Here is a 56,424-nt window from a genome sequence, read left to right as displayed (position 1 = left end):
CCGACTTGCTGGACAGGGGGCTGTCCTACCGGCCGTTCATCTGGGCGGAGACGTGGAAGCAGATCATGCCGGTGCTCTGGCTCGGCCATGGTTATGGCACAGGCATCGATATCGTACTGCCGGATGGTGCGGATACGTTGCTGGCGGATCCCCATAATCTGACGTTGGGTGTCATATATCAGACCGGTTTGGTTGGGGGGGCGCTTTGGCTGACCCTTTACGTGTACAGCCTGCTCAGTGCCTGGCGCATGCGTGGGTCTGGTCTGGTGCTGATCAGCTCGACTCTGCTGGTCTACGGTTTTGTGGCGGGAATGACCGAAGGGGGCTCTTTCATGTCGAGGCCCAAGGAACACTGGTTCCTGATATGGATTCCTATCGCCATTCATCTGGCCGTGCTGTGCAAGGCATCGAACACGCGCAAGGCCACGGCTGCTGCGCCAGAGGTCACATCTGGCGCCTAGGGCGCCAGAACTTTTTCGCACAGGGCGTTGAATGGAAATCCTGCGGTAAGGCCGTTGTGTTTCAGGTAACGCTCGAAATGAGCCAGGTTCCGCCGCGCCTTGTTGTGCGACAGGGCGCGTGACTGGAATGTCAGGTCTGCGATATCGATAAGGCCGAGCGCGCCGTTGGGGGTCAAAACGATATTGCCCAGGTGCATCGAGCGGAAATAGACCCCTTTTCTGTGCAGGTTCCTGAAGAATCCGGCGAGCTGTTCGAGCAAGGCCGAATCCATTCCCTGCTCCTGTGCGTAGACCGACTTCAGCGTCGTTCCCTCCAGTGCTCTGTAGCGAACTGCAGTCCATCCTGCGTTTGGGAGTCTGAAGAGCTCCAGCGGCGTAACCGTTGGGATGCCCAGACGTTGAAGCCGCTCCGCATTCCGCCAGAAACGCACCGAGTAAGGGGTGAGCAAGGCAGAGGAAAGAAGGCGTTTACGCCTGAATAGCTTCAGGTAGTCACCATTGTCGAACAGGTAGACCTTGGGGCCGTAGCTGTCTTCCTCAACACTCTGGGCATTGGCTACCAGTTGTTCAAAGGCAGTGTGCGACAAGGCTTGCATGGATGGCATGGTCATATAGGCAGGGTGGGTATTTCAGTTCTTGCGCAGGGTAAAGCCTTTCAGGGAATACTGCCCTGGGAGCGCAGCTTGCAGAGATGTTGAGTCAGATCGTGATGAAACGAGCCTGCCAGAGTACGCAAAACCGGGTGGTTCAGCCACCGATTTAATGAGTGTGCATTGAACCTGTGACCCTTTCGTCGCTCGGCATTTTCCAGTGCTTTCTCCCACCAGACGGTGGTGCAGGCGCGGTCGAATTCGTTCGGGTAGCGGTAGCACCCATAGAGTGACTCGCGGGCGAACTGACGTTGCTCTGCGGGTAGTGCCAGTGTGGCGATCTTGTGCAGGCCGCGTAGTGGTTGTGGTGGGCGAGGCAGGTGTACCGTGACGTTACGGATGTCGCCAAGTGCCGCTTCACTGAGCGGGGCGCTCTGATGTTTCTCGTACCAGGCGCTGATCTTGGCCCTGAACTGGGATTTGCGACTCCAGTAGTGATGCAGGAGGTCCGGGCATTCGCTCAGTCTCAGGCGTCCATGGGCTGAAACTGCGAGGCAGATCTCCTCGAACGAGTACATATCGCGCGCCTCTGTATGTAGCTCATCCATCAGTGAGATGGACTGCTCCAGTATGTGTGCGTCATTCGAATGCAGGCCAATTACGCCAGAGTTCGTCTGGAGCAGTGATGAGTCCAGCAGGTTCTTTCCCAGCAGTGCTGCTTTGAATGTCTTCGGGTGATCGCTGTCGATAAGCGGCGAACCGATCGTGTTGCACAGTAACTGGCCTGGCTGGATGCGTTCGAACAGCTTTCCGGGGGAGTCGTGGAAGAACGTATCGGTGTCGACGAGTACTGCGGTCCTGTGCTCACGGAGTACGTGCCTCAGAACAGCGTGCTTGATGCGGAAGTGGTAGCGGTGTGGGCCACTCCAGTGTGCTTCGATGGGGGCCGTTGTCACGGGGAGGTCGGTGTAGAGTCGTGGGGTATCGGTGAATACCCGGATGTCCCAGTTGCGATCAGAGCATCGAGACAGCGACGAGACGATGCTGAATATCGCTTCGCGCTGGTAAATTTCGGCACCAAAGGCCAGGTAGATGAGCTGTTGCCGAGGATTCATATCGTTCCGCCAGGCGCGTCGAACTGACGCTAATCGTCATTGCTGGGCGGCAGGGCTTTCTTCAGGCTGCCGGGCGGCTGATTGTAGATATGCTGTGATGTCGTTTTGATTTCGCTTTGGCTCCATGCCTGCGAGCGTGAAAGTTCCTGAGTGCATGGATTCCTTGGCGTACTGGGCTGGTACAATCCGTCTTTTGCTAATCCTGCCAGTGTACGAGGCGAGCCGAATGGCCAATTCCGACCAGCAATCCAGCATGAAGGTGTATCTGCGATTGCTGCGCTATGTGGTTCCTTACTGGGGCCTGTTCACCATCAGTATCATCGGCTTTTTGATTTTCGCTTCTACCCAGCCAATGCTGGGGTACATCCTGAAGTACTTCGTCGATGGCTTGTCGAACCCCGAAGCCAGTCTGTTTGGTGGCGTACCCTGGTTGCTCGAGCATGCGCCCTGGCTGGCGCATCTCAAGCTGCTGCAGGCGGTGCCCCTGCTGATCGTCCTGATCGCGCTGTGGCAAGGGATCGGTTCCTTCCTGGGCAACTACTATCTGGCCAAGGTTTCCATGGGCTTGGTGCAGGACCTGCGTATCGCGCTGTTCAACAACCTGCTGACCCTGCCCAATCGCTATTTCGATAACCACAACTCCGGGCACCTGATCTCGCGGATCACCTATAACGTGACCATGGTCACCGGTGCGGCCACCGATGCGATCAAGGTCGTGGTGCGTGAGGGGATGACGGTCATTTTCCTGTTTGCCACGTTGCTGTGGATGAACTGGAAGCTGACCCTGGTCATGGTGGCGATCCTGCCCGTGATTGGCGTGATGGTGACCAGCACCAGCAAGAAGTTTCGCAAGCAGAGCAAGAAGATTCAGACCAGCATGGGCGACGTCACGCATGTGACGTCCGAGAGCATCCAGGGTTATCGCGTGGTGCGCAGCTTCGGTGGCGAAGACTACGAGAAACAGCGCTTCTTCGATGCCAGCGAGGAGAACCGGAACAAGCAGTTGAAGATGGTTCGTACAGGCGCCGTCTATACGCCATCGCTGCAGCTGGTGATCTACAGCGCCATGGCCACATTGATGTTCCTCGTCCTTTTGTTGCGCGGTGATTCGTCGGCGGGCGACCTGGTGGCCTACATCACCCTGGCTGGCCTGCTGCCCAAGCCTATTCGGCAGTTGTCCGAGGTCAGCTCGACCATCCAGAAGGGCGTGGCTGGTGCCGAGAGCATCTTCGAGCAGCTCGACGAGGAGCCCGAGGTCGATCATGGTACGCAGGCGCGTGAGCGTGTCAGCGGCCGGCTCGAGGTGCGTGACCTCAGCTTCAGTTATCCGGGCACCGAGAAACCGGTGCTGGAAAACATCTCCTTCGTCGCCGAGCCCGGGCAGATGGTGGCGCTGGTCGGCCGTTCCGGCAGTGGCAAGTCGACCCTGGCCAACCTGATTCCGCGCTTCTACCATCACGAGCAGGGGCAGATTCTGCTCGACGGCCTGGACGTCGAGGACTACACCCTGCGTAACCTGCGTCGGCACATCGCGCTGGTGACCCAGCACGTCACCCTGTTCAACGACACCGTGCGCAACAATATCGCCTATGGCGACCTGGCCGGTGCGCCGCTGGAGTCCGTGCGTCAGGCTGCGGGTGATGCCTATGCCGCCGAGTTCATCGAGAAGATGCCCCAGGGTTACGACACCCTGGTCGGCGAGAATGGCGTGCTGCTTTCCGGTGGCCAGCGTCAGCGCCTGGCCATCGCCCGCGCGCTGCTCAAGGATGCGCCACTGCTGATCCTCGACGAGGCCACGTCGGCGCTCGATACCGAATCCGAGCGGCATATCCAGGCCGCGCTGGATCAGGTGATGCAGGGTCGTACCACGCTGGTCATCGCGCACCGTCTGACCACTATCGAGAAGGCCGACCTGATTCTGGTGATGGATCAGGGGCAGATCGTCGAGCGTGGCAGTCACGCCGAACTGCTGGCGCAGAACGGCTATTACGCGCGTCTGCATGCCAAGCAGTTCGAAGAAGGCGATGCGGTCGTCACTGACGAGCACGACGCCTGATGTTGAGTCATCTGCAATTCTGGCGTGAACGGGGCTGGGCGCCGATTTCGGCAGCCGATTATGCCGACGCGTGGGCGCGTTTCGGCGGCAGCGTGGCGACGCATCCCGAGGTGGTAGCACGGCTGGCCGGGCTGGCCGGTATCGCCGTGCGCTACCTGGGCTGGCAGGTCGATGGCCAGCTGCATGCGGCCATCGCCACCTGGGGGCGGCACCTGGCCCTGTCCAAGGATGTGCTGAAGCAACGCGGCAAGCGCGGCCTGTTCGATCTGGGCAATGCCGAAATCATCCTGCCGCTGGCGGCTGGCGCACAGGTCGCGCTGCGCCACCGTGCACGCTACCTGTCCGAACTGAACGCCGCCGGGCTTCTCGGTGTCAGCGAGCAGCCCGAGGGCCTGGCGCTGGCGCGTGAGCCGGAGCAGTACAGCAAGAAATTCCGCTACAACCAGCGTCGCGAACAGCGCCTGCTGGAAGAGGCGGGCGGCGTGATCCGGCCGATGCTGGAGCTGACTGCGCAGGAGCAGGCGCGCATCTACGCCGACCTGTTCCAGCGCCGCTGGGGCTTCGAAGCCACGGGCAAGGATCACCTGGCCGAGGTGTTCGGCCTGTTGCGCGAGTTCATGACCGGTTCGCTGATCTACCTGAATGACGAGCCGGTCGCGATCCAGGTGCTCTATCGCGTGGAGGCGCCGCAGTGGATCAGCCTCGAGTACATCAACGGCGGGGTCGATCCGCAGCAGCGCGAGTTCAGCCCCGGCAGCGTGCTCAGCTTCGTCAACACGCAGCGCGAGTGGGAACAGGCGCGGGCGCTGGGCAAGCCGCTGCGCTACTCCTTCGGCCGTGCCGATCGCGAGTACAAGGACCGCTGGTGCAACCGGGTGCCGGTCTATCAGGTGTGAGGCGATGAACGGACGCAAGCAACAACTGCTCAAACGCCACCGGCGCAACAAGCGCACGGTCCTGCTGCTGGCCCTGCTGGCGCTGGCGCTGCTGGGCGTCTTCGTCGCCTGGTGGCTGCCGCCACTGCTCCTGGTGCTGGGCTGGATCGCGCATGAGGCCTGGTTCGCCGATCATCTGTTCTATTCGCCGCGCGATGACTACCAGTATGACTTCCCGGCCGATTGCGTCAGTGTGCCGGTGCGTATCGAGCAGGGTGCGTTGCAGGTCGAGGCCGATCTCGCGGGTTACGACACCCTGCTGCTCGAGCTGCGCCTGCAGGCGACCTGGCTCGGGCGCTGGCTCGATCCCCACGTGCGGATCGGCGATGACCGCCAGGACTTCGAGCGTGGCGTGGCGGGGCGGCGTTACCTCAACCTGTCCGGGCAACAGGCGCATGGGCTGAGCATCGTCCCGCGCTTCTGTCGCATCGACGGCGGGCTGCGCCTGCATGCCATGCGCAATCCCGACTTCGCCGCGCAGCGCATGCTGATCATCGCGCCACATGCCGACGATGCCGAACTGGCGGCCTTCGGTCAGTACAGCCGCTCGTCCGAGACGGCCATCGTCACCCTGACTCAGGGCGAGATCGAGGCGCAGGGCTATCAGCGCCTGGGTCTGGACCAGGTCGCTGCGGCCCGTCTGAAGGGCCGCCTGCGTGCCTGGGACAGCCTGGCCGCGCCACTCTGGGGCGGCGTGGCGCAGGCGCGCTGCGTCCAGCTTGGCTACTACTGCCTGCAATTGCCTGCCATGGCCGAGCAGCCGCAGACGCCGTTCGCCTCGCGCGAGTCCGGCGAATGCGACGTGCGCAGCGTGCGCCGGCACAATCCGTTGTCTCTGCCCGCCGATGCCGACGGCCAGCCGACCTGGGACAACCTGATCGCCGATCTGGCCGCCGTGATCGAGCATTACCGCCCCGAGGTGCTGCTGACCCCGCACCCGGAGCTGGACCCGCATCACGATCACGTCGCCAGCACGCGCGCCGTGCTCGAGGCCTGCGCGCAGACTCGCTGGCAGCCGCAGACCCTGCTGCTGTACGCCAACCACCTGCATGACAACGACCGCTGGCCGATGGGCCCGGCGGGCATGGGCGTCCCCCTGCCGCCGGCGATCAGTGCGCTGCCGGCCGATCGCCTGTGGAGCCCGTCGCTCGATGCCGAGCGGCAGCTGGACAAGGCCATGGCGCTGGCCCTGCAGCATGACCTGCAGGGCGCGCTGCCAATGAAGAAACGCCTGCGCCGCCTGATCCAGCGGCTGCTGGCTGGGCGTCGCTGGCCCGCCACGGGCGAGGACGAGTTCTTCCGCAAGGCGGTGCGCCGGCACGAGCTGTTCTGGGTACGCCAGCGCTGAGTCGTACCCCGAGTTGGTCATGCTATGATTTTTCCCGTTTTTCTCCCCTTCTGGAGCCGCAATGAAACTGACCATGCCCCGCTATGACCAAGCCGCCGTTCTGGTGGTGGGCGACGTGATGCTCGATCGCTACTGGCATGGCGGTACCTCACGGATCTCTCCGGAGGCGCCGGTGCCGGTGGTGCGGGTCGACCAGATCGAGGATCGTCCCGGTGGCGCTGCCAACGTCGCCCTGAATATCGCGGCGCTCGGTTCGCGTGCCCTGCTGGTCGGCGTGACCGGCGTGGACGAAGCCGCCGACAGCCTCAGCGACAGCCTGCGTGGGGTGGGCGTGGAAACCCACTTCCAGCGTCTCGACAAGCAGCCGACCATCGTCAAGTTGCGGGTGATGAGCCGCCACCAGCAACTGCTGCGCATGGATTTCGAGGAGCCTTTCGATACTGACAGCGCGGCACTGGCCCGTGAGGTCGAGCAGTTGCTCGCCGGGGTCAAGGTGCTGGTGCTTTCCGATTACGGCAAGGGCGCGCTGCAGAATCATCAGGCGCTGATCCAGCTGGCGCGTGCCCGCGGCATCGCGGTGCTGGCCGACCCCAAGGGCAAGGATTTCTCCATCTACCGCGGCGCCAGCCTGATCACCCCCAACCTGCACGAGTTCGAGACCATCGTCGGCGGCTGCGTCGACGAGGCCGAGCTGGTCAGCAAGGGCGCCAGGCTGATGCGCGAGCTGGAACTGGGCGCCCTGCTGGTGACCCGTGGCGAGCATGGCATGACCCTGCTGCGCCCGGAGCATGCGCCGCTGCACCTGCCGGCGCGTGCCCGCGAAGTGTTCGACGTGACCGGCGCGGGTGATACCGTGATCTCCACCCTGGCGGCGTCCATCGCCGCCGGCGAGGAGCTGCCGAATGCCGTGGCCCTGGCCAATCTCGCAGCGGGCATCGTCGTCGGCAAGCTGGGTACGGCGGCGATCAGCACTCCGGAATTGCGCCGCGCGGTCCAGCGCGAGGAAGGCTCCGAGCGCGGCGTGCTGAGCCTGGACCAGCTGCTCATCGCCATCGAGGACGCGCGTGCCCATGGCGAGAGGATCGTCTTCACCAACGGCTGCTTCGACATCCTCCATGCCGGCCACGTGACCTACCTGGAGCAGGCGCGCGCGCAGGGCGACCGGCTGATCGTGGCGATCAATGACGACGCCTCGGTCAGTCGCCTGAAAGGCCCGGGCCGGCCGATCAACGCCGTCGACCGTCGCATGGCGGTGCTCGCCGGCCTCGGTGCGGTGGACTGGGTGGTGAGCTTCAGCGAGGACACCCCGGAGCGCCTGCTCAAGCAGGTGCAGCCGGACGTGCTGGTCAAGGGCGGCGACTATGGCGTCGACCAGGTGGTGGGCGCCGACATCGTCCAGGCCTATGGTGGCGAGGTCCGCGTCCTCGGCCTGGTGGAGAACAGCTCCACCACGGCCATCGTCGAGAAGATCCGCAACAAGTGATGCCGGCAGTGGGCCTGGCGCCAGCCATGCCCACGCTGCTTCCGGCTTGACCCGACTGCCGTATGCTCGCGGCTTGAGGGTCATAGTCGCTCGCCAGCGGCCGGCGCATCATCGGTGGCATCACCCGCGTGGAGCGAGATGCCATGAAAGTCGATGTACAGGGCCAGGCCCTGAGCGTGCTGAGCAAGGTGGCGCAGGCCGACTGGCCGGACCGCCTGAACTTGCGCAAACCCTTCGAGAAGTTCATCTACAGCGGCAGTCGCGCCAGCTTTCGCCTGGTCGCCCAGCGCGCGTCCGGCAAGCCGCGTATCGAACGCCCGCAGGGCGACGACCTGTTCGACCTGACACTCTCCGATGATCAGCAGATGCTGGTGGACATGCTCCAGGGCTTCGCGCTGGACGTGTTGCGCCCGGCGGCGCACGAGGCCGATGGCGCGGGGCGGGTGCCGGCAGCGCTGCTGAACCAGGCCCGCGAGTTGGGGCTGGTGCATTACGGGGTCAGTGAAGCGCAGGGCGGTCTGGCCGGCGAGCGCACCGTGCTGAGCAACGCGCTGATCGCCGAGAGCCTGGCCCAGGGCGACTTCTCTCTGGCGGCCACGCTGCTGGGGCCGTTGTCAGCGGCCAACTGCATTCGCCGTTGGGGCTCCCCAGAGCAGCAGGCCGAGTGGTTGCCCGCCTTCGTCAGCGACGAAGGGGCCCCGCTGCATGCCCTGGCGGTGAGCGAAGCGGCCGTCCTGGCGGACCCGCAAGCGCCTGCGACCCGCGCCCGGCGACGTGGCAAGCATTACCTGCTCGATGGCGAGAAGGTGCTGGTGCTTGGCGGCATGTCCGCCAGTCGCCTGCTGGTGACGGCACAGGCCAGCGACGGAGCTGCGTTGTTCCTCGTCGACGCGGCCAGCAAGGGCATCACGCGGCAGGCCGATCCGGCCATGGGGCTCAAGGCCTGCGAACTGGCGCGTATCCAGTTCAAGTCGGTCAAGGTGCCCGCCGGGCAGCGCCTGGCGGCGGACGATTTCGATTTTCGCGCCTTTCTCGATTACTCGGCGCTGGCCTTCTGTGCCCTGGCGGTGGGCACCGCGCAGGCCGCGCTGGACTACGTGGTGCCTTACTGCAACGAGCGGCAGGCCTTCGGTGAACCGATCAGTCATCGCCAGGGCGTGGCCTTCATGATCGCCGAGATGGCCATCGAACTCGAATCCATGCGCCTGATGCTGTGGCGCGCCTGTGCGCTGGCCGAGAGCGGCAGGCCGTTTCACCGCGAAGCCTATCTGGCTCACCTGCTCTGTACCGAGAAGGCGATGAAGATCGGTTGCGACGCGGTGCAGTTGCTCGGCGGTCACGGTTTCACCCAGGAGCACCCGGTCGAGCGCTGGTACCGCGACCTGCGCAGCCTGGCGGTGCTCGCCGGTGGTCTTCATCTCTGACAGGTAGCTCATCATGAATCTGGAAACCCCGAAGAAGTTCGCCGGCCTGCAGCGCCAGGCCCATCAGGTCGCGGCCCGCTATCTGCGGCCGATCTCGCGCAAGTACGACAAGGCCGAGCATGCCTATCCGAAGGAGCTGGACATGTTGGCTGCGCTGCTCGACGGCATGAACGAGGGCTCGCCCGATGCCGTCGGTGCCGGCTCGGCGAGCAAGCGTGGCGCGGCGCGTGAGCAGCAGGAGGGCGTCAAGAATGGCGGCAACATGGCCGCGCTGCTGGGCGTGATGGAGCTGTGCTGGGGCGATGTCGGCCTGCTCCTGGCCATGCCGCGTCAGGGGCTGGGCAACGCCGCCATCGCCGCGGTCGCCAATGACGAGCAGCTGGCCCGCCTGGGCAGGACCTGGGCCGCGATGGCCATCACCGAGCCGGGCTGTGGCTCGGACTCCGCAGCGATTCGCGCCACTGCCGTGAAGGACGGTGATCATTATGTGATCAATGGCGAGAAGATCTTCGTCACCTCCGGCGAGCGTGCCGATGCCGTGGTGGTCTGGGCCAGTCTCGATCGCAGTCTGGGACGAGCGGCGATCAAGTCGTTCGTGGTGGAGAAGGGCACGCCCGGCATGACGGTGACGCGTCTGGAGAAGAAGCTTGGCATCAAGGCCTCGGACACGGCATCGATCAGTTTCACTGACTGCCGCGTGCCAGCGGCCAACCTGCTGGGCAACGCGGAGGTCGATGTGCAGAAGGGCTTCGCCGGGGTCATGGAAACCTTCGACAATACCCGGCCGCTGGTCGCGGGGATGGCGGTCGGTGTGGCCAAGGCCGCGCTCGACCGCACCCGTGAGCTGCTGCGCGAGGCCGGTTGTCGCCTGGACCATGGCCGGCCGCTGCTCAGCGTCAGCCATGCCGAAGCGACGCTCTACCGCCTGGAAGCCGAATGGGAGGCTGCGCGTCTGCTGACGCTCAAGGCGGCCTGGATGGCCGACAACAAGCTGCCCAACTCCAGAGAGGCGTCGATGGCCAAGGCCAAGGCCGGGCGCGTTGCCAGCGAGGTGACGCTCAAGTGCGTCGAACTGGCGGGCGCCAGCGGTTATGCCGAGGATGAGCTGCTGGAGAAGTGGGCGCGGGATTCGAAGATCCTCGATATCTTCGAGGGCACCCAGCAGATCCAGTTGCTGATCGTCGCCAGGCGCCTGCTGGGCAAGAGCTCCAGCGAGCTGAAATAGCGCGGAGACTCCATGAAAAAAGCCCGCATCTGCGGGCTTTTTGCTTAGAAACGGAAGACTTCCGTATCGATCTTGATCGGCTCGGCCACCGGGATCTTCGGCCCGGCGGGCTCTTCCGGCTTGGCCTTGGCGACGGGCGGCTTGCGGCGCGGCGGCTCCGGCGTCGGGTCCTCGGCGATGGCGATCGGCTGGATGGCGACGGCCAGCTCGCTGGCCAGGCGCTGCACCAGCGTGCTCTGCGCCTTTACCTGTTCGGCCAGCGTGCCGCTGTGAGCTTCTTCCAGGCGGATCAGGCGGCTGTCGCGCAGTTGCCCGCGACGGTCGAGCAGGCGCCACTGGGCCTCCAGCACGGCCGGTTGAGTGGGGCCGGAGTCGAGGCGGGTAATGGTCAGCATGACCTGGGCATCGGCACTGAAGCCCGGTGCCGCAGGGGCCAGAACCAGGCGCTGGCTATCCAGGCGCCAGGCCAGCTGACGCAGCATCTGCTGGTCGATGTCGTTGGCCAGGCCGCTGGCCCAGCGAGCGTTCTGCGCGGCCACCAGGCTGCCGTCGGCCTGGCGTTGCAGCAGGTTCTGCTGGCGCAGGTAGTCGGCCACGCTGATCGGGCCGACCAGGACCGTGACACCGTTGTCCTTGGTCGGCGTCTCGGCGCTGCCACTGTCCAGTTGATAGAGCGGTACGGGCTTCTGCTGCAGCAGGCTGCAACCACTGAGCGTGAGCAGCGTCATCAGAAGCACGGCCAGGGGGCGTACTACAGTCATCATTCGTTCCCGGCAGCCGCTTCTGGGGCAGCTGCACATCGATCCCATATCATGCAGGTGAGGTCATTTGCGCATGACCCAGGGCGCGTATCATCCGTCAAACCGCGCTACGACTCCAGCCTTGGCCGCTTGCCGGTAGCGCGGATATCACGAATGGACGGCATGTCTGCCGACGCTATTCCACCAGGAGCTGGTCGACGCGCTGGAAGCCGCGAGGCAGCTTGTTGCCACGGCGGCCGCGCTCACCCTTGTAGTGTTCCAGATCGTCGGCTTTGAGTGTCAGGGTACGCTTCCCGGCCTGTAAAACCAAACTGGCGCCATTGGGCAGGACGGCCAGATCGGTCAGGTACTCCTCGCGTGAGGCCACGCGCTCGCCGGGGATACCGATGATCTTGTTGCCCTTGCCTTTGCCCAGTTGCGGCAGGTCGGTGACCTTGAACAGCAGCAGGCGACCTTCGGTCGTCACTGCGGCCAGCCAGTCGTCCTCCAGGTTCGTCACCGGCTTGGGCGGTACCACCCTGGCGCCGTTGGGCAGGGTCAGCAGGGCCTTGCCGGCCTTGTTCTTGGCCTGCAGGTCCTCGCCCTTGACCACGAAGCCGTAGCCGGCATCGGAGGCGATCACGTACAGGGCGCTGTCTTCCGGCAGCATCACGCATTCGAAACTGGCGCCCGGTGGCGGGGTCAGGCGGCCGGTCAGCGGTTCGCCCTGGCCACGTGCCGAGGGCAGCGAATGGGCGGTCAGCGAGTAGCTGCGCCCGGTGGAGTCGATGAACACCGCGTACTGGTTGGAGCGCCCCGGTGCGGCGGCCTTGAAGCCGTCGCCGGCCTTGTAGGAGAGGCCGGTGGCATCGATGTCGTGCCCCTTGGCGCAACGCACCCAGCCTTTTTCCGAGAGCACCACGGTGACCGGTTCGGTCGGCATCAGCTCGGTTTCCGACAGGGCCTTGGCCTCGGCGCGCGCGACGATCGGCGAGCGGCGGTCGTCGCCGTACTTCTCGGCGTCCTCGATGATTTCCTTGCGCACCAGCTTCTTCAGCTTGGCTTCGCTGCCGAGCAGGGCCAGCAGCTTCTCGCGCTCCCTGGCCAGTTCGTCCTGCTCGCCGCGGATCTTCATTTCTTCCAGGCGGGCCAGTTGGCGCAGGCGGGTGTCGAGGATGTAGTCGGCCTGCACGTCGGTGAGGCCGAAAGTCTCCATCAGCACCGGCTTGGGATGGTCCTCGGTGCGGATGATGCGGATCACTTCATCGAGGTTGAGGAAGGCGATCAGCAAGCCTTCCAACAGGTGCAGGCGCTTCTCCACCTTGTCCAGGCGGAACTGCAGGCGGCGACGCACGGTGCCGACCCGGTATTCCAGCCATTCGCGCAGCAGCGTGCGCAGGTCCTTGACCTGCGGCTTGCCGTCGAGGCCGATGACGTTGGTGTTGACCCGGTAGCTGGACTCCAGGTCGGTGGTGGCGAACAGGTGGGTCATCAGCTCGTCGACGTCGACGCGGTTGGAGCGCGGGATGATGACGATGCGAGTCGGGTTCTCGTGGTCCGACTCGTCGCGCAGGTCGGCGACCATCGGCAGCTTCTTGGCCTGCATCTGCGCGGCGATCTGCTCCAGTACCTTGGAGCCGGAGACCTGGTGCGGCAGGGCGGTGACGACGATGTCGCCGTCCTCGACGCGATACACGGCGCGCATGCGCACCGAGCCGCGACCGTTCTCGTAGATCTTCAGCAGGTCCGCCTTGGGCGTGATGACTTCCGCTTCGGTGGGGAAATCCGGGCCCTGGATGTGCTCGCAGAGCTGCTCGACGGTCGCGCCCGGCTCGTCCAGCAGGCGTACGCAGGCGGCGGCGACTTCCCGCAGGTTGTGCGGCGGCACGTCGGTGGCCATGCCCACGGCGATACCGGTGGTGCCGTTGAGCAGCAGGTTGGGCAGGCGTGCCGGCAGTGTCGCCGGCTCGTTGAGGGTGCCGTCGAAGTTCGGTACCCAGTCGACGGTGCCCTGGCCAAGCTCGGCCAGCAGCACTTCCGAGTAGCGCGACAGGCGTGCCTCGGTATAGCGCATGGCGGCGAAGGACTTGGGATCGTCCGGCGCACCCCAGTTGCCCTGGCCGTCGACCAGGGTGTAGCGGTAGCTGAACGGCTGCGCCATCAGCACCATGGCTTCGTAGCAGGCGCTGTCGCCGTGCGGGTGGAACTTGCCGAGCACGTCACCGACGGTCCGCGCGGATTTCTTGTGCTTGGCGTCGGCGTCCAGGCCCAGTTCGCTCATGGCATAGACGATACGCCGCTGTACGGGCTTGAGGCCGTCGCCGATGTGCGGCAGGGCGCGGTCCATGATCACGTACATGGAGTAGTTGAGATAGGCCTGCTCGGTGAAGTCGGCGAGTGACCGACGTTCCACGCCTTCCAGGCTCAAATCGAGGGATTCGCTCATGCGGGCCTCATTGCAAGGTTGATTGGCGCAGCACCAGGGTGCCGCCCTTCTGACTGAATTCGAGTTGTTGCAGCGCGCTCATCCCCAGCAGCACTTCGTCGCCGTCCATGCCGGGGGCGATCAGGGCCGCGACGTCGCGCAGTTCGATATCGCCCAGGCGCAGGGTCGCCAGGCGTGTGCGATGGCCCGTGCTGCGGCCATTGGCGGTACTCAGGGTGATCGGCGCGCCGCGCTTCAGGCCGAGCTTGCGCGCCAGGGCCTCGGGGACGGCCACGGCGGTGGCGCCGGTGTCGAGCAGGAAGGTCACTTCCTGGCCGTCGATCTCGCCGTTCACCAGGTAGTGGCCCTGGCGACTGCTGGCCAGGCTGACCTCGACGAAGCCGTTGCCATGCACGGACTGTGGCGTCTGGTTCGGGTTGCGCTGGCTGTCTTCCCAGTTGCCGAAGAAGTGCGTGGCCAGCAGCAGGCCGGCGCCCCAGGCGAGCACCAGCATGACCCGTCCGGCGCGGCGGCCAGGCGCCTGCTCGCTCACGAGCGCTGGCTCCAGCCGCCCCTGGGCGCGGCAAAGCGCCAGACGATCGGGCGTTGCTCGCCATCGCCACGGGGCTGTTCGCCATTGTCGAGGCCGATCCAGGCGCCTTCCTTGTCGATCCACAGGGCCTCGGCCATGCCGTAGTCCTGGGCGTAGCGACGGGGCTCGCGCAAGGCCTCGTCGGCGAACGACCAGCACAGCTCCGCCACGCCGTCGCCCAGCGCGCGCCGACAGATGCGGTGGGACTGCCGCTCGAGGGTGAAGAGTTTCTCGCCGAAGTAGGCCAGGCCGGAGAAGTCGCGTGCGGCCATCTGCCCGCCCAGGGCGGCTGGCGAGGGCTCGTCGCCGCCTTCGCTGGTCAGCACGCAGCCTCCCGTGCAGCGCCAGCTGCTGCCACGCCGATGCAGCACGGCCAGGCCACGACGGCGCTGTTCGGCAGCGAGCCACAGGCGTTCACCGGCAGGGTCGACGGCAATGCCCTCGAAGCCCTGGTTGAAATGCAGCAGCATGCCGCTGGCGCGGGCCTGGCGGACCACGGCGCCGGGCAGGTTGAGCCACTCGGTGCTGCCATTGCTGGCGACCTGCAGCACGGCGGCGCGGGTCTCGCTGATCAGGTAGCGATTGCCCTGCGTGTCGCAGGACAGGCCTTCGAAGTCCAGCTTGCCGCCGCGTACCAGCCCGGCCGCCCAGTTGCGCATGCGCAGGCCCCAGGGCAGGGTGCTTTCCGGCGGTTCGGGGGCGACGAAGGTCTCCGCCTCGGCACGCAGCAGGTCATCCTCCTGGTGCAGCTGGTAGAGGCGATCGTCGTCACGATCGGACACCGCCCACAGGGCTTCACCGCACATCGCCAGGCCGGACAGGTGGCCGCTGGGCATCTGGGTTACCGGGAACTCGCGCTGCAGCTGCAGCTCTTCCTGCTGCACCGGCTCGGCGTTGGCCACGCCGGCCAACAGACCGAGTGCGAGGAGGTGATGGCGCATCAAGCCAGAACCTCGGCCAGGTTGCCCTTGGTTTCCAGCCAGCTCTTGCGGTCGCCGGCGCGTTTCTTCGCCAGGAGCATGTCCATCACTTCGCGGGTGCCTTCGAAGTCGTCCAGGGTCAGCTGCACCAGACGCCGGGTGTTCGGGTCCATGGTGGTTTCGCGCAGCTGGGGCGGGTTCATCTCACCGAGGCCCTTGAAGCGCGTGACCTGTGGCTTGCCGCGGCGCTTCTCGGCCACCAGGCGGTCGAGAATGCCGTCGCGTTCGGCGTCGTCCAGGGCGTAGAAGATCTCCTTGCCCAGGTCGATGCGGTACAGCGGCGGCATGGCGACGTAGACATGGCCGGCATCGACCAGCGTACGGAAGTGGCGCACGAACAGGGCGCAGAGCAGGGTGGCGATGTGCAGGCCGTCGGAGTCGGCGTCGGCGAGGATGCAGATCTTGCCGTAGCGCAGGCCGGAGAGATCGCTCGAGCCCGGATCGATACCGATGGCCACGGCGATGTCATGCACTTCCTGCGAGGCCAGCACCTCGCTGCCATCGACTTCCCAGGTGTTCAGGATCTTGCCGCGCAGCGGCATGATGGCCTGGAATTCCTTGTCGCGCGCCTGCTTGGCGCTGCCGCCGGCGGAGTCACCCTCGACCAAGAACAGCTCGCAGCGCAGCGGGTTCTGCCCGGCGCAGTCAGCCAGTTTGCCAGGCAGTGCCGGGCCCTGAGTGATCTTCTTGCGTTCGACCTTCTTGCCCGCCTTGAGACGTCGGCCGGCATTGCTGATGGCCAGTTCGGCCAGGGCCAGGCCGGTTTCCGGGTTGGCGTTGAGCCACAGGCTGAACGCGTCCTTGACCACGCCGGAGACGAAGGCAGCGGCCTCACGGGAGGACAGGCGCTCCTTGGTCTGGCCGGAGAACTGGGCGTCCTGCATCTTCATCGAGAGGACGAAGGCGATGCGTTCCCAGACGTCTTCCGGGGCCAGCTTGACGCCGCGCGGCAGCAGGTTGCGGAACTCGCAGAACTCGCGCATGGCGTCCAGCAGGCCCTGGCGCAAGCCATTGACGTGGGTGCCGCCCTGCGCGGTGGGGATCAGGTTGACGTAGCTTTCCTGCACGGCGTCGCCGCCTTCCGGCAGCCACAGCAGGGCCCAGTCCACCGCTTCCTTGTTGCCGGCCAGCGTGCCGCAGAAGGGCTCGGCGGGCAGGCGTTCGAACTCGCTGACGGCATCGACCAGGTAGGAGCGCAGGCCGTCCTCGTAGTGCCACTCGACCTTGTCGCCGGCGGCCTTGTCCTCGAAGGTGACGGACAGCCCCGGGCACAGCACGGCCTTGGCCTTGAGCACGTGCTTGAGGCGGCTGACCGAGAACTTGAAGGAGTCGAAGTACTTGGCGTCCGGCCAGAAGTGCACGCTGGTGCCGGTGTTGCGCTTGCCGACGCTGCCGATCACCTGCAGGTCGCTGGCCTTGAAGCCGTCGGCGAAGCTCATCTGGTACTCGCTGCCGTCACGCTTGACGGTCACCACCACGCGCGTCGACAGGGCGTTGACCACGCTGATGCCGACGCCGTGCAGACCACCGGAGAACTGGTAGTTCTTGTTGCTGAACTTGCCGCCGGCGTGCAGCTTGGTGAGGATCAGCTCGACGCCGGGAACGCCTTCTTCCGGGTGGATGTCCACCGGCATGCCGCGGCCGTCGTCGAGCACTTCCAGCGAGTTGTCCTCGTGCAGGATCACCTGGATCGACTTGGCGTGACCGGCCAAGGCTTCGTCGACGCTGTTGTCGATCACTTCCTGGGCGAGGTGGTTGGGGCGCGTGGTGTCGGTGTACATGCCCGGGCGCTTGCGCACCGGGTCGAGGCCGGAAAGGACTTCGATGGCATCGGCGTTATAGGCGTTCTGCTGGGCCATGGGCTCTCTTGTTCATCAATTGAATGCGGAAAAGTCGATATCGCGCCAGAGTGTGGCGTCAATGCCGGCAAAAGCGAAGAGTATCGGAAGACGCTCGGCGAATCCCTGGAAACCGTGGTCGCCACCGGCCTGGATGCGCAGCGCGCCGGCGCGGTAATAACGCTCGGCGTCGCGGTAGTCGAGGGTTTCGTCAGCGGTCTGCAGCCACACCTGATAGCGCTCGGCATCGACGGGGGGCGCGACCTCGAATTCGGCCAGCGCCGCGACGTGATCCTCGGTGAGCTCCCAGGTCTCGTCGCTGTAGTAGTTCTTCTGCGGGCCGAGGTAGCCGTCGAAGCGCAGGTGAGGCCGTACCGCCGGGTTGATCAGCAGTGCCTTGAGGCCATGCTGCTCGGCCAGGCAGGTGGCGTAGTAGCCACCCAGGGAGCTGCCCACCAGCACGGGGGCGCCCAGTTCGGCGACGAGCGCCTGCAACTGGGCCATGGCCTGGCGCGGGTGATGATGCAGCGCCGGCACGCGCAGCCGGTCGTCCAGGCCCAGGCGGGCCATGGCGCGACTCAGCTGGCTGGCCTTGTGCGAGGCCGGCGAGCTGTTCAGGCCGTGGATATAGAGGATGGATGCAGTCATGGAGCGGGAGGCTACTACAAAAAGCGGTTACAAGCTGCAAGCTGCAGGCTGCAAGAAAAAGCCGGGCGGTGGCCGTTGGGCTGCACGTCTCGCTTGCCGCTGGCTCAATAGCCCTTGACGCTGTAATCCACTTCGAAGTGGATGCCGGTGACGCGGGATATCCCGGTGTCCAGCGTGCCATCGGCGTGCAGGCGCAGCCAGCGATAGCCGGGGGCCTCGCTGCCGACCTGGAACTCCTCGCTGCCGGGGGCGAACTGCACGCAGGTCGACGGCGAGGCGAGCAGGCGCAGGTTGCCGCGCGGCTGGTCGAATTCCTGGTGGATATGCCCCCAGAGCACGGCGCGCGCCTGCGGGTGGCGGTCGAGGATGGCGAACAGCGCATCGGGATTGCGCAGGCCGATGGGGTCCATCCATTTGCAGCCGATGGCCACCGGGTGGTGGTGCAGGCAGACCAGGTGGTGGCGTTGCGGCGCTTCGGCGAGGGCGCGCTGCAGCAGTTCGAGCTGGCTGTCGGCCAGAAAACCGGGAACGGCGCCGGGGATCGACGAGTCGAGCATGATGATGCGCCAGGCGCCGAGGTCGATCACCGGCTGCAGCAGCTCGCTGTCCTTGCACACGGCCTGCATGGGCGGGGTTTCGTCATGGTTGCCGGCCAGCCAGCGGCACGGCGCGCCGATCGCTGCGGTGAGCTGCCGGAAACGCTCGTAGGACGCCACGCTGCCGTCCTGCGACAGATCGCCGGTGGCCAGGATCAGGTCGATCTGCGGCTGCTCCTGCTGCACCTGCTCGATCACGCGTTGCAAGCTGTCGCAGGTATCCATGCCCAGCAGCTTGCCGTTCGCTTCGGCGAACAGGTGACTGTCGGACAACTGCACCAGCAGGACCGAAGAATCAGCGGATGGGATGGGCAGGCTCGGCAAGACCGTCTCCTAGGGCTCAATCAGAGCAATTATGGTGGCTGCCGCAGCAAAGGGAAAACCCAGGAAGCGGACACAGATCACAGAAACTGGCACAACGTCGCGCTATCGGCCAGGGAGTGAAAAGCTTGATCGCCGGGTGGGCGGGGCTACATCACCGGCTGGGGTTCATGACCGCAGGCCAGGCAGTGGCTCAGCCATTCGCCGAGGAACAGGTTGAGCTGGCTCTTTTCATCCGGTTGATGCATCGCCGCGTTGGGGTAGGGGTAGCGAATGTGCAGGCGGCGGGCATTCTCGGCGCCGACCACTTCGGCCATGCGCGCGTCGTGATAGACCCTGACTTCCAGCTGTGGCACGGGCAACCAGGGCAGGCTGTGCTCCTGGCGAACGCGCAGCGTCGTGGTGTAGGGGCAGCTTTCCAGCACCTCCAGCGCCAGGATGCCGAGCAGGTGCTCGCCCTGGCTGAGGGCGACACGGCGGCTCTCGCTCTGTTCGCGCATGCGCGGCAGCAGGCGCATCAGGCGGGCGTAGTTGGCCTCGCAAGCGGCCTGCAGCTCGACCAGGTCGACCCGATAGCGCTCGCGTAGCAGGTTCACGACCACATGCCTCGTACTTCGTCGCGGTTCAGTGCCAGCCATTGCAGAGCGATGATGCTGGCCGCGTTGTTGATGCGCCCGTCACGCACGGCAGCCAGGGCGTCTTCCAGCGGCAGCACATGCACGCGGATGTCCTCGCCTTCCTCGGGCAGACCATGTACGCCGCCCGCGCCACTGCTGTCGCAACGGCCGAGGAACAGGTGGACGAACTCGTCGGAGCCGCCTGGCGAGGGGAAATACTGGGTGATCGGCCACAGCGGGCCGAGCATCAGATCGGCTTCCTCGACCGCTTCGCGCCGGGCGACCTCCTCGGGCTCCTCGTCCTTGTCGATCAGGCCGGCGACCAGTTCCAGCAGCCAGGGGTTGGCCGCCTTGTCCATCGCGCCGACACGGAACTGCTCGATCAGCACCACTTCGTCGCGTTGCGGGTCGTAGGGCAGCACGCAGACGGCGTCGTGGCGCACGAACAGCTCACGGGTCAGTTGCGGGCCCATGTCGCCGGCATATTGCCGGTGGCGCAACTTGATCCGGTCGAGCCGGTAGAAGCCGCGAAAGCACGCTTCGCGCGCGAGGATTTCGATGTCGTTCTTGTCCATGGACACTCCTGATGGTCGTAACGGGCCCGGCAGACCTGTGGTCCGCCGACTGCGGCCCGTTACCCGTCACACTAGCGAGCATAGTGCCGCCAGATCAAGCTTCCATGACGGCCTGCTACACGCGCTGGTAGAGCTGGCTGCCCTGCGCCTTGAACTCCTCGGCCTTGGCCTGCATGCCTTGCTCGGCGTCCAGGTCGACGGCATTGATGCGCTGTTCCTTGGCGTAGTCGCGGACTTCCTGGGTGATCTTCATCGAGCAGAACTTCGGACCGCACATGGAGCAGAAGTGCGCCACCTTGGCCGAATCCTTGGGCAGGGTCTCGTCGTGGAAGGCGCGGGCGGTGTCCGGGTCCAGGCCGAGGTTGAACTGGTCTTCCCAGCGGAACTCGAAGCGTGCCTTGCTCAGCGCGTTGTCGCGGATCTGCGCGCCGGGGTGGCCCTTGGCCAGGTCGGCGGCGTGGGCCGCGATCTTGTAGGTGATGATGCCGGTCTTGACGTCATCCTTGTTCGGCAGGCCGAGGTGCTCCTTGGGCGTGACGTAGCAGAGCATGGCGCAGCCGAACCAGCCGATCATCGCGGCGCCGATGCCGCTGGTGATGTGGTCGTAGCCCGGAGCGATGTCGGTGGTCAGCGGGCCGAGGGTGTAGAACGGCGCCTCGTCGCAGCATTCCAGCTGCTTGTCCATGTTCTCCTTGATCAGCTGCATCGGCACGTGGCCGGGGCCTTCGATCATGCACTGCACATCGTGCTTCCAGGCGATCTTGGTCAGCTCGCCGAGGGTTTCCAGCTCACCGAACTGGGCGGCGTCGTTGGCATCGGCGATCGAACCCGGACGCAGGCCGTCACCCAAGGAGAAGGACACATCGTAGGCCTTCATGATTTCGCAGATGTCATCGAAGTGGGTGTAGAGGAAGTTCTCCTTGTGATGCGCCAGGCACCACTTGGCCATGATCGAGCCGCCACGGCTGACGATGCCGGTGACCCGCTTGGCGGTCAGCGGCACGTAGCGCAGCAGCACGCCGGCGTGGATGGTGAAGTAGTCCACGCCTTGCTCTGCCTGTTCGATCAGGGTGTCGCGGAACAGCTCCCAGGTCAGGTCCTCGGCGATGCCGCCGACCTTTTCCAGGGCCTGGTAGATCGGTACGGTACCGATCGGCACCGGCGAGTTGCGGATGATCCACTCGCGGGTTTCATGGATGTGCTTGCCGGTGGACAGGTCCATGACGGTGTCCGAACCCCAGCGAATGCCCCAGGTCAGCTTGGCCACTTCTTCCTCGATGGAGGAACCCAGGGCGCTGTTGCCGATGTTGCCGTTGATCTTCACCAGGAAGTTGCGGCCGATGATCATCGGCTCCAGCTCCACGTGGTTGATGTTGGCCGGGATGATGGCGCGGCCGCGGGCGACTTCGCTGCGCACGAACTCCGGGGTGATCTCTTTCGGGATGTTGGCGCCGAAGCTGTGCCCGGCATGCTGCTCGTCGAGCAGGCCGGCTTCGCGTGCCTCGGCCAGTTTCATGTTCTCGCGGATGGCGACGTACTCCATCTCGGGCGTGATGATGCCCTGCTTGGCGTAGTGCATCTGGCTGACGTTGTGGCCGGCCTTGGCCCGGCGCGGGTTGCGCACGTGGGCGAAGCGCATGGCGGAGAGTTCGGCGTCGTTGAGGCGGCGCTGGCCGAACTCGGAGGAGAGGCCGGGCAGTTTCTCGGTGTCGCCGCGATCCTCGATCCAGGCGCTGCGCACGTCGGCCAGGCCCTTGCGCACGTCGATGCTGACGTTCGGGTCGGTGTACGGGCCGGAGGTGTCATAGACGGTGACCGGGGCGTTGATCTCGCCACCGAAATCGGTCGGCGTCACGTCCAGGCTGATCTCGCGCATCGGCACGCGGATGTCCGGGCGCGAGCCCTGGACGTAGATTTTCTGCGAACGGGGGAAGGGCTGTACCGACTGCTGGTCGACCTGTGCCGATTCACTCAGGTTCTTTTGTTGTTGTGTGCTCATCAAGGCTCTCTCCGGGATAGGTGTCGGAGTTGGAACCTGAGCGGACGAGGGGCGCGAGATACACCACAGGCGGTGTCGAGAGGACTCGCCGGACGTTGGCGAGGACATCTTGTTCCCTACGCAGGCCTTAACCTGATCAGGTTCAACGGGATCCGGCAGCTGCCAATCTCAGCCCCGCATTTGGGGCACCCCGACAAGAACTCGGGCAGTCTAATCAAGCTGATGGAATAAAACCAACCCGGAGGTCAAAAAAACTCGACCCGTGCGTCGGAAACGGACCATCATCGCTGCGCCGGGCCGATTGTTCCCGACGAGCAACATAGCTTGCCGCCAGCTAGACTGTTCACGCCCATGGCGCGCTTGACCCTCGCCCGCGGCGCCCCGTAGCCTTGGCGATTACCGCCTATTCAAGGATCGACATTCATGTTGCGCAGACTTTCCCTGGCCCTCGCCGTGGCCGCCGCGACGGTGGGCCTGGCTCAGGCCGAAGAGGCACCGCTGGCCAGCAAGACCGACCTGGTCACCGTTTACCAGGAGGCCGCGAAGAACAACGCCGATATCGCCGCCGCCCGTGCCGACTATCAGGCGCGTCGTGAAGTGGTGCCGCAGGCCAGGGCCGGCCTGTTGCCCAACCTCTCCGCCGGTGCCAACTATGGCGATACGCGCACGAACGTCGATTCGCCGAGTGCCACCCTCTCGCGCAGCGGCCTGGTCTATCAGGCCAATCTCAGCCAGCCGCTGTTCCGCGCCGACCGCTGGTTCCAGCTGCAGGCGGCAGAAGCCACCAGCGAGCAGGCGGCCCTGGAACTGTCCGCCACCGAGCAGAACCTGATCCTGCAGAGCGCCGAGACCTACTTCGCCGTGCTCCGTGCCCAGGACAACCTGGCCTCGACCAAGGCCGAGGAAGCGGCATTCAAGCGCCAGCTGGACCAGGCCAACGAGCGTTTCGACGTCGGCCTCTCCGACAAGACCGATGTGCTCGAGGCGCAGGCCGGTTTCGACACGGCCCGCGCCAACCGCCTGCTCGCCGAGCGCGCGGTGGACGACGCCTTCGAAGCGCTGATCGCGCTGACCAACCGTGACTATGTCGCCGTCGAGGGGATCGTCCACTCCCTGCCGGTGCTGGCGCCGACGCCGAACGACGCCAAGTCCTGGGTCGATACCGCTGCCACGCAGAACCTCAACCTGCAAGCCAGCCTGTACGCCGTGACGGCCGCCGAGGAAAACCTGCGCCAGCGCAAGGCCGGCCATGCGCCGACCCTGGATGCCGTGGCCAGCTATCAGAAGGGCGACAACGACAGCCTGGGCTTCACCAACTCGGGCACCTTTGGTGCGCCGCGTTACAGCGGTGACGTTGCGCAGCGCTCCATCGGCCTGCAACTGAACATCCCGCTGTACAGCGGCGGCCTGACCAGCTCGCAGGTGCGTGAGGCATACCAGCGTCTGGGGCAGAGCGAGCAACTGCGCGAGAGTCTGCGTCGTCAGGTGGTGCAGAACACCCGCAACCTGTTCCGTGCGGTGAACACCGACGTGGAAACCGTGCAGGCGCGGCGCCAGTCGATCATCTCCAACCAGAGTGCGCTGGAGGCCACCGAGATCGGCTACCAGGTAGGTACCCGCAACATCGTCGATGTGCTCGACGCCCAGCGTCAGCTGTACAGCGCCGTGCGCAACTACAACGATGCGCGCTACGACTACATCCTCAACAACCTGCGCCTGAAGCAGGCGGCTGGCACCCTCAGCCCGGCCGACCTGGATGCCCTGGGCAGCTTCCTCAAGCCGGACTACAACCCGGACAAGGACTTTCTGCCGCCGGATCTGGCCACTGCCGCCGAGGCGCGCCTGCAGAACAATCAGGATTTCTGATCCGTTGTGAGCAAAGAAAAAGCCCGACCTGAGTCGGGCTTTTTCGTTTTCGGCGCTATCGTCGCGGCGCCCTGCACTCCACCGGCATGGGCTAGAGCAGGCGGCGCAGGCCGTCGAGCAGACGCTCCAGGGCGCCCTGGTTGGCCTTGAGCACGGCCAGGCCGGCTGCGCTCATGCGCTGGGCTTCGGCCGGGGTGTCCAGCAGGGTGGCGGTGCGCTCAGCCAGTTGCGCGGCGTTCGCCACTTCGCTCAGCGCGCCGGCCGCGCGCAGTTGCGCGGCGATCTCGAGGAAGTTGAACAGGTGCGGGCCGCTCAGCACCGGCTTGCCCAGCGCAGCGGGCTCGAGCAGGTTGTGCCCGCCGTTGGCCACCAGGCTGCCGCCGACGAAGGCGATGTCCGCCAGCGCATAGAGAAACAGCAGCTCACCCATGGTGTCGCCGAGCAGCACCTGGTCGCCGGTTTGCACGGCTTCACCCGTGGCGCGGCGGCGTGTCGTCAGTCCATCGCTGAGGCAAAGTTCATGGACCGAGTTGAAGCGCTCGGGGTGGCGCGGTACCAGGATCAGCAGCGCATTCGGCCGCGTCTCCAGCAATTGGCGATGGGCGGCGAGGACGATCTCGTCTTCGCCCGCATGGGTGCTGGCGGCGATCCACACCGGGCGTTGCTCGGCCTGCCACTGGCGGCGCAGCTCGGCTGCACGCTGCAGCAGCTCGGCGTCGATCTTCAGGTCGAACTTGATCGAACCGGTCACTTCCACGCAGTCAGGGCGTGCGCCCAGGTCGAGAAAGCGTTGCGCTTCGGCCTGGGTCTGCACGGCGATCAGCGACAGTTCGGCGAGCATCGGTGCGGTGAGTTTGCCAAAGCGTGCATAGCCACGTGCCGAGCGTTCGGACAGGCGCGCATTGGCCAGCGCTACCGGAATACCGCGCCTGGCGCACTGATGAATGTGGTTCGGCCACAGTTCGGTTTCCATCACCACGGCCAGGCGCGGGCGGACCCGGTCGAGGAAGCGTGCGGCGGCCCAGGGCAGGTCGTAGGGCAGGTAGCAGTGCTGCACGCTGTCGCCGAACAGGGCCTGGATGCGTTCGGAGCCGGTCGGGGTCATGCAGGTGACGGTGATCGGCAGCTCGGGGTAACGCGCCTGCAAGGCGCGGATCATCGGCGCGGCGGCGATGCTTTCACCGACCGACACGGCATGCACCCAGATGCCGCCGGGTTTCAGCGGCGGCAGGGCGAAGGAAAAACGCTCCTTGATACGGCGCGCGTAGGCGGGCGCCTTGCGTGCGCGCAGCGCCAGGCGCAGGGCGATCAGTGGCAGGGCCAGGTGCAGCAGCAGGGTGTAGAGGTGTCTGTTCATGGGCGCGCAGCTTATCGCTGCCGGCCGGGTGCTGGAAGGGCGATCATGCCGGTGGGCGCAACAGCTCGCGTGCCAGGCAGTCCGCCAGCCAGTTGGCGGCGGGGCCGAGCGCGCCGTCGCGGCGGCGGACCAGCTCCACCACCAGTGGCAACGGCGCCCAGTCGCTGCGCAGTTCCTGCAGGTGGCCCTGGTAGGTCGGATACTGCGCCACGTGACGCGGCAGCCAGGCCCAGCCAAGGCCGCGAACCACCAGCTCGGCCATCGCGTAGAAGCTGTCGGCGCGCCACACCAGCGGGCTGATCTGCTCGCCGCCGGGATAGTGACTGTCCTGGGGCGTCATCAGCAGCTGGCGATGCTCGGCGAGATCGCGGCGCTCCACGCTGGCGAGCCTGGCCAGGGGGTGGTGCGGGCTGCACACGGTGACCATCTCGATGCTGCCCAGGTGCTGACTCTCCAGCTCGCGTGGCATCTGCTCATGGTGAAACAGCAGGCCAAGGTCCGCCTGACGCTGCAGCAGCTTGCGCGCCACGTCGCCCTGTGCGCCGCTGGCGAGCTGTACCTCCAGTAGCGGGAAGGCCTCGGCCAGGGCCTCCAGGCTGGCCAGCACCGGCTGGTAGGGCATGGCCTCGTCCTGCGCCAGGCGCAGGCGTGCCTCCTGCCCCCGGGCCAGGCCGAGTGCGCGACCATCCAGGCGCTCGCATTGCTGCAGCACGCTGCGCGCCTCTTCCAGCAGGGCGCTGCCGGCCTCGGTCAGGCGTGGCTGCCGCCCGCTGCTGCGCTCGAACAGGGTCACGCCGAGGTCGCTTTCGAGCAGGGCGATCGCCGTGCTCACGGCGGACTGGGCGCGCCCGGTTTCCCGTGCCACCGCCGAGAACGAGCGGCTTTCCGCCGTGCGGACGAACAGATGGAGCTGGTCGAGGTTCCAGTTCATGGTCAACCTATCTGTTACGTTGATAGGTAATGACTTTATCCCATCGTCGAAGTCCTTAGAATCCCGGGCATTCTTTCAGGAGTCGCCATCATGCCCGGATACTTCTACCTGGCCATTGCCATTGCCGCCGAAGTGCTCGCCACCACCTCGATGAAGGCCATCGAAGGCTTCAACAAGCCGCTGCCGCTGTTGCTGGTGGTGGGCGGCTATGGCATCGCGTTCTGGATGCTGACGCTGGTGGTGCGCACCATCCCGGTGGGCATTGCCTATGCCATCTGGGCCGGCCTGGGCATCGTGCTGGTGAGCATCGCCGCCGCCTTCATCTACCAGCAGAAACCCGATCTGCCGGCCATGCTGGGCATGGGCCTGATCGTCAGCGGCGTGGTGGTGATCCAGCTGTTCTCCCAGTCGACCGGGCACTGATCGGCCGACGGGCGCGAGGGCAGGCGGGTTATACTGCGCGCCTGTTTTTTGCCGAGGCCCGTTCATGTCCCAGTCTCTCAGCACCGATGTCCTGATCGTCGGCGGTGGTATCGCCGGCCTCTGGCTCAATGCACGCCTGCGTCGCCAGGGCTTCGCCACCGTTCTGGTGGAGTGCGGCAGCCTGGGCGGCGGGCAGAGTCTGAAGTCGCAGGGCATCATCCACGGTGGCGCCAAGTACGCCCTGCACGGCGCGCTGACCGGTGCTTCCGAAGCCATCGCCGACATGCCGCGACGCTGGCGCGAGGCGCTGGCCGGCGCTGGCGAGCTGGACCTGTCCGGCGTGCGTATCCTTTCCGACGCTCATTACCTGTGGTCGCCGGGCACCCTGGCCGGCAACCTCACCAGCTTCTTCGCCAGCAAGGCGGTGCGCGGGCGCGTCGACCAGGTCAAGGGCGAGCAGTTGCCGCCGGCGCTGCAGCACCCGAAGTTCAAGGGCAAGGTCTATCGGCTCGCCGAGCTGGTGCTCGATGTGCCCAGCCTGATCGCCCGCCTGGCCGAGCTGGCCGGCGATGGACTGCTGGCTGGCCGGCAGGTCGAGCCGCTGCGTGACGGCGATGAACTGTGCGGGCTGATCGTCGATGGCCGCGAGATTCGCGCCCAGCGCGTGGTGCTCAGTGCCGGGGCCGGCAATGCCGAATTGCTCGCGGCCCTGGGCATCGAGCAGCCGGCTCAGCAGCTGCGGCCGCTGCACATGGTGCTGGCCAAGGGGCCGGCGCTGAAGCCGCTGTATGCCCATTGTCTCGGCGGCGGACCGAAGCCGCGCGTCACCGTCACCACCCATCCGGCGGCCGATGGCCAATGGGTCTGGTACCTCGGTGGCGACCTGGCCGAGGCCGACGGCGTGGCGCGCGACGAAGGCGCGCAGGTCGCGGCGGCGCAGAAGGAGATGGCGGCGCTGCTGCCCTGGGTGGACCAGAGCCAGACGCGTTGGGCGACCTTGCGCGTGGACCGCGCCGAGCCCGCGCAATCGGGGCTGGTGCGCCCGGACAATGCCTTTCTCGCCGAACAGCAGAACCTGCTGGTGGGCTGGCCGACCAAGCTGGCGCTGGCGCCGGACTTCGCCGACCGGGTGCTGGCGACGCTACAGCGCGACGGGGTGACGCCGGCGCATCATGGGTCGTTGCCCGATCTGCCACGCCCGGCACTGGGGCAGCCGGTATGGGAGACGCTGCTGCCATGAGCGCCACCCTGCACGATCTGCATCGCCCGCTGGGCTCTACCGGCCTGCACGTATCGCCGCTGGGGCTGGGCACGGTCAAGCTCGGGCGCGACCAGGGGGTGAAGTACCCCAATGGCTTCACCATCCCCGATGACGCGCAGGCGAGCGCCTTGCTGCGCCAGGCGCGTGAACTGGGTATCAACCTGATCGATACCGCGCCGGCCTATGGTGTCAGCGAGCAGCGTCTCGGCCCGCTGCTGCGTGGCCAGCGCGACGAGTGGGTGATCGTCAGCAAGACCGGCGAAGAGTTCGAGCAGGGGCAGTCGCGCTTCGACTTCTCCGCCGCGCATACCCGCCTCTCGGTGGAGCGCAGCCTCAAGCGCCTGGAGACCGATCGTATCGACCTGCTGCTGGTGCACTCCGATGGTAACGACCTGGCGGTACTGCGTGACACCGGGGTGTACGACACGCTGGCGGCGCTCAAGCGCGAGGGCAAGATCCTCGGCTACGGGATTTCCGGCAAGACCGTCGAGGGGGGCCTGCTGGCGCTGGAAGAGGGTGACTGCGCCATGGTCACCTACAACCTGAGCGAGCAGGGCGAAAAGCCGGTGCTGGACTACGCTGCCACTCACGCCAAGGGCATTCTGATCAAGAAGGCTCTGGCCAGCGGCCATGCCTGCCTGGCCGAGGGGGTCGATCCGGTGCGCGCCAGTTTCGAGCTGATCTTCGCGCACCCGGGCGTCGGCAGCGCCATCGTCGGCACCATCACGCCGGCGCACCTGGCCGCCAACGTGGCCACCGTCGCCGCCGTGTTGCAGGGCCTGCGCTGAGCGGCTGCGGTCACGTCCTCTTACAGGCCGGGCTTGTGTTCGGCGCCGGCCTTGGGGCAGCCTTGAGCGGTTTCGTTTCACCCTGATCCTCGTGTGGAGGGCGGCTGCCCGGTCGCATCCGCGCCAAGCCGGAACAAGGAGTCGAGATGTCGCGTACGCTGATCCGCAAGGACCCGAGTAACTTCAAGACGCTGCCATTGTTCGTCGAGGCCACGGCCGATGGCCTGCGTTATCAGAGCCTGGGCGTGCCCCTGAACTTCCAGCAGATGCTGGAACGCCGCCGCCCGGTCGAGGTGGCCGACAGCTCGCGCTTCGCCGTGGAGCTGGCCAATCTCGGTGTGTCGGTACGTCTGACCCTGCGCCTGCATGGGCGCGACTACTGGTTGCTGGTGCGCCAGCGTCGCCCGGATCGTGGCGACACCGTGCTCAAGCTGATCTCCGGCTACGTACCCGCGCACGAACTGAACCTGCCGCTACTCACCGCCATCCAGGAAGTCGCCGAGGAGTGCCTGCTGGAAAGTGCCGAGGGCTGGCTGGCCGGGCGCTTTGCCGATACCTGGCTGCCGACGCCCTACCAGGGCGCCCTGCGCTACCGCGAGGCCAGCCACTTTCGCCTCAGCCCGCTGTCAGGGGCGGCGCGGCCGGTGCAGTGCGGCAACCTGACCTTGCTGGAGCGCCCGCGTGCCTATGTGCATCTGCCCACCGCGTCCCTGCAACTGGTCTATGACATGAGCCTGGAGCTGCCGCGCGACGTCCGGCAGCTGAGCCTGTTCCATGTCGATGAGTGCCTGGAGGATGGGCGCCTGGTCGCCCGCCTGGAGCGTCGGCGCCCGGATATCTACTTGCTGGCCCTGCATCAGGGGGCGCCCAGTGGCGGTCTGTTCACCCTGCGCAAGGGCGAGCTGCAGGCGGTCAGCACGCGAGGGCTGTGGCTGTCGGAAAGCTTCGCCGAGCAGGACGGCTGGCTGGTGCGTGACGAGCGCGTGCGCTGGAAGGACTGGCTGCAGCGCTACGGAGTGCCGACGCCGCAGCGGCGGGCCCAGGTCAGCGCCTAGGCCGATACCGGGCGTCAGTGCGCCCGGCTTTCGTGCATGCGCGTCAGCTGTCTTTCCAGCAGGGCCGGATAGGGGTCGAGCAGGCGTTCGACGCAGCTCGCACCCTCGGGGCTGGCGATCGGTCGAATGCGTGCACGCTGGCGGGCCAGGCTGTCCTGTGCGACCCGTTGCTCGACCAGCAGCAGGTTGCGGCTGTGTTGCGACAGGGCGAGGGCGTCCAGGGCGCTGTCGCTGAGCAGCAGTTCGGCCTGGCCGAGTGCTTCCAGGTCGCTGCCGAGGGTCAGGCCCAGCTGCAGTTGCAGGGTGATGCCGCTGTCGGCCACCTCGATCTGCAGGGCGTGGCCGAGGGCGCGCATCAGCTCGCCGCAGCAGATGGCGTGGGTCAGGTAGTCCTCGCCGCACTCGCGCTCGTGGAACAGCATCAGGCTGCTGCCGTCCTTGAGCGTGTGCAGTTGCCCCTGGTACAGCGCGGAGGCCTGTTCCAGACAGGCGCGGTAGCGCTCCAGCAGGTCCAGCAGGCGTGTGCGCGGCAGGCGTCGCAGCTGTTCCTGGGCGCCGAGCTGGATGGCCAGCACGGCGCTGGCCTGTGCCTGGCGCTGCGGCTGGGGCGGGGCGCTGGGCGCACTGTCGTCCGCTTCGTCACGCAGGTCGGCGAAAGGGTCCTCCGGTTCGATCGAATCGGGCCAGGGCTTGAGGGCCTCGTCGTCATCATCGGCTGCGTCTGCGTCGATGCCGTGCTCCGCCAGCGGCTGCGCTTCCTGCTCGACGTCGACGTCGTCGCTTTCCTGCGGGTAGTCGTCGGCCTCAAGCAGGGCGTCGTCTTCCAGCTCTTCCAACTCTTCCGGCTCGGGTTCGGGCTTTTCCGGTACCAGGCGCGCCTGCAGCTGGCGCGCCAGGTCACCGATCTCGTCATTGCGCCCCGCGCCTGGTGCCGGGTCGTCCGGGTCGCGCAGCCAGAGCCGCAGCTGCAGCAGCGGCGTGGAGATATGCCGACCGAGGCGCATGCTCAGCGACAGGGTCAGGGCCAGCAGGATCAGGCTGAGAATGCCCATGCTCTGCAGGCTGATGGTCATCGGTTGCTGGAACTGGCGCATGTCCAGGCTGATGCGCAACTGCCCGGCGATCACTTCCTGGAAGGTGATCTGCGTGGAGTACAGGCCGTCGCTTTCGCCCAGCATGCTGCGGGTCGGGCGGGTGCCGGACTCGGCGAGGATGCGGTTGTCCACGCTGTAGATGGCCGCATGGGCCACCAGCGGGTTCTTCGCCAGGTTGTTGAGCAGCACGTTGAGGCTGAGGATGTCGTTGGACACCAGCAGCTCGGTGGCGGAGGCGGCGGTCTGGGTGATCAGGCTCTGGCCCAGGGCGTCGGCCTGCTGCTGCATGGCCTGCTTGAACTGCATGCCCATGACCCAGGCATAGATGAGCATCGCCAGCGCTACCAGCAGCAGGCTGTGGCTGGCGATGCGCAGCACCAGAGGCACCCGCCGCTGGCGCAGCGCGTGGAAGATCATGATGAAGAAATTGTCGGGCTTGACGGGCGCGGGCCGGTTCACAGAGCTCGGCTCTTGTCGACTGAAGATGCCGCGCAGTATAGCGAGCGGCCTGGGGCGGGCAAAGCGCGCGGCTGCCCGGATCGGCAGGAAACTGGGTAGAATGTGCGCCTTTTCGTCGGTCGGTGGCTCATTCGTCACTGGCCCGCCTCAATCGTCTGCCTTGGAGGGTGCGTCTTGCGCGAGATCGTCCTGATCAACATCACCGGCGAGGATCGCCCCGGACTCACCGCCGCCATCACCGGCGTACTGGCCCAGGGCGGGGTGAATATCCTCGATATCGGCCAGGCGGTGATCCATGACACCCTGTCGTTCGGCATCCTCATCGAGATTCCGGACAACGGCCGTTCCCAGGCCGTGCTCAAGGACCTGCTGTTCACCGCCTACGAGCTTGAGCAGCAGGTGCGTTTCACCCCGGTTTCCGAAGAGGACTATCGGCAGTGGGTCGGTGGCCAGGGCAAGGCCCGCCATATCGTCACCCTGCTGACGCGTAAGGTCAGCGCCGAGCAGTTGCAGCGGGTCAGTGCAATCACCGCCAAGTACGGGTTGAACATCGATCACATCGATCGCCTGTCCGGGCGCATGCCGCTGGACATGCCCGCCGAGCAGGGCAAGGGCTGCATCGAATTCTCCGTGCGTGGCGAGCCGGCCGACCCCGTCGCGCTGCGTGCCGAGTTCCTCAGCGTGGCGCAGGCGCTCAACGTCGACATCGCCTTCCAGCGCGACTCGGTGTTCCGCCGTAACCGTCGCCTGGCGGTGTTCGACATGGACTCGACGCTGATCGAGGCCGAGGTCATCGACGAACTGGCCAAGGCGGCCGGGGTCGGTGAGCAGGTCGCCGAGATCACCGAGCGGGCGATGCGCGGCGAGCTGGATTTCCGTGCCAGCTTCAAGGAGCGCCTGAGCCTGCTGCAGGGCCTGTCCGAGGATGTGCTGGAAGAGATCGGCGCCTCGCTGCGCCTGACCGAAGGTGCCGAAGTGCTGTTCGCCGAGCTCAAGCGCCTGGGCTACAAGACGGCGATTCTCTCCGGTGGTTTCACTTACTTCGCCCGCCAGCTGCAAGCCAAGCTCGGCATCGACTACGTGTTCGCCAACGAACTGCAGATCGAGAACGGCAAGGTGACCGGTGTGGCCGTCGAGCCCATCGTCGATGCCCAGCGCAAGGCGGACCTGCTGCGTGAGCTGGCGCAGAAGGAAGGTCTGCAGCTGGAGCAGACCATCGCCGTCGGCGATGGCGCCAATGACCTGCCGATGCTCGGCCTGGCCGGGCTCGGCGTGGCCTTCCGGGCCAAGCCGCTGGTCAAGCAGTCGGCCAAGCAGGCGATCTCCACGCTCGGTCTGGACGGCATTCTTTACCTGCTGGGCTTCCGTGATCGCGAGGGGCAGGAATAAAGCAGTTACAAGCCGCAAGCTTCAAGTTCAAAGCTGATCGCTGTGTGCCCTGGCTTCTTGCTTGAAGCTTGCAACTGCTCTTATTCGTCGCCGGCCGAGAAGTCGTAGTCCATCGACTGGCTCGGGCCCTGCAGGTAGTAACCCTGGATGAAGTTGACCCCGGCCTGCCACAAGGTGGCCAGCACGCTGGCGCTCTCGACGAAGGGCACGATGGTCAGCTTGGCCTGGGCGTGCAGGCTGCTGAGCAGGGTCTTGAGGGCTTCCTGGTTGTCGGCGTTGTTCAGGTCCTGGGAGAAGGAGCCGTCGACTTTGACGAAGTCCACCTGCAGGTGCTTGAGCGTGTTGAACGGGTTCAGCGCACAGCCGAACTGGCTCAGGGCGACCTTGCAGTGTAGCTCCGCGAGCCCGTGGGTCAGTGCCTTGGCCTGCTTCAGGTAAGCGATGGCATCAGGCTCGCTGAACTGGAACACCAGCGAGTCGGACGGCAGGCGAGCGGCCTTGAGCGCCACGCTGAGCCAGGGCAGCAGGGTCTGATCCTGCAGGCTGGAGCTGGACAGGTGCACGAACAGGCGGGTGTTGTGGCCTTTCGAGCGGTGATCGGCAAGCAGCTTGATCGAGTTGAGGATCACCCAGCGGTCGATCTTTTCACCCAGCCCGGCATCCCTGGCAGCGGTCAGGAACTGCGTCGGCGGGACCTCCTCGCCTTGCGGGTTGAGCAGGCGCAGCAGGACTTCGTAGTGCTCGTGGGCGTCGCCGCGCAGGCTGATGATCGGCTGGAACAGCAGGCGGAAGCTGTTGTTCTCCAGCGCCTGCTGCACCATCGCCAGCAGGTTGCCGCGATTGGCCGCGGCAGCCAGCTCGGCAGCCGGGTTGAACAGCTTGATGGCGTTGCCATCGGCCAGCTCGTCCGCGCAGCGGTGGGCACGATCGATGACTACCTGGGCCTTGGCGGTCTTCTCGCTGAGGCCGGCGACGCCGATCGACAGCGTGGTCTGGGCGGTGCGCCCGCTGACATCGAACAGGTGCCCCTCGATCTTCTTCAGCAGGGCGCTGAGGCTGGCCTCGCATTGCTCGGGGGACTGGCCCGGCAGCAGCGCCGTGAACACGTCGTCGCCAAAGCGGGCCAGCTGGGTGTCCGCTGGGAAGTACGCGCGCAGCAGGCCGGCCAGGTCGGTCAGCAGCAGGTCGATGCCGGCCAGGCCGATCTCGCCCTGCATGCCGGCGTAGCGGTCGACGCGGATGTAGGCGAGCGTCGACGGCTGGCCAGTGCTGACGGCACGCTCGGCGGCGCCATCCATCAGCTCGAGGAAATGGTTGCGGTTGAACAGGCCGGTCACCAGATCCTGGCTGCTGATTTCGCGCAGCTTTTCTTCCAGTTCGGCATTCGAGGTTTCCGCGCGGATGACCACCTGGATGCACGGCTCGCCGTCGTAGGTGGCCGGCGAGAAGCTCATCTGGGCGGCGAAGCCGCTGCCGTCAGCACGCATGCCCTGGCAGCTCAGCTCGGCGTCGCCCTCGGCGCTCTGGTAGTTCTTCAGGAAGTCCTTGAAGGCACTCTGATCGGCACTGGCGATCAGGTCGATCATCGGCATGCCTTCGAGCTCGTCGCCATCTTCGTAGCGGAACAGCTCCAGGTAGGCGCGGTTGGCATAGATGTGCATGCCGTCGTGCACGTAGGTAATGGCGTCTACCGAACTCTCCAGCAGCAGCTGGCAGCGTTTTTCCGCCTCACGCAGGGCCACTTCGGCGGCGCGACGGGCGCGGCGTTCCTCGAGGTTGGCCAGCTCGCGCTTGGCTACCAGGACCAGGCGTTCATCCTCGCCTTGCGGCAAGGCATCCTGAGCGCCGAACAGCAGGGCCTCGGTGATGGTCTCGGAGTCGTTGCCGTCGACCAGTTGCACCACGGGGATGTCCTTGGCCTGGCGGCGGATGGCGCCAATCGCCTCGCTCGGGTCGAGGCGTTCGCTGCTCGGTGCACAGATGAGCAGGTCCCAGGTGTGCTGCAGGGCTTCAGCGAGGTCTTCGCTGGAGGTCAGGCGATGGACACGCGTCGCGTGTCCGGCATTGCGGAACAGACTGACCAGGCGCTCGGCTTCGTTCTGCGAATCCTCGAGAATCAGCAGGCGGATGGTTTTTTTTTCGATGGCCATAGAAGGGTCAATACCGCGCCGAACGGGCGCGAAAAGGCGACAAATGGTGAGTGGGTCGGAGCCTACAGCGACTTCCAGAGCGAGTCAAAATCTTCCTCCCCAGCAGGCTTCTGGCTTTGCGAGGCTGTGACCGGCGTCCCGGCCGCGCCCTCTTCCTCACCGACACGGCGATATTCGAACTGGCTGAAACTGCCGGTGCTGACCTGTTTGCGCGTCAGCACCGCACGATGCTCCTCGCCATGGTCGTTGATCAGCACCTTGCTGCCTTCCTGGAAGGGCAGGCGTGGCGTGATCAGGCTGGCCGGGCGCGAGATGGCGCTGATTTCCGGCAGCAGCAGCGCACGCAGGTACTGGCTGTTCTGCTCGGCCTTGCGCAGCAGTTGCAGGCCGCAAGGGCGGGCATGCGGGGCGATCAGCTCGATGCCCATCTGCGTGCCGCCGCCCCGGACCTGGCGAATCCAGCGCACGATCGCCACGCTCCAGCCCTGGCTCGGGCTGTCCTGCACGCCCAGCAGCTCGCCGGCCTGCAGCTGGCTGGGCACGTCCTTGGGCCAGGATAGGCAATAGCCGCCCGGACTGTGGTTGACGATGGCCAGCGGGTAGGTCGGGTAGGTCTCGCCGCTGTTCTCGGGCTGTGCCTGCTCGCCGGGCGTGACCTTGGTGTACTGGATTTCCTCGAAGTGGATGTCGTCCACCGCGTTGCGCTGCGCGTCGAATGCGTTGGACCAGACGTCCGGTTCGCCGGTGGTCGGCTTGAACACTGCGGCGCCGAGTTCGACCGGGCGCTTGAGCACGTCGGCGAAGGAGCGGCGGCCAGCGAGGAAGAAGTGCAGCGCCGTCATGCCGATGCACAGGGTCAGATTGCCCTGGCCCGGCGTGCGCTGGAAGGTGCGTTCGGCGATGTCTCCCCAGGCGGCCGCGACATGCTGCAGCAGGTCCAGGCTGATGCCGTCGGGAATCGCCAGGCGCGACTGGCCGCGCTCCTCTTCCGGCAGTTCCAGATGATCCTTGATCGCATCGACCAGCGGCTGCGTGTCGATGCCCAGCAGGTTGTGCAGTTCACCGCTCTGGTACAGGGACTTGTAACGCGGCGGCCCGTCGACCTGTGGGGCGAGGACGAACAGGCTGTCAGGGTGATCACCCGCCTGCAGCTTGACCAGGGCGCTCCAGGGTTCCAGCGCTTCGGCCAGGCGGGCGATGCCGTTCTGGCGCATCTGGTTGGTGCGTGCGCAGCCGAGCAGCAGCGCGGTCACGTAGGTCTGCTCGGTGCTCAGACCCTGGGTGTGACGGGCCAGCGGATCGCGGATGACCTGGCGCTGCAGGCGCTGTTCGACGGCGATCTGATAGAGCTGATGCAGCTCCAGCCAGAGCCCTTCCGGCACCGGGCAGTACAGCTGGCTGGCGCGAATCAACGGGCTGCAAAGGCTGTGGCTGGCACGCTGCAGGGCGACCGCGAGCAACTGGTCGCGGTCCTTGCCGGTGCGCTCGAGGACGCGGGAAATGATCAGCTTGTAGCCGACGGCGAGGTGGTTCTGCAGGGCCTGGCAGAGGTTGGCGACCTTGCGCGGACGTTCGTCGAGGACGATGGCCTGGTTGAGGAAGTGGCGCTCCAGGTGCTGGCAGACGAAGCTCACTTCCGGGCGCAGCATTTCCAGCAGTTGCAGGCGGTTGTCCGATGGCGTGACCAGTTGATTGAGTTCCACCAGGCTCTGATACAGCTGGCGCGCGGTCTCACCGATGTTCGCCTTGGGCAGTGCGGCAATCCAGCGCTTGAGGTCGCGAGGAGTGCCGTCGCAGAAGCTGAGGCTTTGCTTGCTCGGTGTGGGGACGCGCAACAACTGAAGGTGGGGACTCTGTCTATCCATCGAACTCGGATACTCCGGCCACACGATGACAAGCGGCTCTAGTAATAGTCTTTCGAACTCTAGCAGCATCTGGCTGCGCTGGCAGCCGTCCTCAAGGACGGTCTGCCTCGGCAGCCTACGGATTTATGACCAAAGGGTCGACATGCGGGTTCAGTTCGTGCGGATTTCAGTCCAGGGCATGGCCCAGCGCCTGCCCCATGCGCACTGCGCTGCCGGCGCTCAGCTCTTCGGCCCATTTCATCTGCTCCGGGCCGAACAGCACGATGGCGGTGGAACCCAGCTTGAAACGGCCCATTTCCGCGCCCTTGGCCAGTTCGATCGGGCCGCGGGATTCGGCATCGTAGCGGGTGCTCTTCAGCTCGCGCTTGGGCGGGGTGACCAGGCCGGCCCAGACAGTCTCGACGCTGGCGACGATCATCGCGCCGACCAGCACCACGGCCATCGGGCCGCGCTCGGTGTCGAACAGGCAGACCACGCGTTCGTTGCGGGCAAACAGTTCCGGCACGTTCTCGGCCGTGGTCTGGTTCACCGAGAACAGGCGCCCCGGTACGTAGACCATTTCCTTCAGTGTGCCGCCCAGCGGCATATGGACGCGGTGGTAGTCCTTCGGCGAGAGGTAGACGGTCGCGAACTGACCGCCCATGAAGGGCGCGGCACGCTCGGTGTCGCCACCGAGCAGTTCCACCGCGCTGAAACTGTGGCCCTTGGCCTGGAAGATACGACCATGCTCGATGGCACCCAGCTGGCTGATCGCGCCGTCGGCCGGGCAGAGGATCGCGCCCGCCGTCTCGTCCAGTGGACGGGCACCGTCTTTCAGCGCACGGGTGAAGAAGGCGTTGAAGTGTTCGAAGGCACGCAGGTCTTCCACCTGCGCTTCGCTCATGTCGACCTGGTACTGCTTGGCGAACCACGAGATCAGCGGGTTCTTCAGCCAGCCGATACGGCATTCGGCAACGTAGCCGATCAGGCGAGACAGCAGGTGATGAGGCAGCAGGTACTGACTGAGAATGAAGAGACGTTGTTTCATCGTGTTTCCTTGAGGGTTCTGAGTCGGCGCAGGCATCCCCGTGCCGGGTACAACTGATGGTCGACGGCGTCAGCGTTCGACAGGTGTATCGGGCAGGTTGCCCCATTCGGACCAGGAACCAGCGTAGGCCTTCACGCGCGGATAACCCACCGCCTTGGCGACCACGTAGCTGAAACCCGAGCGGCGATGGGTCTGGCAGTGAGTGATCACTTCCTTGTCCGGGGTGATGCCGAGATCGTGCAGGACGTCGCCGATATCCGTGCGGATGCGCATGCCGCGCTGCGGGTCCATTGCGGCGGTCCATTCGAAGTGCGTGGCGCCCGGGATGTGCCCGCCGCGTGCGGAGCTGAGTTTCTCGCCGTGGTATTCATCCGCGCCGCGTACATCCCAGATGGCCAGGTCGGCGGCGTCCAGGCGCTGCTGGATGTATTCGCGGGTGGCAGTGGGTTCGTCGCTCAGCGTCAGCGACACCTGGGTACGCGAGACCTCGGGGGTTGTCTGGCTCAGGGACCGGCCGTCGCTGAGCCAGGCCTGCAGGCCGCCGTTGAGGAAGTGCTGGCGGGCATGGCCGATCACGTCGAGCAGCCAGATGAAGCGCCCGGCCCAGGGGCCGCCTTCGTCGTCGTAGACCACGTAAGTGGCATCCGGGCGATGGCCGATATCGGCGAACAACGCTTCGAGTTGCGCCCGTTCGGGCAGCAGGCCGGGTGCCGGCGGCTGGCCCAGCTGCGTGCGCTTGGCGTCGGCCCAGCGCGCGCCGGGTATGTGGCCACTGGCGTAGCGTGCTGCGCTGCTGAGGTCGAGCAGGATCAGCTCGGGCGCGTCCAGGCGCGCTTCCAGTTCAGCGGGCTCGATCACCAGAGGCAGGTTGTCGAAGGCGGACATGGCAGCGTCCCTAAATGAAAAGAGGTCGATTGTAGCGGAAACCGAGGGGCGTCAGCGTCCACGGCGGGCGAAGCTGCCCAGGGCGCGCTCGATGCACTGCACGGTCTTGCCGAACGCCTGCAGGCTGACCTCGTTGAGCGGCTGGCCGCCCTGGTCGGCCACCAGCAGCATGACCACCCGGCCGTTGCTGGCCAGGGAGCGCAGCAGCAGATGCTCGCTGGGAAACAGGGCCTTGAGGTTGCCCGGCAGCAGCGCGGAGAACTTGGCGACGTTGGCGGGCGTGAGACGCAGCTGGCCCGGCTCGCTGAGCAGGCGCCTGAGGACCTGGCTCTGTGCGGGATCCAGGCTGAGCGTTGCCGCGCTGGCGTCCAGCCCGGCCTGTTGCTGGGTTTGCAGGCGACTGTGCTGGCGGTCGGCGAGCAGCACGAGAACCCGCTTCAGGCCACAGGCCTGCAGGGCGTCGCGGGCGCAGGCAGTCAGTTGCGGCACATTGGCGAAGGCACTGGGTTCGGCGAGCAGGCGTGCACACTGCTGGCGCCAGGCGGCGAGGTCGTCGCGCTGGGGTGGGGCGGCACTGCTGCTGCGGGCCGGTTTCAGGCGGTGCGCGTCCCAGGGCCAGAGCAGCGCCTGCGCCGGGTGCCACAATGCACTGTCATGCAGCAGGCGGGCACTGCTCACGGCATGCTGATGCACTTCCTGCTGCAGCTCGTTCAGCGGCAGTTGCAGGTACAGCCCGGTGAGCCGCTGCCAGCGCAGGGTGTGGGGCGTGTCCCATGCATGGTGGGCGGAGACGGCCAGGCCGTTGGCCAGCAGCACGCAGTTGCTGGGCTGGGTCAGCCAGTGGCGCAGCGGCGTGTCCGCGTCGAGCATCTGTTGCTGGTGCAGAGGATGTTCATAGTCGCGTGCGATGTGCAGCGCCTTGATCAGCTGGCGGCGATCGCGTTCCAGCAGGCGGTAGCCGCGCACGATCCATTCCGGCAGGCGCCAGCGCTCGGCCAGGCGCACGCAGAGCTGTATCAGCGGTACGCCGAGCAGCTCCTTCTCCACCACCCTGGGGCGTTCGCCTTTCAGCAGCACGCGCTGTTCCCAGGCTTCGAACAGCTGCGGGTGGGCGCACAGCAACGGCCACAGGGGGGCGAGGAACAGCAGGCTGCAGCCGTGCAGCTCGTTCCACAGGCGCGCCAGGCGGGCGCCGAACAGGCCGCGAGCCTGCTGGCTGGCGTGCTGGCTGATCATCAGGATCTGGCGAAACGCCAGGGGGATCTCGTCTTCCGGCAGCGCTGGCGCCTGGCTCAGCAAGGCTTCGCAACGACTCAGGCCGAGACGCGAGAGCGCGGTTTCGACGCTTTCGGCCGGCTCGCTCAGGCTGTTGTTCGACTGGTTGGCCTCGCGCAGGACCTGCAGGGCGAACGACGGACTGGACTCGATGGCTTCGGCAATTTCGCGCCAGGTACGGCGGCTGTCGCCCAGGATGCGACGCAAGCGCACATGCTGCTGCTGTTCGATCGGCAACGGCAGCTTGGCCAGTTGTTGCAACCAGGCGTCCAGGGTGCGCGGCAGGGGCTTTGGCGTCGACATGTGGGTTGAGCCGAACTGGCTTTTGACCTTAACTGGCTATAGTCTGGCGCATAAGCTCCGATAATTAGAAGGGTTGTTTTTAATAACCCATCCTCTTGGCTCTGCAAGCGTTCCTTTATGGCAAAAATCATAGGCATCATCGTCGTCTTCGGCTGCGTGTTCGGTGGGTTCGTCCTTTCGGGCGGGCAACTGATGGCACTGGTCCACCCGTTCGAGGTGCTCATCATCGGTGGTGCGGCCCTGGGGGCGTTCCTGCAGGCCAACCCCGGCAGCATGTTCATGACGGTGTTCAAGAAGTCGCTGAGCATGTTCGGCTCGCGCTTCACCCACACCTACTACCTGGAAGTGCTCAAGCTGCTCTACGAGATCCTCAACAAGAGCCGGCGCGAGGGGATGATGGCCATCGAGGCGGATGTCGAAGACCCGAATGCCAGCCCGATCTTCAGCAAGTATCCCGCGGTGCTCAAGGATGCCCGCATGACCGCGTTCATCTGCGACTACCTGCGCATCATGTCGTCCGGCAACATGGCTCCGCACGAGCTCGAGGGTCTGTTCGACATGGAACTGGCCAGCCTCAAGGAAGAAGTCGAGCACCCGGCCCATGCGGTCGCCAAGGTCGCCGACGGCATGCCGGCCATGGGTATCGTCGCGGCGGTACTGGGTATCGTGATCACCATGTCGATTCTCGCCGAGGCGGATAACGCGCAGATCGGCGAAAAGGTGGGGACGGCCCTGGTCGGTACCTTCCTCGGCATTCTGGCTTCCTACGGCTTCTTCGGCCCGCTGTCCGGCGCGCTGGAGCACGACGCCAAGGAAGAGCTGAACCTCTACGAGGCGATCAAGGCGACCCTGGTGGCGTCGGCTTCGGGCATGCCGCCGACCCTGGCGGTAGAGTTCGGGCGCAAGGTGCTGTTCCCGGCCCATCGCCCGAGCTTCAGCGAGCTCGAGCAGGCCATGCGCGGCAACTAAGCCATGGAAAACAACCAACCCATCATCGTCAAGCGCGTCAAGAAAAGCGCTGGCGGCCATCATGGCGGTGCCTGGAAGATCGCTTTCGCCGACTTCGCCACGGCGATGATGGCGTTCTTTCTGGTGATGTGGCTGATGTCCTCGGCCACGCCCGAGCAGAAGCGCGCGATTTCCGGTTACTTTCAGGACCCCATCGGCTTCACCGAGAGCGCCAGCCCCTACGCGATCGACCTCGGCGGTACGCCGACGCCGGCCCCCGAGCGAACGCTCAACCCGGACATCTCCGAGACGCCGGAGAGTCAGCCGGACGAAACCGGTGTCAGCACCGATCAGATCGAGACCCTGGCCGACAAGATGGAGCAGGAGCGCCTGGAGCTGCTGTTGCAGGAACTGCAGAACAAGGTCGAGGAAAACCCCGAGCTGCAGCGCTTCAAGGACCAGATCCTGTTCGAGATCACCCAGGACGGCCTGCGCATCCAGATCATGGATGCCGCCAACCGGCCGATGTTCGCCCTCGGTAGTGCCGAGCTGCAGCCGTATTTCGAGGACATCCTGCTGGCCATGGCCGATACCATTCGCGCCGTGCCGAACAAGATCAGCGTCAGCGGCCACACCGATGCCAAGCCCTTCGTCGGGCGCGGTGATTTCGGCAACTGGGAGCTGTCTGCCAACCGTGCCAACGCCGCGCGCCGTACCCTGGTCGCCGGGGGCTACCCGGACGAGCAGGTAGCGCGGGTAGTAGGCTATGCCTCGTCGGCGCTGTTCGACCGCGAGGACCCGCTGAACCCGGTCAACCGGCGCATCGATATCGTTGTGCTGACCAAGCGTGCGCAGCGCAACATCGAAGGTGAACAGGGCGCCGGAGGCGAGCCGGCGACGCCGGATCAGCCGCCTGCCGAAGGCGCGCCTGGCAACACCGGCGAGGCGCTGCCGGCCGACCAGCTGCGTGAGCAGTTGAACATCTTCGACAGCAGCAACAGCCCGCTGGACCAGCTCAACCGTCAGTAATCGTCTTCGGGCAGGCTGGCGAGGATGTGCCGGTAGCTCGCCATGCGCTGCGGCTGGATGCGCCCCTCGTCCAAGGCCTGGAGCAGCGCGCAGCCGGGTTCGCGGTCGTGCTTGCAGTCGCGGAAGCGGCAGCGGCCGAGCAGGTCGTGGAACTCGATGAAGCCCGCCTCCACGTCATCCCGGCTGACATGGCCGAGGCCGAACTCACGGATGCCGGGCGAGTCGATCAGCTGGCCGCCACCGGGGAAGTGGAACAGCCGCGCCGTGGTGGTGGTGTGGGTGCCCTTGCCGGTCAGCTCCGAGAGAGCGCCGACGCGGGTGTCGACCCCTGGCAGCAGGCCGTTGACCAGCGATGACTTGCCTACCCCGGACTGGCCGACGAAGACGCTGACGTGGCCGTCGAGGCGCTTTTTCAGCTGCTCCATGCCATCGCCCTGGTGCGCCGACACCTCGAGCAGCGGGTACTCCAGCTGGCGGTAGACCTTGAGCAGTGCCTCCAGCGCGACCTGGTTCTGCTCATCGATCAGGTCCGCCTTGTTCAACAGCAGCAGCGGGCGTATCCCGGCATGCTCCGCCGCCACCAGGTAGCGGTCGATCAGGTTGGCGTGCGGCTCGGGCATGGGTGCGAAGACGATGACGATCTGGTCGACGTTGGCCGCCACCGGCTTGAGCTGGCCGCGCATGTCGGGGCGGCACAGCTCGCTGTCGCGTGGCAGTTGCGCGACGATGACGCCGTCGCCCTGGTTGCCGGGGCGCCACACCACCCGATCACCGGTGACCAGGGCGGGCAGGTTGGCTCGCAGGTGGCAGCGAAAGATCTGGCCGGCCAGTTCATCCTGCAGGCCCTCGACTTCCACCTGAACGCCGAAATGGGCAATCACCAGGCCCGTCTGCTCGGGGCCGAGGTCACCACCTTCCAGGGCTTCGACGGCGCGTGACTCGCGCTTGGCCGCACGGGCGGCGCGCTCGCCCTGAATCTTTTCGATACGCCAGCTCTGGCGGCGGTTGAGTTGGCGTTTGGCCATTGGCTTTCCGGGTGGTGGAGACTAGATCGCGGCGAGTTTAGCATGAGCGCCTGGTGGCGCTGCGGCGCCAGATGGGGGAGGGCGGTGATGGGCGATGAGAGAATGCTGGCACCTGTGCCACTGGTGCGGGCCCTGCTGGCGCAGGGCCTGGCGCTGGCGCTGGTGGTCGTGCTGGTGTACCTGCTGGCGTTGCTGTCCTGGCGTCTTCCGCTGCTGTCGGTGGCCTTGCTGCAAGGCATGCTGGCGGCACTGATCGGCTGGCGGCTTGGTCTGTCGCGCTGGTGGTGGTGGATCAACCTGGCGTTCCTGCCGGCGCTGTTGCTGGCGCAGCGTGCCGAGTTGCCTGCCTGGCTGTTCCTGCTGGCGTTCGTGGTGCTGCTGCTGGTCAACTGGAACAGTCTGCGCGAGCGCGTGCCGCTGTACCTGAGCGGGCGCAGGGCGCAGCAGCAACTGCAGCGCTGCCTGAGCGAGCGCGAGCCGCCGCTGCGCTTCGTCGACCTGGGCTGCGGCACGGCGGGTACGTTGCTGCAGCTGGCGCGACACTGCCCGCGTGGGCAGTTCGTCGGCGTGGAAACGGCGCCGCTGCTCTTCGTCTTCGCCTGGCTGCGCTGCCTGCTGCAGGAGAACTGCAGCATCCGTTACCAGAGCCTCTGGCGGGTCGACCTGGCCGACTTCGACATCGCCTACTGTTTCCTGTCGCCCGTTCCGATGCCGCGTCTGTGGCGCAAGGCGGAAGGTGAGATGCGCCCTGGCAGCTGGCTGATCAGCAACACCTTCGAGATTCCTGGTGTGCCGGCCGACCGCACGCTCGCGGTCGACGAGGGGCGGCAGACGTCCTTGTATCTGTGGCAGATGAAGGCTGTGGATATCCGCTAGACTTGCCGGCTGAGCCTAGGAGCCCCTTACCATGCAAAACCCCAACAATCTGATCTGGATCGACCTGGAAATGACCGGCCTGGAGCCGGAGCGCGATGTGATCATCGAAATGGCCACCATCGTCACCGACAGCGAGCTCAACGTGCTGGCCGAAGGCCCGGTGATCGCCATTCACCAGAGCGACGAGACGCTGGCCGGCATGGACGAGTGGAATACCCGTACCCATGGCGAGAGCGGCCTGACCCAGCGCGTGCGCGAAAGTCGCATCGATGCGGCCACCGCCGAGGCGCAGACCATTGCCTTTCTCGAACAGTGGGTGCCGAAGGGCAAGTCGCCGATCTGCGGCAACAGCATCGGTCAGGACCGGCGCTTCCTCTACAAGTACATGCCGGCCCTGGAAGCCTACTTCCACTACCGCTACCTGGATGTGTCGACGCTGAAGATCCTGGCCGGCATGTGGGCGCCGGAGGTCAAGGACAGCTTCCAGAAAAGCGCCACGCATCAGGCGCTGGACGACATTCGCGAATCCGTCGCCGAGCTGCGCCACTACCGCGAGCATTTCCTCAAGGTCTGAAGGCCGCAGCAGGCCAGGAGTGGAGCGGATGGCCGCGCTGCTTTTGCCTGCCGCCTGAAGCCTGTCACCTATCGTTCATGCTGCTGCAGCGCCCACTCCACATGCTCGCGCACCAGCTCCGAGGGGTGGTCGCGGCGGGCATTCAGCGCCTCCAGCACCGGGATGGTCGAGGGGGCGTTGCCCAGGCCGACCGCCAGGTTGCGCAGCCAGCGCTCGTAGCCGGCGCGGCGCAGGGGCGAGCCCTCGGTGCGGGCGAGAAACTCCGGCTCCGTCCACAGGAACAGTTCGGCCAGGGCGCTGTTGTCGAGGCCATGGCGTGGCTGGAAGTCGCCCTGCTCGGTGGGGCGGGCGAAGCGGTTCCAGGGGCAGACGATCTGGCAGTCGTCGCAGCCGAACACCCGGTTGCCGATCGGTGTGCGCAGCTCGACGGGGATCGAGCCCTTGAGCTCGATGGTCAGGTAGGAGATGCAGCGCCGCGCGTCGAGCTGGTAGGGCCCGGCGAAGGCGGCCGTGGGGCAGATGTCCATGCACGCGCTGCAGCGCCCGCAGTGCTCGCTCGCATGGGGCGCATCCAACGGCAGAGGCAGGTCGACGAACAGTTCGCCGAGAAAGAAGTAGCTGCCCGCCTTGCGGTTGAGCACCAGGGTATTCTTGCCGATCCAGCCCAGGCCGGCCTTCTCGGCGATGGCCTTCTCCAGCACCGGGGCGCTGTCGACGAAGGCGCGATAGCCGAACGTCCCGATCTGCTGCTGGATGCGCTCGGCCAGCTGTTGCAGGCGCTTGCGGATCAGCTTGTGGTAGTCGCGACCGAGTGCGTAGCGCGATACGTAGGCCTGCTCGGGTTCCTTCAGGCGCTGGGCCATCTGGGTGTCGCCAGGCAGGTAGTCCATGCGCAGCGACACCACGCGCAGCGTGCCGGGCACCAGCTCGGCCGGGCGTGAGCGCTTGTCGCCATGCGCGGCCATGTAGTCCATCTCGCCCTGGTAGCCGGCGGCGAGCCAGCGCTTGAGGTGGGCTTCATGCTCGCTCAGCTCGACATCGGCGATGCCCACCTGCTGGAACCCGAGCTCGCGTCCCCAGTCCTTGATGGACTGGGCCAGGGCATTGAGATCGAGGCTATGGTCGGACATGAGGCGGGCGCAGAGGATTGAGGTGGGTATAATTCTGCCAGACATCCGTTCCGAGCGAGCCATGCATCTATCCTCCGCTTCCCTGCCTTCGACTCTGCACAGCGCGCAGCAGGTGCGCGCGCTGGATGCACAACTGATCGCCGCCGGCACGCCGGGCTTCGAGTTGATGCAGCGCGCCGCCCATGCGGCCTGGCGTGCCCTGCGCCGGCGCTGGCCCGAGGCCGGTGAGATAACGGTGCTGGCCGGGCGCGGCAACAATGCCGGTGACGGCTATCTGATCGCGGCGCTGGCGCAACGTGCCGGCTGGCGTGTCCGGGTGCTGGCGGTCGGCGATCCGGCAGCCCTGCAGGGCGACGCCGCGCAAGCCTGCGCCGAGGCCGATGCGGCCGGTGTGGACATCCTGCCCTGGGACGAGGGGCTGCCGCTGGCCGGTGTGCTGGTCGATGCGCTACTCGGCACCGGGCTGGCAGGCGCCGTGTGCGAGCCTTATGCGCAGGCGATTGGCGCGATCAATCAGGCCGGGCTGCCCGTGCTGGCGGTGGATATTCCCTCCGGCCTGCTGGCCGATACGGGGGCGTGCCTCGGCGTGGCGGTTCGCGCCGACCTGACCATGACCTTCATCGCGCTCAAGCTGGGCTTGCTGACCGGGCAAGGGCCGGCGCTGTGCGGCGAGCTGCAGTTCGACGACCTGCAGGCCGATGCGCAGTTGCTGGCGCAGGCTCCCAGCGTGGCGCAGCGCCTGGATGAACGCTGCCTGCCGCGCCTGGCGCCGCGCTCGCCGGTGGCGCACAAGGGGCAGTTCGGTCATCTGCTGGTGGTTGGCGGCGATCTGGGCATGGGCGGTGCGGCGCTGCTCTGCGCCGACAGCGCGCTGCGCGCCGGTGCCGGGATGGTGACGCTGGCGACCCGCGCCGAGCATGTTGCCGCCGCCCTGGTGCGGCGGCCCGAGATCATGTGTACGGCGGTGGCATCGGCCAATCAGCTGCTGGCACTGGCCGAGCGCGCCGATGTCTGTGTGCTGGGCCCGGGGCTGGGGCAGGGCGCCTGGTCGCGCAGCCTGCTGTCGAGCGTCGCGGGGCTCGGCGCGCCGCAGGTCTGGGACGCCGATGCGCTGAACCTGCTGGCGGCGGGGCAGGTTCCCGCGCCCAGGCAGGGCGTGCTGACGCCGCATCCCGCAGAGGCGGCGCGCCTGCTGGGGCAGGACACCGCCAGCGTGCAGGCCGACCGCCCCGCCGCCGCCCGCGCGCTGGCGCAACGCTATGGCCTGGTCGTGGTGCTCAAGGGCGCTGGCAGCCTGATCGCGGCGCCCGATGGTCGCCTGGCCCTGTGTGATCGCGGACACCCGGCGATGGCCGGCGCCGGGCTGGGCGATGTGCTGGCCGGGCTGATCGGCGCCCTGTTGGCGCAGGGCATGGCTGCATTCGATGCGACCTGCCTCGCGGTCTGGTTGCATGCGCGGGCTGGCGAGTTGCTGGCCCGGCAAGGGCGTGGTCTGGCTGCCGGCGATCTGCCGTGCGCCATTCGTCAGTTACTGGAGGAGTTGTGTCCTTGTCTGAAGTGAGACTCGAAGCTGCCGATGAAGCAGCGATGCTGGCCCTGGGTGCGCGTATCGCCGAGGTCAGCGGTGGCGCGGGAGTGATCTACCTGCACGGCGACCTGGGGGCGGGCAAGACCACCCTGTCACGCGGCATCCTGCGTGGCCTGGGGCATTGCGGGGCGGTGAAGAGCCCGACCTTCACCCTGGTCGAACCCTACGAGATCGGTGAACTGCGGGCGTTCCATTTCGACCTGTATCGACTGGTCGATCCCGAGGAGCTGGAGTTCCTCGGTATCCGCGATTATTTCGATGGCGCTGCCCTTTGCCTGATCGAGTGGCCGCAGCGCGGTGCGGGTGTTTTGCCAAAGCCCGACATGGACATTACCATTACCCCCCAAGCGGGCGGCCGTTCGCTGTTGCTGCAGGGGCATGGGGCTCGAGGGGATGCCTGGTGCGAGGCCCTGAGCAGCAAACAATAAAGCAAGAATCGATGGGGTTGGGTATGCGCATAGGCGCGCTGGTTACCGCTGTGGGTGTTTTGTTGGCGGCTCTGGCTGCCGAGGCCCTGGCTGCCTCGGATGTGCGCGGCGTGCGCCTCTGGCGTGCTCCCGACAACACGCGCCTGGTCTTCGACCTGTCCGGGCCGGTGCAGCACAGCGTCTTCACCCTCGCGGCGCCGGATCGCATCGTCATCGACGTCAGTGGCGCCAAGCTGGCCACCAACCTCGACCAGCTGTCGTTGGCCAATACCCCGATCACCGGGGTGCGTTCCGCCCAGCGCGGCGCGGACGATCTGCGGGTGGTCATCGACCTGTCCGCGCCGGTCACGCCGAAGAGCTTTTCCCTGGCGCCGAACCAGCAATACGGGCATCGCCTGGTGGTCGACCTGTTCGATCAGGGCAGTGCGCCGCCGAGCACCCAGACACCGAGCGTCGCCAACACTTCGCCGCCGGTGCCCGTCACGCCGACCCAGCCGCCGCCCAAGCTGACACCCGTGCCGGGTGGCAAGCGCGATATCGTCATCGCCATCGATGCCGGTCATGGCGGTGAAGACCCGGGCGCCCTGTCGCCGGTCAAGGGCCAGTACGAAAAGCACGTGACCCTGGCCATCGCCAAGGAGCTGCAGCGCCAGGTCAACGCCGAGAAGGGCTTCCGCGCCGAGCTGGTGCGCACCGGCGATTACTTCATTCCGCTGCGCAAACGCACCGAGATCGCCCGCAAGAAAGGCGCCGATCTGTTCGTCTCGATTCATGCCGACGCCGCGCCACGCTCGTCGGCATTCGGCGCCTCCGTCTATGCCTTGTCCGAGCGCGGCGCCACGTCAGAGACGGCGCGCTGGCTGGCCGACGCGGAGAACCAGTCCGACCTCATCGGCGGTGCCGGCAACGTCAGCCTGGACGACAAGGACAAGATGCTCGCCGGCGTGCTGCTGGACCTGTCGATGACGGCCTCGCTGTCGTCCAGCCTCAACGTGGGGCAGAAGGTGCTGTCGAACATGGGCAGCATCACGCCGCTGCACAAGCGCCGGGTGGAGCAGGCCGGGTTCATGGTGCTGAAATCGCCGGACATCCCGTCGATCCTGGTGGAAACCGGTTTCATCTCCAACCCCAACGAAGCGAAGAAGCTGCACAGCGCCAGTCACCAGCAGGCACTGGCGCGTTCGATCACCTCCGGGGTCAAGCAGTTCTTCCATGAGAACCCGCCGCCCGGCACCTATGTCGCCTGGCTGCGCGACGCAGGCAAGATCGCCAGCGGGCCGCGTGAGCACGTGGTGTCCCGTGGCGAGAGCCTGGCGCTGATCGCACAGCGTTACCAGATCAGCCTGGCGACGCTGCGCAGTACCAACAAACTCAAGGGCGACGTGATCAAGGTCGGTCAGAAACTGCAGATACCCGCCACGTCCCTGGCAGCCCAGTAATGAGTGTCATGTCCCGTATTCATTTGCTCAGCCCGCGCCTGGCCAACCAGATCGCTGCGGGCGAGGTCGTCGAGCGCCCCGCCTCGGTGGCCAAGGAACTGCTGGAAAACAGCCTGGACTCCGGTGCGCGGCGCATCGACGTGGAAGTCGAGCAGGGCGGCGTCAAGCTGCTCAAGGTGCGCGACGACGGCGGCGGCATCGCCCCGGACGATCTGCCACTGGCCCTGGCGCGCCACGCCACCAGCAAGATTCGCGAACTGGAAGACCTCGAAGCGGTGCTCAGCATGGGCTTTCGTGGCGAGGCACTGGCGTCGATCAGCTCGGTGTCGCGCCTGACCCTGACATCGCGTACCGCCGATGCCGACCAGGCCTGGCAGGTGGAGACCGAGGGCCGCGACATGGAGCCGCGGGTGCAGCCTGCCGCGCACCCGGTCGGCACCTCGGTGGAAGTCCGTGACCTGTTCTTCAACACGCCGGCGCGGCGCAAGTTCCTGCGGGCGGAGAAAACCGAGTTCGACCACCTGCAGGAGGTGATCAAGCGCCTGGCGCTGGCCCGTTTCGACGTGGCATTCCATCTGCGCCACAACGGCAAGACCGTGCTCAGCCTGCATGAGGCCGGGGACGACATCAGCCGCGCGCGCCGCGTGGCCTCGGTCTGTGGCCCGGCCTTCCTCGAGCAGGCGCTGCCCATCGAGATCGAACGTGGCGGCCTGCGCCTGTGGGGCTGGGTCGGCCTGCCGACCTTCTCGCGCAGCCAGGCGGACCTGCAGTATTTCTACGTCAACGGGCGCATGGTGCGCGACAAGCTGGTCGCCCACGCGGTGCGCCAGGCCTACCGCGACGTGCTGTTCAACGGCCGGCATCCGACCTTCGTGCTGTTCCTGGAAATCGACCCGGCGACGGTGGACGTCAACGTCCATCCGACCAAGCACGAGGTGCGCTTTCGTGACAGCCGCATGGTGCACGACTTCCTCTACGGCACTCTGCACCGTGCGCTGGCCGATGTGCGCCCGGAGGATCAGGTCGCTGCGCCGGCCACTGTCTCGCCGATGATGCGCCCGACCGGGCAGGCCGCGGGTGAGTTCGGCCCGCAGGGCGAGATGGGCCTGGCGGCCAGCGTTCTCGAAGCGCCAGCGCCCAGTGTCCAGCCGGCCTGGCGCGGCAGTGGTGCCGGTTACCAGCAGCCTGCCGGCAATCCTGGCGTTTCGGCGGGCGAGGCCCAGGCGACGTATCGCGAGTATTTCTCGCCGCTGCCGACGGCGCCGGCGCAGCCCCTGCCGCAGGAGCAGGGCGACATTCCACCGCTCGGCTACGCCGTGGCGCAGCTCAAGGGGGTCTACATCCTCGCCGAGAACGCCCAGGGCATGGTGGTGGTGGACATGCATGCGGCGCACGAGCGCATCACCTATGAGCGGCTCAAGCACGCCATGGCCAGCGAAGGCTTGCGTGGCCAGCCGCTGCTGGTGCCGGAGTCGCTCGCCGTCAGCCAGCGCGAGGCGGATTGCGCCGAGGAGCACGGCGAATGGTTCCAGCGTCTGGGCTTCGAGCTGCAGCGTCTGGGTGAGGAAAGCCTGGCGATTCGCCAGATTCCGGCTCTGCTCAAGCAGGCCGAAGCGACGCAGCTGGTGCGTGACGTGCTGGCCGACCTGCTCGAGTACGGCACCAGCGACCGTATCCAGGCGCACCTCAACGAGCTGCTGGCGACCATGGCCTGTCACGGTTCCGTGCGTGCCAACCGGCGCCTGACCATTCCCGAGATGAACGCCCTGCTGCGTGACATGGAGCAGACCGAGCGCAGCGGCCAGTGCAACCATGGCCGTCCGACCTGGACGCAGCTGAGTATGGATCAGCTCGACAAGTTGTTCATGCGCGGCCAGTAATTGAGTCAGTGAGGCCCTGTCGCCAGGGCTTCTCCCGTCTTCGTGTTTCGAGTCATGCCGATGTCTTCGCTTCCCCCCGCAATCTTTCTGATGGGCCCGACCGCCGCCGGCAAGACCGACCTGGCCTTGGAACTGGCGCGCCTGCTGCCGTGCGACCTGATCAGCGTCGACTCCGCGCTGATCTACCGGGGCATGGACATCGGCACCGCCAAGCCGGAGCGCGCCATTCTTGACGCCTTTCCGCATGCCCTGATCGATATTCGCGATCCCGCCGAGAGCTATTCCGCCGCGGAATTTCGCGCCGATGCGCTGGCCGCCATGGCCGCCAGCGCGGCACGCGGACGCATCCCGCTGCTGGTGGGCGGCACCATGCTTTATTACAAGGCATTGCTGGAGGGGCTGGCCGACATGCCCAGTGCCGACCCGGCCGTGCGCGCCGAGCTGGAGGCGCGGGCCGCGGCCGAGGGCTGGGAGGCCCTGCACCGCGAGCTGGCTGCGGTCGATCCGGAGTCGGCGGCGCGCATTCACCCCAATGACCCTCAGCGTCTGACCCGGGCCCTGGAGGTCTATCGCGTGAGCGGCCTGAGCATGAGCGAGCACCGCCGTCGTCAGGCCGCCGGAAACTCCGATACGGGCACATCGGCCGGCGGGCAATTGCCCTATACTGTTGCGCAGCTTGCTATCGCTCCGGCGCAGCGCCAGGTTCTGCATGAGCGCATCGCACAACGATTTCAAGCGATGTTGGAACAGGGTTTCGTGGACGAGGTCGAAGCCCTGCGCAGACGAAGTGACTTGCACGCAGGGCTGCCGTCTATACGGGCGGTAGGTTATCGCCAGGTATGGGAATACCTCGACGGTGGGTTGTCCCGTGAACAAATGGTCGAGCGCGGCATCATCGCCACTCGGCAACTGGCCAAGCGTCAGTTCACCTGGCTGCGAGGCTGGGACGGGCTGCACTGGCTGGACAGCCTGGCCTGCGACAATCTGTCTCGCGCCTTGAAATACCTGGAAAGCGTCTCCATATTGAACTGAGACCTTGCCGCTGGCCGTCTATCCTTGGGGGTGTGACGGTCCGAAGCTATTGTTTACCTACTAAAATTATTGAAATTGATCCTCGAAAGGAGTGCGGCACATGTCAAAAGGGCATTCGCTACAAGACCCTTACCTGAATACCCTGCGTAAGGAACGCGTCCCTGTTTCCATCTATCTGGTCAACGGCATCAAGCTGCAGGGCCAGATCGAGTCCTTCGACCAGTTCGTCATCCTGCTGAAGAACACTGTCAGCCAGATGGTCTACAAACATGCCATTTCCACCGTCGTGCCCAGCCGTCCGGTACGCCTGCCGAGCGCTGGCGACTCCGAACAGGGTGATGCCGAGCCGGGTAACGCCTGATAGGGGGCTGCATTGTTCTTCGAGCGTCATGAGGGCGGTGAGCGGGCCATCCTGGTTCATCTGGAAGGCCAAGACTCCGAGGCGAGCGAAGATCCCCAGGAGTTCCAGGAGTTGGCCATGTCGGCAGGCGCCGACATGGTCGCTTTTCTCAGCGTGCCCAGCAGTCGCCTGACCGCCAAGTACCTCATCGGGAGTGGCAAGGTCGAGGAGCTGCGCGACCAGGTCAGGGCCAGCGAGGCCGAACTGGTCATCTTCAATCACACCCTGACACCGAGCCAGGAGCGCAACCTCGAGCGTGCGTTCGAATGTCGCGTGCTCGATCGTACCGGGTTGATCCTCGATATCTTCGCCCAGCGCGCCCGTACCCACGAAGGCAAGCTGCAGGTCGAGCTGGCGCAGCTCGATCACATGAGCACGCGCCTGGTGCGTGGCTGGACCCACCTGGAGCGGCAGAAGGGCGGGATCGGTCTGCGCGGTCCGGGTGAAACCCAGCTGGAGACCGACCGTCGTCTGCTGCGTGTACGCATCCGCCAGATCAAGCAGAAGCTGGAGAAGGTGCGCAGTCAGCGTGAGCAGGCGCGCCGCGGGCGCAAGCGCGCGGACATCCCTTCGGTTTCCCTGGTGGGTTACACCAACGCCGGCAAGTCCACGCTGTTCAATGCGCTGACCACCTCCGAGGTGTACGCCGCGGACCAGCTGTTCGCCACGCTCGATCCGACCCTGCGCCGGCTCGAACTCGACGACCTCGGGCCGATCGTCCTGGCCGACACCGTGGGCTTCATCCGCCACCTGCCGCACAAGCTGGTCGAGGCCTTTCGCGCTACGCTTGAAGAGTCGAGCAACTCCGATCTGCTGCTGCACGTGATCGATGCCCATGAGCCCGAGCGCATGGCGCAGATCGAGCAGGTGCAGGCGGTGCTCAAGGAGATCGGTGCGAACGAATTGCCGATGCTCGAGGTGTACAACAAGCTGGATTTGTTGGAAGGTGTCGAGCCACAGATTCAGCGCGATGCCGATGGCAAGCCGTTGCGCGTCTGGTTGTCGGCGCGCGAGGGGCGCGGTCTGGAGCTGTTGCGGCAGGCGGTGGCTGAGTTGCTGGCGGACGACCTGTTCGTCGGTACGCTGCAGTTGCCGCAACGTCTGGGGCGCCTGCGCGCGCAGTTCTTCGAACTGGGGGCGGTGCAGGACGAAGGGCATGACGAGCAGGGGCGTAGTCTGCTGTCGGTGCGTTTGCCGAGGGTCGAGCTCAATCGCCTGGTGAGTCGCGAAGGCATGGAGCCTCAGCTGTTCATCGAGCAACATACTTTGCAATAAAGCCTGTGGCGGCGGCTTTGCTGTCGGCCGGGGGCTTTGGGTAGCATTGGCCGGCGCGCCGTGGGCGCGCCTTCGCTTTATCAGTACGGAGAACGCTATGGCTTGGAATGAGCCGGGTGGCAACTCGAACAATCAAGACCCTTGGGGCGGCCGCAAAGGCGGTGGCCGGCAGGGCCCGCCGGATCTCGACGAAGCGTTCCGCAAGTTGCAAGAAAGCCTGAACGGGCTTTTTGGTGGCGGCAAGAAGCGCGGTGACGACGACTCTGGCCGCAGTGGCGGCGGTGGCGGTTTCGGCCTGCTGTTCGTGGGCCTCGGCCTGCTGGCGGTGATCTGGCTGTACAGTGCGATCTACGTGGTGGACGAGCAGGAGCAGGCCGTGGTGCTGCGCTTCGGCAAGTACCATGAAACCGTTGGTCCCGGCCTGAACATCTACTTCCCGCCGATCGATCGCAAGTTCCAGGAAAACGTCACTCGTGAGCGTGCCTACAGCAAGCAGGGCGCGATGCTGACCGAGGACGAGAACATCATCGAAGTGCCGCTGACCGTGCAGTACCGCATCAGCAACCTGCAGGACTTCGTGCTCAACGTGGATCAGCCGGAAGTCAGCCTGCAGCATGCGACCGACAGTGCCGTGCGCCACGTGGTGGGTTCCACCGAGATGGATCAGGTATTGACCGAAGGTCGTGAACTGATGGCCAGTGAGGTGCACGAGCGCCTGCAGCGTTTCCTCGACAACTACCGCACCGGTATCACCATCACCCAGGTGAACATCCAGAGCGCCGCGGCACCGCGTGAAGTCCAGGAAGCCTTCGACGACGTGATTCGTGCCCGCGAGGACGAACAACGCGAGAAGAACCAGGCCGAGTCCTATGCCAATGGCGTGATTCCCGAGGCGCGCGGCCAGGCCCAGCGTCTGCTGGAGGAAGCCAACGGTTATCGTGATGAAGTCATCGCACGTGCCGAGGGTGAGGCTGATCGCTTCACCAAGTTGGTCACCGAGTATCGCAAGGCGCCCGAGGTCACGCGTGAGCGTCTGTACCTGGACACCATGCAGGAGATGATGAGCAACACCAGCAAGGTTCTGGTCACTGGCGACAAGGGGCAGAACAACCTGCTGTACCTGCCGCTGGACAAGATGATTGACGGTCGCGGTGGCGTTTCGTCCTCGTCCGCTTCTGCCAACAGCAGTACTGCGACAACGCGTGATCCGGCCGTGCCGCTGAGCAGCGATCTGTCGCAGCGCAACCTGCGTTCCCGGGAGGGCCGTTGATGAGCAACAAGTCCCTGATCGGCCTGATCGTGGCCGTGGTTCTGGCGCTGGTGGCGTGGAACAGCTTCTACATCGTGGCGCAGACCGAACGTGCGGTATTGCTGCAGTTCGGCCGTGTGGTCAACCCGGACGTCAAGCCGGGCCTGCACGTGAAGATTCCGTACGTGAACCAGGTGCGCATCTTCGACGCTCGCCTGCTGACCCTGGATTCGACGTCGTCGCGCTTCCTCACCCTGGAGAAGAAGGCGCTGATGGTCGACGCCTACGCCAAGTGGCGGGTGAAGGATGCCGAGCGCTTCTATCAGTCCACCTCGGGCCTGAAGCAGGTCGCCGACGAGCGCCTGGCGCGTCGTCTGGAGGCCTCGCTGCGTGACCAGTTCGGCAAGCGCACCCTGCACGAGTCTGTGTCTGGCGAGCGTGATGCGCTGATGGCCGATGTGACCTCGACGCTCAACCGCGCCGCCGAGCGCGAGCTGGGTATCGAAGTGGTCGATGTGCGGGTCAAGGCCATCGATCTGCCGCGTGAGGTCAACCGCAGCGTCTTCGAGCGGATGAGCACCGAGCGTGAGCGTGAGGCGCGCGAGCATCGCGCCAAGGGTCGCGAGCTGGCTGAAGGCATTCGTGCCGACGCCGACCGTCAGCGCCGCGTGCTGCTGGCCGAGGCCTATCGCCAGGCCGAAGAGCTGCGCGGTGACGGTGATGCCCAGGCAGCCGCCATCTACGCCCGTGCCTACGGCCAGGACCAGGAGTTCTACGCCTTCTACCGTAGCCTCAAGGCCTATCGCGAAAGCTTCGCTGACAAGCGCGATGTGCTGGTGCTGGACCCGAGTAGCGATTTCTTCCGCTACCTGGAAAAAGCCAAACCTTGAGCCGCAACAAGCCGCAAGCAGGCGCTGGTCGTCTACTTGCGGCTTGAAGCTTGTGGCTCGAGGCTTTTAGCGTGGTATGATGCGGCAGCCGGGAAAATCCCGGCTTTTTTGCGTCTGTGGGAATCATGTGGCAGGAACTCGGCATCGCTCTGTGTCTGGTACTGGTGCTGGAAGGCATCCTGCCCTTCCTCTATCCGCGCCACTGGCGCGGGGCGGTAATGCAGGCAGCCCGGCTGCCCGACCGCCGACTGCGTCTTATGGGGCTGGCCAGCATGCTGCTGGGTACGGCTCTTCTCTATCTGCTTCACTGAAGGCTTGTGCCGCCCGGATCGAGAGGGGAATGGCGAAATGGCAACGGTAGACCGCTGGCTGCTGCCAGATGGCATCGAAGAAGTACTGCCGCCGGAAGCGGCGCGCATCGAGGCGGCACGCCGTCAGGTGCTGGACCTGTTCCAGCGTTGGGGTTACGAGTTCGTCGTCACCCCGCATATCGAGTACCTGGAATCCCTGCTGACTGGCGCTGGCCAGGATCTTGACCTGCGTACGTTCAAGGTCACCGATCCGC

50 protein-coding genes and 1 riboswitch (2 of these 51 cut by a window edge) are annotated in these 56,424 nt (G+C 65.9%); of the genes, 28 read left to right on the top strand and 22 right to left on the bottom strand.

The window, feature by feature from the left end:
• A protein-coding gene (locus tag EPK82_RS06160; RefSeq protein WP_167494327.1) for an O-antigen ligase family protein crosses the window boundary here: on the top strand, positions 1–461 show its final stretch. 718 nt of this gene lie to the left of the window's left edge; only the last 461 of its 1,179 coding nucleotides appear in the window; its start codon lies off the left edge, out of view; its stop codon occupies positions 459–461.
• Here EPK82_RS06160 and EPK82_RS06155 read toward each other — a convergent pair.
• Together EPK82_RS06155 and EPK82_RS06150 are read right to left on the bottom strand one after the other, a co-directional pair.
• Complete coding sequence (locus EPK82_RS06155) at positions 458–1,057, bottom strand: lipopolysaccharide kinase InaA family protein (RefSeq protein WP_244229856.1); 600 nt, start codon at positions 1,055–1,057, stop codon at positions 458–460. The two genes, EPK82_RS06160 and EPK82_RS06155, sit on opposite strands and share 4 nt — an antisense overlap.
• A 59-nt stretch (positions 1,058–1,116) precedes the next feature.
• Positions 1,117–2,166: a hypothetical protein gene (locus EPK82_RS06150; RefSeq protein ID WP_134676047.1), complete on the bottom strand. Its 1,050-nt coding sequence runs from the start codon at positions 2,164–2,166 to the stop codon at positions 1,117–1,119.
• A gap of 226 nt (positions 2,167–2,392) precedes the next feature.
• Here EPK82_RS06150 and msbA point away from each other — a divergent pair, with 226 nt between their 5' ends.
• From msbA to EPK82_RS06120, 6 genes are all read left to right on the top strand, one after another.
• Positions 2,393–4,222: a lipid A export permease/ATP-binding protein MsbA gene (msbA, locus tag EPK82_RS06145; protein WP_134676046.1), complete on the top strand. Its 1,830-nt coding sequence runs from the start codon at positions 2,393–2,395 to the stop codon at positions 4,220–4,222.
• Positions 4,222–5,118 carry a GNAT family N-acetyltransferase gene (locus tag EPK82_RS06140; protein WP_134676045.1) on the top strand — a complete coding sequence of 299 codons (897 nt, stop codon included), beginning with the start codon at positions 4,222–4,224 and terminating at the stop codon, positions 5,116–5,118. The genes msbA and EPK82_RS06140 overlap by 1 nt, the downstream gene beginning before the upstream one ends.
• Before the next feature lie 4 nt (positions 5,119–5,122).
• Complete coding sequence (locus EPK82_RS06135) at positions 5,123–6,505, top strand: PIG-L deacetylase family protein (RefSeq protein WP_134676044.1); 1,383 nt, start codon at positions 5,123–5,125, stop codon at positions 6,503–6,505.
• Positions 6,506–6,566: 61 nt separating this feature from the next.
• Complete coding sequence (gene hldE, locus EPK82_RS06130; RefSeq protein WP_134676043.1) at positions 6,567–7,988, top strand: bifunctional D-glycero-beta-D-manno-heptose-7-phosphate kinase/D-glycero-beta-D-manno-heptose 1-phosphate adenylyltransferase HldE; 1,422 nt, start codon at positions 6,567–6,569, stop codon at positions 7,986–7,988.
• Positions 7,989–8,131: 143 nt separating this feature from the next.
• Positions 8,132–9,412: an acyl-CoA dehydrogenase family protein gene (locus EPK82_RS06125; protein WP_037054887.1), complete on the top strand. Its 1,281-nt coding sequence runs from the start codon at positions 8,132–8,134 to the stop codon at positions 9,410–9,412.
• A 13-nt stretch (positions 9,413–9,425) separates the two neighbouring features.
• Positions 9,426–10,637, top strand: a complete 1,212-nt coding sequence (locus tag EPK82_RS06120) for an acyl-CoA dehydrogenase family protein (protein ID WP_047591114.1) — start codon at positions 9,426–9,428, stop codon at positions 10,635–10,637.
• A 44-nt stretch (positions 10,638–10,681) separates the two neighbouring features.
• Here the strand turns inward: EPK82_RS06120 and EPK82_RS06115 are convergent, their stop codons facing one another.
• The 10 genes from EPK82_RS06115 to thiC all read right to left on the bottom strand — a co-directional run bounded on the left by EPK82_RS06115 (position 10,682) and on the right by thiC (position 21,968).
• The gene (locus EPK82_RS06115; protein WP_037054883.1) at positions 10,682–11,401 is read right to left on the bottom strand and encodes a PqiC family protein; all 720 of its coding nucleotides are present in this window, start codon (positions 11,399–11,401) and stop codon (positions 10,682–10,684) included.
• Positions 11,402–11,573: 172 nt separating this feature from the next.
• Positions 11,574–13,823: a DNA topoisomerase IV subunit A gene (parC, locus tag EPK82_RS06110; RefSeq protein ID WP_134676042.1), complete on the bottom strand. Its 2,250-nt coding sequence runs from the start codon at positions 13,821–13,823 to the stop codon at positions 11,574–11,576.
• Positions 13,824–13,830: 7 nt separating this feature from the next.
• On the bottom strand, positions 13,831–14,355 hold the full coding sequence (locus EPK82_RS06105) for a retropepsin-like aspartic protease family protein (protein ID WP_037054879.1): 525 nt from the start codon (positions 14,353–14,355) through the stop codon (positions 13,831–13,833).
• Positions 14,352–15,335, bottom strand: coding sequence for an esterase-like activity of phytase family protein (locus EPK82_RS06100; protein ID WP_134676041.1), 984 nt, complete (start codon positions 15,333–15,335; stop codon positions 14,352–14,354). Before EPK82_RS06100 ends, EPK82_RS06105 begins: the two co-directional genes overlap by 4 nt.
• On the bottom strand, positions 15,335–17,233 hold the full coding sequence (gene parE, locus EPK82_RS06095; protein ID WP_037054875.1) for a DNA topoisomerase IV subunit B: 1,899 nt from the start codon (positions 17,231–17,233) through the stop codon (positions 15,335–15,337). The genes EPK82_RS06100 and parE overlap by 1 nt, the downstream gene beginning before the upstream one ends.
• Before the next feature lie 15 nt (positions 17,234–17,248).
• On the bottom strand, positions 17,249–17,860 hold the full coding sequence (locus EPK82_RS06090) for a YqiA/YcfP family alpha/beta fold hydrolase (protein ID WP_037054874.1): 612 nt from the start codon (positions 17,858–17,860) through the stop codon (positions 17,249–17,251).
• A gap of 104 nt (positions 17,861–17,964) precedes the next feature.
• A complete protein-coding gene (gene cpdA / locus EPK82_RS06085) occupies positions 17,965–18,780 on the bottom strand; it encodes a 3',5'-cyclic-AMP phosphodiesterase (protein WP_134676040.1) in 816 nt (271 codons plus the stop codon).
• 146 nt (positions 18,781–18,926) lie between these two features.
• The gene (locus tag EPK82_RS06080; protein ID WP_037054870.1) at positions 18,927–19,379 is read right to left on the bottom strand and encodes a DUF1249 domain-containing protein; all 453 of its coding nucleotides are present in this window, start codon (positions 19,377–19,379) and stop codon (positions 18,927–18,929) included.
• On the bottom strand, positions 19,370–19,969 hold the full coding sequence (locus EPK82_RS06075; RefSeq protein ID WP_037054869.1) for an NUDIX domain-containing protein: 600 nt from the start codon (positions 19,967–19,969) through the stop codon (positions 19,370–19,372). Before EPK82_RS06075 ends, EPK82_RS06080 begins: the two co-directional genes overlap by 10 nt.
• A gap of 115 nt (positions 19,970–20,084) precedes the next feature.
• Positions 20,085–21,968: a phosphomethylpyrimidine synthase ThiC gene (gene thiC, locus EPK82_RS06070; protein ID WP_134676039.1), complete on the bottom strand. Its 1,884-nt coding sequence runs from the start codon at positions 21,966–21,968 to the stop codon at positions 20,085–20,087.
• 96 nt (positions 21,969–22,064) lie between these two features.
• Positions 22,065–22,171, bottom strand: a riboswitch (TPP riboswitch).
• Between the two features lie 220 nt (positions 22,172–22,391).
• On the opposite strand from thiC, the gene EPK82_RS06065 reads away from it, so the two are divergent.
• Positions 22,392–23,834, top strand: coding sequence for a TolC family outer membrane protein (locus EPK82_RS06065; RefSeq protein ID WP_037054867.1), 1,443 nt, complete (start codon positions 22,392–22,394; stop codon positions 23,832–23,834).
• 91 nt (positions 23,835–23,925) lie between these two features.
• On the opposite strand, the gene waaA is transcribed toward EPK82_RS06065, so the two are convergent.
• Together waaA and EPK82_RS06055 are read right to left on the bottom strand one after the other, a co-directional pair.
• On the bottom strand, positions 23,926–25,191 hold the full coding sequence (waaA, locus tag EPK82_RS06060) for a lipid IV(A) 3-deoxy-D-manno-octulosonic acid transferase (RefSeq protein ID WP_134676038.1): 1,266 nt from the start codon (positions 25,189–25,191) through the stop codon (positions 23,926–23,928).
• Positions 25,192–25,234: 43 nt separating this feature from the next.
• Positions 25,235–26,122: a LysR family transcriptional regulator gene (locus EPK82_RS06055; protein WP_134676037.1), complete on the bottom strand. Its 888-nt coding sequence runs from the start codon at positions 26,120–26,122 to the stop codon at positions 25,235–25,237.
• A gap of 90 nt (positions 26,123–26,212) precedes the next feature.
• On the opposite strand from EPK82_RS06055, the gene EPK82_RS06050 reads away from it, so the two are divergent.
• From EPK82_RS06050 to EPK82_RS06035, 4 genes are all read left to right on the top strand, one after another.
• The gene (locus EPK82_RS06050; protein WP_037054862.1) at positions 26,213–26,545 is read left to right on the top strand and encodes a DMT family transporter; all 333 of its coding nucleotides are present in this window, start codon (positions 26,213–26,215) and stop codon (positions 26,543–26,545) included.
• Positions 26,546–26,609: 64 nt separating this feature from the next.
• Positions 26,610–27,785: an NAD(P)/FAD-dependent oxidoreductase gene (locus tag EPK82_RS06045; RefSeq protein WP_134676036.1), complete on the top strand. Its 1,176-nt coding sequence runs from the start codon at positions 26,610–26,612 to the stop codon at positions 27,783–27,785.
• The gene (locus tag EPK82_RS06040; protein WP_134676035.1) at positions 27,782–28,594 is read left to right on the top strand and encodes an aldo/keto reductase; all 813 of its coding nucleotides are present in this window, start codon (positions 27,782–27,784) and stop codon (positions 28,592–28,594) included. The genes EPK82_RS06045 and EPK82_RS06040 overlap by 4 nt, the downstream gene beginning before the upstream one ends.
• A gap of 146 nt (positions 28,595–28,740) precedes the next feature.
• Positions 28,741–29,649, top strand: a complete 909-nt coding sequence (locus tag EPK82_RS06035; RefSeq protein WP_134676034.1) for a metal ABC transporter ATPase — start codon at positions 28,741–28,743, stop codon at positions 29,647–29,649.
• A gap of 14 nt (positions 29,650–29,663) precedes the next feature.
• On the opposite strand, the gene EPK82_RS06030 is transcribed toward EPK82_RS06035, so the two are convergent.
• Positions 29,664–31,202: an AhpA/YtjB family protein gene (locus EPK82_RS06030; protein WP_134676033.1), complete on the bottom strand. Its 1,539-nt coding sequence runs from the start codon at positions 31,200–31,202 to the stop codon at positions 29,664–29,666.
• Positions 31,203–31,376: 174 nt separating this feature from the next.
• On the opposite strand from EPK82_RS06030, the gene serB reads away from it, so the two are divergent.
• Positions 31,377–32,591 (top strand): phosphoserine phosphatase SerB, encoded by a 1,215-nt coding sequence (gene serB / locus EPK82_RS06025; protein WP_047590188.1) that lies wholly within the window; start codon positions 31,377–31,379, stop codon positions 32,589–32,591.
• 80 nt (positions 32,592–32,671) lie between these two features.
• Here the strand turns inward: serB and EPK82_RS06020 are convergent, their stop codons facing one another.
• The 5 genes from EPK82_RS06020 to EPK82_RS06000 form a co-directional block, all read right to left on the bottom strand.
• Entirely contained in the window at positions 32,672–34,741 is a 2,070-nt protein-coding gene (locus tag EPK82_RS06020; protein ID WP_037054852.1) for an EAL domain-containing response regulator, read from the bottom strand.
• A gap of 62 nt (positions 34,742–34,803) precedes the next feature.
• Positions 34,804–36,606, bottom strand: coding sequence for a molecular chaperone (locus EPK82_RS06015; RefSeq protein WP_134676032.1), 1,803 nt, complete (start codon positions 36,604–36,606; stop codon positions 34,804–34,806).
• Between the two features lie 166 nt (positions 36,607–36,772).
• Positions 36,773–37,633, bottom strand: a complete 861-nt coding sequence (asd, locus tag EPK82_RS06010) for an archaetidylserine decarboxylase (RefSeq protein ID WP_037054849.1) — start codon at positions 37,631–37,633, stop codon at positions 36,773–36,775.
• A gap of 69 nt (positions 37,634–37,702) precedes the next feature.
• On the bottom strand, positions 37,703–38,518 hold the full coding sequence (locus EPK82_RS06005) for a rhodanese-like domain-containing protein (RefSeq protein WP_134676031.1): 816 nt from the start codon (positions 38,516–38,518) through the stop codon (positions 37,703–37,705).
• A gap of 51 nt (positions 38,519–38,569) precedes the next feature.
• On the bottom strand, positions 38,570–40,096 hold the full coding sequence (locus EPK82_RS06000; RefSeq protein ID WP_134676030.1) for an HDOD domain-containing protein: 1,527 nt from the start codon (positions 40,094–40,096) through the stop codon (positions 38,570–38,572).
• Positions 40,097–40,213: 117 nt separating this feature from the next.
• On the opposite strand from EPK82_RS06000, the gene motA reads away from it, so the two are divergent.
• The gene (gene motA, locus EPK82_RS05995; RefSeq protein ID WP_047590174.1) at positions 40,214–41,065 is read left to right on the top strand and encodes a flagellar motor stator protein MotA; all 852 of its coding nucleotides are present in this window, start codon (positions 40,214–40,216) and stop codon (positions 41,063–41,065) included.
• Between the two features lie 3 nt (positions 41,066–41,068).
• Positions 41,069–42,073, top strand: coding sequence for a flagellar motor protein MotB (gene motB, locus EPK82_RS05990; protein WP_037054841.1), 1,005 nt, complete (start codon positions 41,069–41,071; stop codon positions 42,071–42,073).
• Here motB and rsgA read toward each other — a convergent pair.
• Positions 42,067–43,098: a small ribosomal subunit biogenesis GTPase RsgA gene (rsgA, locus tag EPK82_RS05985; protein ID WP_047590171.1), complete on the bottom strand. Its 1,032-nt coding sequence runs from the start codon at positions 43,096–43,098 to the stop codon at positions 42,067–42,069. The genes motB and rsgA overlap by 7 nt on opposite strands.
• Positions 43,099–43,185: 87 nt before the next feature.
• On the opposite strand from rsgA, the gene EPK82_RS05980 reads away from it, so the two are divergent.
• Together EPK82_RS05980 and orn are read left to right on the top strand one after the other, a co-directional pair.
• On the top strand, positions 43,186–43,974 hold the full coding sequence (locus tag EPK82_RS05980; protein WP_134676029.1) for a class I SAM-dependent methyltransferase: 789 nt from the start codon (positions 43,186–43,188) through the stop codon (positions 43,972–43,974).
• A gap of 31 nt (positions 43,975–44,005) precedes the next feature.
• Entirely contained in the window at positions 44,006–44,548 is a 543-nt protein-coding gene (gene orn, locus EPK82_RS05975) for an oligoribonuclease (RefSeq protein WP_037054835.1), read from the top strand.
• A 68-nt stretch (positions 44,549–44,616) separates the two neighbouring features.
• Here the strand turns inward: orn and queG are convergent, their stop codons facing one another.
• Positions 44,617–45,678 (bottom strand): tRNA epoxyqueuosine(34) reductase QueG, encoded by a 1,062-nt coding sequence (queG, locus tag EPK82_RS05970; RefSeq protein ID WP_134676028.1) that lies wholly within the window; start codon positions 45,676–45,678, stop codon positions 44,617–44,619.
• Positions 45,679–45,739: 61 nt separating this feature from the next.
• On the opposite strand from queG, the gene EPK82_RS05965 reads away from it, so the two are divergent.
• The 11 genes from EPK82_RS05965 to EPK82_RS05915 all read left to right on the top strand — a co-directional run.
• Complete coding sequence (locus tag EPK82_RS05965) at positions 45,740–47,239, top strand: NAD(P)H-hydrate dehydratase (RefSeq protein WP_244229855.1); 1,500 nt, start codon at positions 45,740–45,742, stop codon at positions 47,237–47,239.
• Complete coding sequence (gene tsaE, locus EPK82_RS05960) at positions 47,227–47,694, top strand: tRNA (adenosine(37)-N6)-threonylcarbamoyltransferase complex ATPase subunit type 1 TsaE (RefSeq protein WP_037054830.1); 468 nt, start codon at positions 47,227–47,229, stop codon at positions 47,692–47,694. The genes EPK82_RS05965 and tsaE overlap by 13 nt, the downstream gene beginning before the upstream one ends.
• 11 nt (positions 47,695–47,705) lie before the next feature.
• Entirely contained in the window at positions 47,706–49,133 is a 1,428-nt protein-coding gene (locus tag EPK82_RS05955) for an N-acetylmuramoyl-L-alanine amidase (protein WP_197035116.1), read from the top strand.
• Between the two features lie 8 nt (positions 49,134–49,141).
• Positions 49,142–51,013, top strand: a complete 1,872-nt coding sequence (mutL, locus tag EPK82_RS05950; RefSeq protein ID WP_394346186.1) for a DNA mismatch repair endonuclease MutL — start codon at positions 49,142–49,144, stop codon at positions 51,011–51,013.
• A gap of 60 nt (positions 51,014–51,073) precedes the next feature.
• Positions 51,074–52,045: a tRNA (adenosine(37)-N6)-dimethylallyltransferase MiaA gene (gene miaA / locus EPK82_RS05945; protein ID WP_037054823.1), complete on the top strand. Its 972-nt coding sequence runs from the start codon at positions 51,074–51,076 to the stop codon at positions 52,043–52,045.
• A 100-nt stretch (positions 52,046–52,145) separates the two neighbouring features.
• Positions 52,146–52,406, top strand: a complete 261-nt coding sequence (gene hfq, locus EPK82_RS05940; RefSeq protein ID WP_037054821.1) for an RNA chaperone Hfq — start codon at positions 52,146–52,148, stop codon at positions 52,404–52,406.
• Between the two features lie 12 nt (positions 52,407–52,418).
• Positions 52,419–53,720: a ribosome rescue GTPase HflX gene (gene hflX / locus EPK82_RS05935; RefSeq protein ID WP_134676025.1), complete on the top strand. Its 1,302-nt coding sequence runs from the start codon at positions 52,419–52,421 to the stop codon at positions 53,718–53,720.
• Between the two features lie 97 nt (positions 53,721–53,817).
• A complete protein-coding gene (gene hflK, locus EPK82_RS05930; protein ID WP_037054818.1) occupies positions 53,818–54,990 on the top strand; it encodes an FtsH protease activity modulator HflK in 1,173 nt (390 codons plus the stop codon).
• The gene (hflC, locus tag EPK82_RS05925; RefSeq protein WP_037054817.1) at positions 54,990–55,859 is read left to right on the top strand and encodes a protease modulator HflC; all 870 of its coding nucleotides are present in this window, start codon (positions 54,990–54,992) and stop codon (positions 55,857–55,859) included. Before hflK ends, hflC begins: the two co-directional genes overlap by 1 nt.
• Positions 55,860–55,984: 125 nt before the next feature.
• Positions 55,985–56,170 carry a DUF2065 domain-containing protein gene (locus EPK82_RS05920; protein ID WP_003459207.1) on the top strand — a complete coding sequence of 62 codons (186 nt, stop codon included), beginning with the start codon at positions 55,985–55,987 and terminating at the stop codon, positions 56,168–56,170.
• 37 nt (positions 56,171–56,207) lie between these two features.
• Positions 56,208–56,424: the 5' end (the start) of an ATP phosphoribosyltransferase regulatory subunit gene (locus tag EPK82_RS05915; protein WP_037054815.1), read on the top strand. It continues 971 nt past the right edge of the window; only the first 217 of its 1,188 coding nucleotides appear in the window; its start codon is at positions 56,208–56,210; the stop codon falls past the right edge of the window.

Source organism: Ectopseudomonas khazarica (genome assembly GCF_004521985.1).
Lineage (GTDB): Bacteria > Pseudomonadota > Gammaproteobacteria > Pseudomonadales > Pseudomonadaceae > Aquipseudomonas > Aquipseudomonas khazarica.
This window is presented reverse-complemented; position numbering and strand designations above follow the sequence as displayed.

What these genes read in the sequence shown, in the direction of transcription:
- EPK82_RS06065 (WP_037054867.1), top strand. Translation starts at nt 22,392, where the DNA reads ATGTTGCGCAGACTTTCCCTGGCCCTCGCCGTGGCCGCCGCGACGGTG.
- queG (WP_134676028.1), bottom strand. Translation starts at nt 45,678, where the DNA reads ATGTCCGACCATAGCCTCGATCTCAATGCCCTGGCCCAGTCCATCAAG.
- hldE (WP_134676043.1), top strand. Translation starts at nt 6,567, where the DNA reads ATGAAACTGACCATGCCCCGCTATGACCAAGCCGCCGTTCTGGTGGTG.
- EPK82_RS06075 (WP_037054869.1), bottom strand. Translation starts at nt 19,969, where the DNA reads ATGGACAAGAACGACATCGAAATCCTCGCGCGCGAAGCGTGCTTTCGC.
- EPK82_RS05980 (WP_134676029.1), top strand. Translation starts at nt 43,186, where the DNA reads ATGGGCGATGAGAGAATGCTGGCACCTGTGCCACTGGTGCGGGCCCTG.
- EPK82_RS05965 (WP_244229855.1), top strand. Translation starts at nt 45,740, where the DNA reads ATGCATCTATCCTCCGCTTCCCTGCCTTCGACTCTGCACAGCGCGCAG.
- EPK82_RS06125 (WP_037054887.1), top strand. Translation starts at nt 8,132, where the DNA reads ATGAAAGTCGATGTACAGGGCCAGGCCCTGAGCGTGCTGAGCAAGGTG.
- thiC (WP_134676039.1), bottom strand. Translation starts at nt 21,968, where the DNA reads ATGAGCACACAACAACAAAAGAACCTGAGTGAATCGGCACAGGTCGAC.
- EPK82_RS06140 (WP_134676045.1), top strand. Translation starts at nt 4,222, where the DNA reads ATGTTGAGTCATCTGCAATTCTGGCGTGAACGGGGCTGGGCGCCGATT.
- EPK82_RS06005 (WP_134676031.1), bottom strand. Translation starts at nt 38,518, where the DNA reads ATGTCCGCCTTCGACAACCTGCCTCTGGTGATCGAGCCCGCTGAACTG.
- hflC (WP_037054817.1), top strand. Translation starts at nt 54,990, where the DNA reads ATGAGCAACAAGTCCCTGATCGGCCTGATCGTGGCCGTGGTTCTGGCG.
- motA (WP_047590174.1), top strand. Translation starts at nt 40,214, where the DNA reads ATGGCAAAAATCATAGGCATCATCGTCGTCTTCGGCTGCGTGTTCGGT.
- EPK82_RS06090 (WP_037054874.1), bottom strand. Translation starts at nt 17,860, where the DNA reads ATGACTGCATCCATCCTCTATATCCACGGCCTGAACAGCTCGCCGGCC.
- EPK82_RS06000 (WP_134676030.1), bottom strand. Translation starts at nt 40,096, where the DNA reads ATGTCGACGCCAAAGCCCCTGCCGCGCACCCTGGACGCCTGGTTGCAA.
- miaA (WP_037054823.1), top strand. Translation starts at nt 51,074, where the DNA reads ATGTCTTCGCTTCCCCCCGCAATCTTTCTGATGGGCCCGACCGCCGCC.
- EPK82_RS06115 (WP_037054883.1), bottom strand. Translation starts at nt 11,401, where the DNA reads ATGATGACTGTAGTACGCCCCCTGGCCGTGCTTCTGATGACGCTGCTC.
- EPK82_RS06135 (WP_134676044.1), top strand. Translation starts at nt 5,123, where the DNA reads ATGAACGGACGCAAGCAACAACTGCTCAAACGCCACCGGCGCAACAAG.
- waaA (WP_134676038.1), bottom strand. Translation starts at nt 25,191, where the DNA reads ATGAACAGACACCTCTACACCCTGCTGCTGCACCTGGCCCTGCCACTG.
- EPK82_RS06035 (WP_134676034.1), top strand. Translation starts at nt 28,741, where the DNA reads ATGTCGCGTACGCTGATCCGCAAGGACCCGAGTAACTTCAAGACGCTG.
- EPK82_RS06015 (WP_134676032.1), bottom strand. Translation starts at nt 36,606, where the DNA reads ATGGATAGACAGAGTCCCCACCTTCAGTTGTTGCGCGTCCCCACACCG.
- EPK82_RS06020 (WP_037054852.1), bottom strand. Translation starts at nt 34,741, where the DNA reads ATGGCCATCGAAAAAAAAACCATCCGCCTGCTGATTCTCGAGGATTCG.
- EPK82_RS06120 (WP_047591114.1), top strand. Translation starts at nt 9,426, where the DNA reads ATGAATCTGGAAACCCCGAAGAAGTTCGCCGGCCTGCAGCGCCAGGCC.
- EPK82_RS06150 (WP_134676047.1), bottom strand. Translation starts at nt 2,166, where the DNA reads ATGAATCCTCGGCAACAGCTCATCTACCTGGCCTTTGGTGCCGAAATT.
- rsgA (WP_047590171.1), bottom strand. Translation starts at nt 43,098, where the DNA reads ATGGCCAAACGCCAACTCAACCGCCGCCAGAGCTGGCGTATCGAAAAG.
- EPK82_RS05920 (WP_003459207.1), top strand. Translation starts at nt 55,985, where the DNA reads ATGTGGCAGGAACTCGGCATCGCTCTGTGTCTGGTACTGGTGCTGGAA.
- EPK82_RS06045 (WP_134676036.1), top strand. Translation starts at nt 26,610, where the DNA reads ATGTCCCAGTCTCTCAGCACCGATGTCCTGATCGTCGGCGGTGGTATC.
- EPK82_RS06100 (WP_134676041.1), bottom strand. Translation starts at nt 15,335, where the DNA reads ATGCGCCATCACCTCCTCGCACTCGGTCTGTTGGCCGGCGTGGCCAAC.
- parE (WP_037054875.1), bottom strand. Translation starts at nt 17,233, where the DNA reads ATGGCCCAGCAGAACGCCTATAACGCCGATGCCATCGAAGTCCTTTCC.
- parC (WP_134676042.1), bottom strand. Translation starts at nt 13,823, where the DNA reads ATGAGCGAATCCCTCGATTTGAGCCTGGAAGGCGTGGAACGTCGGTCA.
- EPK82_RS06155 (WP_244229856.1), bottom strand. Translation starts at nt 1,057, where the DNA reads ATGCAAGCCTTGTCGCACACTGCCTTTGAACAACTGGTAGCCAATGCC.
- hflK (WP_037054818.1), top strand. Translation starts at nt 53,818, where the DNA reads ATGGCTTGGAATGAGCCGGGTGGCAACTCGAACAATCAAGACCCTTGG.
- orn (WP_037054835.1), top strand. Translation starts at nt 44,006, where the DNA reads ATGCAAAACCCCAACAATCTGATCTGGATCGACCTGGAAATGACCGGC.
- EPK82_RS06055 (WP_134676037.1), bottom strand. Translation starts at nt 26,122, where the DNA reads ATGAACTGGAACCTCGACCAGCTCCATCTGTTCGTCCGCACGGCGGAA.
- msbA (WP_134676046.1), top strand. Translation starts at nt 2,393, where the DNA reads ATGGCCAATTCCGACCAGCAATCCAGCATGAAGGTGTATCTGCGATTG.
- mutL (WP_394346186.1), top strand. Translation starts at nt 49,142, where the DNA reads ATGTCCCGTATTCATTTGCTCAGCCCGCGCCTGGCCAACCAGATCGCT.
- EPK82_RS05955 (WP_197035116.1), top strand. Translation starts at nt 47,706, where the DNA reads ATGGGGTTGGGTATGCGCATAGGCGCGCTGGTTACCGCTGTGGGTGTT.
- asd (WP_037054849.1), bottom strand. Translation starts at nt 37,633, where the DNA reads ATGAAACAACGTCTCTTCATTCTCAGTCAGTACCTGCTGCCTCATCAC.
- EPK82_RS06040 (WP_134676035.1), top strand. Translation starts at nt 27,782, where the DNA reads ATGAGCGCCACCCTGCACGATCTGCATCGCCCGCTGGGCTCTACCGGC.
- motB (WP_037054841.1), top strand. Translation starts at nt 41,069, where the DNA reads ATGGAAAACAACCAACCCATCATCGTCAAGCGCGTCAAGAAAAGCGCT.
- EPK82_RS06050 (WP_037054862.1), top strand. Translation starts at nt 26,213, where the DNA reads ATGCCCGGATACTTCTACCTGGCCATTGCCATTGCCGCCGAAGTGCTC.
- hfq (WP_037054821.1), top strand. Translation starts at nt 52,146, where the DNA reads ATGTCAAAAGGGCATTCGCTACAAGACCCTTACCTGAATACCCTGCGT.